General features: G+C 58.7%; 51 protein-coding genes and 2 pseudogenes (2 of these 53 running past the window's edge). 17 read left to right on the forward strand and 36 right to left on the reverse strand.

Annotated elements, in window-relative coordinates:
• The 16 genes and pseudogenes from AC5SEM_RS10755 to rfaH all read right to left on the reverse strand — a co-directional run.
• Positions 1-261: pseudogene (locus tag AC5SEM_RS10755) on the reverse strand (bestrophin family protein) (it extends 643 nt beyond the left edge of the window).
• 100 nt (positions 262-361) lie between these two features.
• On the reverse strand, positions 362-1381 hold the full coding sequence (locus tag AC5SEM_RS10760) for an acyltransferase family protein (RefSeq protein WP_495472922.1): 1020 nt from the start codon (positions 1379-1381) through the stop codon (positions 362-364).
• Positions 1382-1534: 153 nt separating this feature from the next.
• Entirely contained in the window at positions 1535-2998 is a 1464-nt protein-coding gene (locus AC5SEM_RS10765; RefSeq protein WP_495472923.1) for a family 16 glycosylhydrolase, read from the reverse strand.
• A complete protein-coding gene (gene galE, locus AC5SEM_RS10770) occupies positions 2998-4053 on the reverse strand; it encodes a UDP-glucose 4-epimerase GalE (protein WP_495472924.1) in 1056 nt (351 codons plus the stop codon). Before galE ends, AC5SEM_RS10765 begins: the two co-directional genes overlap by 1 nt.
• 29 nt (positions 4054-4082) lie before the next feature.
• Positions 4083-5501: an oligosaccharide flippase family protein gene (locus AC5SEM_RS10775; RefSeq protein ID WP_495472925.1), complete on the reverse strand. Its 1419-nt coding sequence runs from the start codon at positions 5499-5501 to the stop codon at positions 4083-4085.
• A gap of 13 nt (positions 5502-5514) precedes the next feature.
• Positions 5515-6468: a glycosyltransferase family 2 protein gene (locus tag AC5SEM_RS10780; RefSeq protein WP_495472926.1), complete on the reverse strand. Its 954-nt coding sequence runs from the start codon at positions 6466-6468 to the stop codon at positions 5515-5517.
• A gap of 17 nt (positions 6469-6485) precedes the next feature.
• On the reverse strand, positions 6486-7799 hold the full coding sequence (locus AC5SEM_RS10785; protein WP_495472927.1) for an O-antigen ligase family protein: 1314 nt from the start codon (positions 7797-7799) through the stop codon (positions 6486-6488).
• Complete coding sequence (locus AC5SEM_RS10790) at positions 7796-8908, reverse strand: glycosyltransferase (protein WP_495472928.1); 1113 nt, start codon at positions 8906-8908, stop codon at positions 7796-7798. Before AC5SEM_RS10790 ends, AC5SEM_RS10785 begins: the two co-directional genes overlap by 4 nt.
• On the reverse strand, positions 8905-9984 hold the full coding sequence (locus AC5SEM_RS10795) for a glycosyltransferase (protein WP_495472929.1): 1080 nt from the start codon (positions 9982-9984) through the stop codon (positions 8905-8907). Before AC5SEM_RS10795 ends, AC5SEM_RS10790 begins: the two co-directional genes overlap by 4 nt.
• A 2-nt stretch (positions 9985-9986) precedes the next feature.
• Positions 9987-10691, reverse strand: coding sequence for a WecB/TagA/CpsF family glycosyltransferase (locus tag AC5SEM_RS10800; RefSeq protein ID WP_495472930.1), 705 nt, complete (start codon positions 10689-10691; stop codon positions 9987-9989).
• A gap of 12 nt (positions 10692-10703) precedes the next feature.
• Entirely contained in the window at positions 10704-12044 is a 1341-nt protein-coding gene (locus AC5SEM_RS10805; RefSeq protein WP_495472931.1) for a UDP-glucose dehydrogenase family protein, read from the reverse strand.
• A 71-nt stretch (positions 12045-12115) separates the two neighbouring features.
• Positions 12116-13507 carry an undecaprenyl-phosphate glucose phosphotransferase gene (locus AC5SEM_RS10810; RefSeq protein WP_495472932.1) on the reverse strand — a complete coding sequence of 464 codons (1392 nt, stop codon included), beginning with the start codon at positions 13505-13507 and terminating at the stop codon, positions 12116-12118.
• Positions 13508-13654: 147 nt separating this feature from the next.
• A complete protein-coding gene (locus AC5SEM_RS10815; RefSeq protein WP_495472933.1) occupies positions 13655-15970 on the reverse strand; it encodes a GumC family protein in 2316 nt (771 codons plus the stop codon).
• Between the two features lie 2 nt (positions 15971-15972).
• Positions 15973-16506 (reverse strand): polysaccharide biosynthesis/export family protein, encoded by a 534-nt coding sequence (locus tag AC5SEM_RS10820; protein WP_495472934.1) that lies wholly within the window; start codon positions 16504-16506, stop codon positions 15973-15975.
• 12 nt (positions 16507-16518) lie between these two features.
• Positions 16519-17679, reverse strand: a complete 1161-nt coding sequence (locus AC5SEM_RS10825; RefSeq protein WP_495472935.1) for an outer membrane beta-barrel protein — start codon at positions 17677-17679, stop codon at positions 16519-16521.
• A 37-nt stretch (positions 17680-17716) separates the two neighbouring features.
• Positions 17717-18253, reverse strand: coding sequence for a transcription/translation regulatory transformer protein RfaH (rfaH, locus tag AC5SEM_RS10830; RefSeq protein WP_495472936.1), 537 nt, complete (start codon positions 18251-18253; stop codon positions 17717-17719).
• A 603-nt stretch (positions 18254-18856) separates the two neighbouring features.
• On the opposite strand from rfaH, the gene AC5SEM_RS10835 reads away from it, so the two are divergent.
• Complete coding sequence (locus AC5SEM_RS10835; protein ID WP_495473458.1) at positions 18857-19834, forward strand: NAD-dependent epimerase; 978 nt, start codon at positions 18857-18859, stop codon at positions 19832-19834.
• Positions 19835-19926: 92 nt separating this feature from the next.
• Here AC5SEM_RS10835 and AC5SEM_RS10840 read toward each other — a convergent pair whose 3' ends face one another.
• From AC5SEM_RS10840 to AC5SEM_RS10860, 5 genes are all read right to left on the reverse strand, one after another.
• The gene (locus tag AC5SEM_RS10840; RefSeq protein WP_495472937.1) at positions 19927-20931 is read right to left on the reverse strand and encodes an XdhC family protein; all 1005 of its coding nucleotides are present in this window, start codon (positions 20929-20931) and stop codon (positions 19927-19929) included.
• A gap of 11 nt (positions 20932-20942) precedes the next feature.
• Entirely contained in the window at positions 20943-22295 is a 1353-nt protein-coding gene (locus AC5SEM_RS10845) for a c-type cytochrome (protein ID WP_495472938.1), read from the reverse strand.
• A gap of 17 nt (positions 22296-22312) precedes the next feature.
• Positions 22313-24565 (reverse strand): xanthine dehydrogenase family protein molybdopterin-binding subunit, encoded by a 2253-nt coding sequence (locus AC5SEM_RS10850; protein ID WP_495472939.1) that lies wholly within the window; start codon positions 24563-24565, stop codon positions 22313-22315.
• A complete protein-coding gene (locus AC5SEM_RS10855) occupies positions 24565-25020 on the reverse strand; it encodes a (2Fe-2S)-binding protein (RefSeq protein ID WP_495472940.1) in 456 nt (151 codons plus the stop codon). The genes AC5SEM_RS10850 and AC5SEM_RS10855 overlap by 1 nt, the downstream gene beginning before the upstream one ends.
• A gap of 77 nt (positions 25021-25097) precedes the next feature.
• Positions 25098-26030, reverse strand: coding sequence for an AraC family transcriptional regulator (locus tag AC5SEM_RS10860; RefSeq protein WP_495472941.1), 933 nt, complete (start codon positions 26028-26030; stop codon positions 25098-25100).
• Positions 26031-26259: 229 nt separating this feature from the next.
• Here AC5SEM_RS10860 and AC5SEM_RS10865 point away from each other — a divergent pair, with 229 nt between their 5' ends.
• On the forward strand, positions 26260-27504 hold the full coding sequence (locus AC5SEM_RS10865) for an MFS transporter (RefSeq protein WP_495472942.1): 1245 nt from the start codon (positions 26260-26262) through the stop codon (positions 27502-27504).
• Positions 27505-27520: 16 nt separating this feature from the next.
• Here the strand turns inward: AC5SEM_RS10865 and AC5SEM_RS10870 are convergent, their stop codons facing one another.
• Positions 27521-27982, reverse strand: a complete 462-nt coding sequence (locus AC5SEM_RS10870) for a hypothetical protein (protein ID WP_495472943.1) — start codon at positions 27980-27982, stop codon at positions 27521-27523.
• Positions 27983-28152: 170 nt separating this feature from the next.
• Positions 28153-29067, reverse strand: a complete 915-nt coding sequence (locus AC5SEM_RS10875; protein ID WP_495472944.1) for a LysR family transcriptional regulator — start codon at positions 29065-29067, stop codon at positions 28153-28155.
• A 172-nt stretch (positions 29068-29239) separates the two neighbouring features.
• Here AC5SEM_RS10875 and AC5SEM_RS10880 point away from each other — a divergent pair, with 172 nt between their 5' ends.
• The gene (locus AC5SEM_RS10880) at positions 29240-30250 is read left to right on the forward strand and encodes a zinc-dependent alcohol dehydrogenase family protein (RefSeq protein ID WP_495472945.1); all 1011 of its coding nucleotides are present in this window, start codon (positions 29240-29242) and stop codon (positions 30248-30250) included.
• Between the two features lie 131 nt (positions 30251-30381).
• Here AC5SEM_RS10880 and AC5SEM_RS10885 read toward each other — a convergent pair whose 3' ends face one another.
• Both AC5SEM_RS10885 and namA read right to left on the reverse strand, forming a co-directional pair.
• Positions 30382-30765: a nuclear transport factor 2 family protein gene (locus AC5SEM_RS10885; protein WP_127927545.1), complete on the reverse strand. Its 384-nt coding sequence runs from the start codon at positions 30763-30765 to the stop codon at positions 30382-30384.
• 40 nt (positions 30766-30805) lie between these two features.
• On the reverse strand, positions 30806-31846 hold the full coding sequence (namA, locus tag AC5SEM_RS10890; protein ID WP_495472946.1) for an NADPH dehydrogenase NamA: 1041 nt from the start codon (positions 31844-31846) through the stop codon (positions 30806-30808).
• 113 nt (positions 31847-31959) lie between these two features.
• Between namA and AC5SEM_RS10895 the strand changes: the two genes are divergently transcribed.
• Complete coding sequence (locus tag AC5SEM_RS10895; protein ID WP_016986848.1) at positions 31960-32349, forward strand: winged helix-turn-helix transcriptional regulator; 390 nt, start codon at positions 31960-31962, stop codon at positions 32347-32349.
• Positions 32350-32538: 189 nt separating this feature from the next.
• Here AC5SEM_RS10895 and AC5SEM_RS10900 read toward each other — a convergent pair whose 3' ends face one another.
• From AC5SEM_RS10900 to AC5SEM_RS10915, 4 genes are all read right to left on the reverse strand, one after another.
• Positions 32539-33042, reverse strand: coding sequence for a cupin domain-containing protein (locus tag AC5SEM_RS10900; RefSeq protein WP_495472947.1), 504 nt, complete (start codon positions 33040-33042; stop codon positions 32539-32541).
• A 275-nt stretch (positions 33043-33317) separates the two neighbouring features.
• Positions 33318-33539 carry a hypothetical protein gene (locus tag AC5SEM_RS10905; protein ID WP_137217078.1) on the reverse strand — a complete coding sequence of 74 codons (222 nt, stop codon included), beginning with the start codon at positions 33537-33539 and terminating at the stop codon, positions 33318-33320.
• Positions 33540-33610: 71 nt separating this feature from the next.
• Positions 33611-33997 carry a cupin domain-containing protein gene (locus AC5SEM_RS10910; RefSeq protein WP_495472948.1) on the reverse strand — a complete coding sequence of 129 codons (387 nt, stop codon included), beginning with the start codon at positions 33995-33997 and terminating at the stop codon, positions 33611-33613.
• A 72-nt stretch (positions 33998-34069) separates the two neighbouring features.
• Complete coding sequence (locus AC5SEM_RS10915; RefSeq protein ID WP_495472949.1) at positions 34070-34894, reverse strand: AraC family transcriptional regulator; 825 nt, start codon at positions 34892-34894, stop codon at positions 34070-34072.
• Between the two features lie 84 nt (positions 34895-34978).
• Here AC5SEM_RS10915 and AC5SEM_RS10920 point away from each other — a divergent pair.
• A pseudogene (locus AC5SEM_RS10920) lies at positions 34979-35116 on the forward strand (glutamine amidotransferase); the annotation flags it as partial.
• Between the two features lie 84 nt (positions 35117-35200).
• Here AC5SEM_RS10920 and AC5SEM_RS10925 read toward each other — a convergent pair.
• The 3 genes from AC5SEM_RS10925 to AC5SEM_RS10935 all read right to left on the reverse strand — a co-directional run bounded on the left by AC5SEM_RS10925 (position 35201) and on the right by AC5SEM_RS10935 (position 38366).
• Positions 35201-36502 (reverse strand): MFS transporter, encoded by a 1302-nt coding sequence (locus AC5SEM_RS10925; protein WP_495472950.1) that lies wholly within the window; start codon positions 36500-36502, stop codon positions 35201-35203.
• Positions 36503-36521: 19 nt separating this feature from the next.
• Positions 36522-36881, reverse strand: coding sequence for a hypothetical protein (locus AC5SEM_RS10930; protein ID WP_495472951.1), 360 nt, complete (start codon positions 36879-36881; stop codon positions 36522-36524).
• 579 nt (positions 36882-37460) lie between these two features.
• Positions 37461-38366, reverse strand: coding sequence for a LysR family transcriptional regulator (locus tag AC5SEM_RS10935; RefSeq protein WP_495472952.1), 906 nt, complete (start codon positions 38364-38366; stop codon positions 37461-37463).
• A gap of 94 nt (positions 38367-38460) precedes the next feature.
• Between AC5SEM_RS10935 and AC5SEM_RS10940 the strand changes: the two genes are divergently transcribed.
• The 5 genes from AC5SEM_RS10940 (at position 38461) to AC5SEM_RS10960 (ending at position 46103) form a co-directional block, all read left to right on the forward strand.
• The gene (locus tag AC5SEM_RS10940; protein ID WP_495472953.1) at positions 38461-39627 is read left to right on the forward strand and encodes an MFS transporter; all 1167 of its coding nucleotides are present in this window, start codon (positions 38461-38463) and stop codon (positions 39625-39627) included.
• A 58-nt stretch (positions 39628-39685) separates the two neighbouring features.
• Positions 39686-40312 carry a TetR/AcrR family transcriptional regulator gene (locus AC5SEM_RS10945; protein WP_495472954.1) on the forward strand — a complete coding sequence of 209 codons (627 nt, stop codon included), beginning with the start codon at positions 39686-39688 and terminating at the stop codon, positions 40310-40312.
• 198 nt (positions 40313-40510) lie between these two features.
• On the forward strand, positions 40511-41782 hold the full coding sequence (locus AC5SEM_RS10950; RefSeq protein WP_495472955.1) for an OmpP1/FadL family transporter: 1272 nt from the start codon (positions 40511-40513) through the stop codon (positions 41780-41782).
• A gap of 125 nt (positions 41783-41907) precedes the next feature.
• Positions 41908-43017, forward strand: a complete 1110-nt coding sequence (locus AC5SEM_RS10955) for an efflux RND transporter periplasmic adaptor subunit (RefSeq protein ID WP_495472956.1) — start codon at positions 41908-41910, stop codon at positions 43015-43017.
• Positions 43014-46103: an efflux RND transporter permease subunit gene (locus AC5SEM_RS10960; protein ID WP_495472957.1), complete on the forward strand. Its 3090-nt coding sequence runs from the start codon at positions 43014-43016 to the stop codon at positions 46101-46103. The genes AC5SEM_RS10955 and AC5SEM_RS10960 overlap by 4 nt, the downstream gene beginning before the upstream one ends.
• Positions 46104-46154: 51 nt before the next feature.
• Here AC5SEM_RS10960 and AC5SEM_RS10965 read toward each other — a convergent pair whose 3' ends face one another.
• Positions 46155-47069 carry a LysR family transcriptional regulator gene (locus AC5SEM_RS10965; protein WP_099759165.1) on the reverse strand — a complete coding sequence of 305 codons (915 nt, stop codon included), beginning with the start codon at positions 47067-47069 and terminating at the stop codon, positions 46155-46157.
• 213 nt (positions 47070-47282) lie between these two features.
• On the opposite strand from AC5SEM_RS10965, the gene AC5SEM_RS10970 reads away from it, so the two are divergent.
• From AC5SEM_RS10970 to AC5SEM_RS10980, 3 genes are all read left to right on the forward strand, one after another.
• Positions 47283-48614, forward strand: a complete 1332-nt coding sequence (locus tag AC5SEM_RS10970; RefSeq protein ID WP_495472958.1) for a nucleobase:cation symporter-2 family protein — start codon at positions 47283-47285, stop codon at positions 48612-48614.
• A gap of 30 nt (positions 48615-48644) precedes the next feature.
• Positions 48645-49154, forward strand: a complete 510-nt coding sequence (locus tag AC5SEM_RS10975; RefSeq protein ID WP_495472959.1) for a nucleoside deaminase — start codon at positions 48645-48647, stop codon at positions 49152-49154.
• Between the two features lie 187 nt (positions 49155-49341).
• Positions 49342-50463, forward strand: a complete 1122-nt coding sequence (locus AC5SEM_RS10980) for an SMP-30/gluconolactonase/LRE family protein (RefSeq protein ID WP_495472960.1) — start codon at positions 49342-49344, stop codon at positions 50461-50463.
• A gap of 56 nt (positions 50464-50519) precedes the next feature.
• Here AC5SEM_RS10980 and AC5SEM_RS10985 read toward each other — a convergent pair whose 3' ends face one another.
• On the reverse strand, positions 50520-51332 hold the full coding sequence (locus tag AC5SEM_RS10985; protein ID WP_495472961.1) for a DUF1206 domain-containing protein: 813 nt from the start codon (positions 51330-51332) through the stop codon (positions 50520-50522).
• 111 nt (positions 51333-51443) lie between these two features.
• Positions 51444-52577 (reverse strand): pyridoxal-phosphate-dependent aminotransferase family protein, encoded by a 1134-nt coding sequence (locus tag AC5SEM_RS10990; protein ID WP_495472962.1) that lies wholly within the window; start codon positions 52575-52577, stop codon positions 51444-51446.
• A 127-nt stretch (positions 52578-52704) separates the two neighbouring features.
• On the opposite strand from AC5SEM_RS10990, the gene AC5SEM_RS10995 reads away from it, so the two are divergent.
• Together AC5SEM_RS10995 and AC5SEM_RS11000 are read left to right on the forward strand one after the other, a co-directional pair.
• The gene (locus AC5SEM_RS10995) at positions 52705-53316 is read left to right on the forward strand and encodes a dTMP kinase (RefSeq protein WP_495472963.1); all 612 of its coding nucleotides are present in this window, start codon (positions 52705-52707) and stop codon (positions 53314-53316) included.
• An 84-nt stretch (positions 53317-53400) separates the two neighbouring features.
• Positions 53401-54516: an aromatic ring-hydroxylating dioxygenase subunit alpha gene (locus AC5SEM_RS11000; protein WP_495472964.1), complete on the forward strand. Its 1116-nt coding sequence runs from the start codon at positions 53401-53403 to the stop codon at positions 54514-54516.
• Positions 54517-54558: 42 nt separating this feature from the next.
• Here AC5SEM_RS11000 and AC5SEM_RS11005 read toward each other — a convergent pair whose 3' ends face one another.
• On the reverse strand, positions 54559-55857 hold the full coding sequence (locus tag AC5SEM_RS11005; protein WP_495472965.1) for an MFS transporter: 1299 nt from the start codon (positions 55855-55857) through the stop codon (positions 54559-54561).
• A gap of 388 nt (positions 55858-56245) precedes the next feature.
• Here AC5SEM_RS11005 and AC5SEM_RS11010 point away from each other — a divergent pair, with 388 nt between their 5' ends.
• Both AC5SEM_RS11010 and AC5SEM_RS11015 read left to right on the forward strand, forming a co-directional pair.
• Positions 56246-57178, forward strand: a complete 933-nt coding sequence (locus AC5SEM_RS11010; RefSeq protein ID WP_495472966.1) for a phospholipase C/P1 nuclease family protein — start codon at positions 56246-56248, stop codon at positions 57176-57178.
• Positions 57179-57196: 18 nt separating this feature from the next.
• On the forward strand, positions 57197-57457 hold the 5' end (the start) of the coding sequence (locus AC5SEM_RS11015; RefSeq protein WP_495472967.1) for a hypothetical protein. The gene runs 303 nt beyond the window's last position; only the first 261 of its 564 coding nucleotides appear in the window; it begins with the start codon at positions 57197-57199; the stop codon falls past the right edge of the window.

A 57457-nucleotide genomic window follows, 5' to 3' on the forward strand; every position in this document is an offset into this window, starting at 1 on the left:
ATTGTTGATCATCGACCCCCACAGCGTGCGTGCTTCCCACCAGCGGTTGTAAGCGCTGCTGTTGCGAAAACTGATCAGCACGATCAATGCCGAACCCAATAACGTCAGGGGCATCAATGGCAGGTTCAGCTTGGCGTTGAGGAACAGCATGAAGTCGACGGTGACGGCGATGTCCCAGAGCAGCAGCCAGAACAACGCCCAGCCGACATAGCCCAGAGTCTTGATGATCAAACGGTATTTTCTGACGATGGCTGCTTTCAAACGGAAACCTCGTGGTGAGCGGTAAGCGTTAACGCCTTAGCTCGGACGCTGTTTTCGCGGGAAAGGTTCGCTAAATCGCTTCAGCTTTCGTCGGCTCGGGCTAATCGGCCCGGAGACGATTGAAGGAAAATGACAGGGACCTTTTCATCAGTCTGGCCATCGGCGTTTCGATCTTTTCGTGAATGACATAGGACGCAGCGATCATCAAAGCCACGGTGCCCCACAGCAGCAGGTGCGCATTCACCGCCGGATAGGCCATGTTGAAGATGATGAAACCGATCATTTGATGGAGCAGGTACAGCGGGTAGGTGAGTGCGCCTAATGTTGTCCAGTTCAATCGCCCGATGGCGGCTGTTCTGTTGGTTGCGATCAACAGGAAGGTCATGAAGAACACGATAATGACGCTGCCGATGATCGAGGGATCATATTGCGTCGCATATTTGCTTTCGATCGACTCGGCCCAGGTAATGGCGGTGAAGGTGGCCAAGGCCAAGGCGCCCGCCACCAAGGCAATGCGCGGTTTTGTCATACCCTTCGCCCAGATGAGGTAGAACGTGGCACCGGCGATGAAGTAGGCCGCGTAATCGGTGATCAATATCGAGCGCAGCTTTTCAAAAGCGAGGACTTCCGCGGTGGCCGAGACCAGTAGCCAGAGCACGAGGCAGGGTTCGATTTTGTCTATTTTCTTCAAGGCCAGGAGTATCGAGATCATCAGGTAGAACTTGATTTCGACAAACAGCGACCAGTACACGCCGTCGATGGGCGGGACGCCGAGCAGATCGCCAAGGAAGGTCATGTTGATCAGGTATTGATAAAGATCCGCGCTGAATCGGGGCTGCCCGAAGGCCAGTGTGATCAGAAAGGTGAGCGTGCAGCACACCCAGAATGCCGGGCACAGGCGCACCACGCGGGAGATGAAGAACACTTGCAGATTATTGCTCGACGCGGTCATCAGGATGACAAAACCGCTGATCATGAAAAACAGCTCCACGCCCAGGTAACCGTACTTGGCCACCTCGGCCAGCAGTGGATAGGGCATGACCGACATGTCGCCCCGCGCATAACCGCGAAAGGCGTAGTGAAAAATCACCACGGCGAGCGCTGCGAGGAAACGCAGCAAATCCAGCTCCTTCAGTCGTCGGTTGTTCATGTTTGGGCGCTCCGGAGGTGTTAGCGCTGATCGAGAACTGACGACTCTGCCGAGTGAAATTCGACCCAAGGCGAAAGCTATGGCAGCAGGAGGGCGTCGACTGTCCCTGGCTTGGTGTGACGGTTATGGACCGCGTTGCCACCTGTGCATGTAGTCGATCTCGAAGGTGGACGGTAGGTCAGCGTCGTCGACCACGCCGAACCATTTCCACATGGCCTCACTGTCAAAGACGATCTGCATCGGGAAGAAGAAGTGGCGGTTCTGCGATTCCCTGACCAGCACGCCATCGACGTACCAGCGCAGGGTGTCGGGCTGCCAGTCGAAGCCGTAGACATGAAAGTCACTGGCCAGGCGCCATGGGCTGGTCCAGGTGCTGCCGTTGGCGATATGTTCTTTACTGTGCGGCGTCGTCCATAAATGCGCGTTCATGTTGTAGGAGCGATCTGAGGCGGCGCCTTTGGTTTTACCGCCAATTTCAAAGATATCGATTTCCGTGGCGTTGTCCGTGAAGCCCGTCCACGCCAGCCAGAATGCGCTCGACGCTGCGGAGTTCATCGGTTTGGCGCGTGCTTCGTAATAGCCGTAGAAACCGCGTTCACGGGTACGGACCATGGCTGAGGTGTAATCCTTGAAGCCAAGTTCGACGTACTTCTGCGGCAAGGTTTCCTTGCGAAAGACAATGTTCAGGTTGCCGTTGCTGACGCTGGCATTGCGTGGGGTGAACAGCGCCGGTTTGCGTCCGAGCGATTCATTGCCGATGGCATTGTTGACGTGCCAGCGAGTGGGGTCGAGGGTGTTGCCGTTGAAGTCATCGGACAGGTTCGTGTCGAGTACCCAGCGTCCGGCATTGTTTTGATCGGACAGCGGCAGATAAACGTGAGTGCGGGTCGGCACGGTGCCCAGCGGACCGATGCGGGTCCAGGTATCGGCATGGCTGGGGACGGCCACCGACCACTTGTGCGCAAGGTATTGGAAAGCCTGCTGGCGCTCGGCGAGGGACGCAAACGGGCGGTCGTAAACCAGTACTTCGGCGATATCGCCGCGAAAGTTTTCTGAAGTACCGACGGCATTGCGCCCGACCGCATACGGGCCGATCGGCACCCCCTGTAGTTCCAGGACGGAAACCGTCGGTTCATACGCGGTGGTTTGCGCCAGGCTGATGGCGAAGTTCGGCAACACGTTATCGTTGTCAGCGGTTTGCGCACGTGAGCTGAACAACCGTTGCCAGGGATCGACGCCGGCTTGTTCGGGTAACCGGCGGGACACGACCAATACCGTGACAGGCCCTTTTGCACTGCGAATGCTCTTGCCCAGAAACGCCGAAGTACCACTCAAACGCACGACCGCATGGCCATTCACGGCGTTTTCAATCTTTTGCGGCTGCTCGGTGCCTTCGTCGACTCTGGCGTCATGGGACTGGCCGGATTTATCGCTCCAGCGCTGCACACGGTTCTGCGCATTCACGCTCAGGCTGGATGCATCGGCCGCGTCCAGCCACAGCACCAGCCCGGCATTCGGAGGCGCTTGTGCGGCGTTGCCAGTCAGCGCAACCCACAGCAGCAGCGCCGGCAGCGATCGTAAGAACATCATTTGAAGGCAAGCAGCGCGGGGATTTCGAAGGAAGACTGATACCCCTGCGGATTGCACGACTGCCAGCGCCAGGCATCGACAATCATTTGTGGCAGGTCGCGTTGCGCGGTCCAGCCCAGCTCGCGTCCGGCCTTGGCCGGGTCGGCCCAGCACTTGGCAATGTCACCTTCGCGGCGCGGTGCAAAGCGGTAGGGAATGCTGATGCCGGTGATGTCCTCGAAACTGTGGATGATCTGCAACACGCTGTAGCCGACCCCCGTGCCGAGGTTCCAGAAATGGATGCCGTGGTTCTGCTGCAACACCAGCAATGCCTTGAGGTGGCCAATGGCGAGGTCGACCACGTGGATGTAGTCGCGCACGCAGGTGCCGTCGACGGTGGGATAGTCGCTGCCGTACACCGTGAGTTCCGGTATCCGGCCAATGGCGACCTGGGTCAGGCACGGCAGCAGGTTGTTGGGGCGACCGCGCGGGTCTTCACCGATCATCCCGCTTTCGTGGGCGCCAATCGGATTGAAGTAGCGCAACAGACCAATGCTCCAGCGCGGATCGGACTCGCACAAATCCGTCAGCAGCTCTTCGATCATCAGCTTGGTGCGACCATAGGGATTGACCGGTTTGCCGGTGCCGAAGTCTTCGGCAATCGGCGTGCGGGTTGGCTCGCCGTACACCGTCGCCGATGAGCTGAACACCAGGCGGAAGACGTTGTTGCGCGCCATGGCCCGGCACAGGTCCAGCGTGCCGGCGACATTGTTTGCGTAGTAGTCGAGTGGTTTGCGCACGCTTTCGGCGACGGATTTGAGGCTGGCAAAATGCACCACGGCATCGATGTCATAGCGCTGGAAGATGTCGTCCAGCAGATCGGAATCACGGATGTCGCCCTTGATGAAATCGACCCGGGTCAAGGTCAGTTGCTCAAGGCGCGCGATGCACTCCTGACAGCTGTTGCACAGGTTATCGAGCACCAGCACCCGGTGCCCGGCATTGATGAGCGCCAAAGCGGTATGCGAGCCGATGTAACCGGCCCCGCCAGTAATCAACGTGGTTTTGCGCATGGTGAGGTCTTCCTGTCTCAGGGACTGAATCAGCGGGCGGTGAAAACCGATTTGAATTCCTGCGGCCAGTGCGGGTGGATCAGGCTGTACGCCATGGCGTAGCTCAGCGCGCCCACTGCGATGTTGCCGATCAGGTGCAGGTAGCCTTGAAAACCCAGTTGCGGTGACACCAGCAGCACGGTTGCGGCCATGACCAGCGCGGCAATCACGCTGCGGTAATTGGCCTCGACAAACCGTCGCCAGCTGTAACCGATAGCCAGGTTGAGGCCGCGAATTTGCAGTGGCGTGATCAGCAGCATGCGCACGAGCAGAGCGCCGGCCGCGGCCATGCCGCCATAAACGTTGCCAAGGCTGTAGACCAGCGCCAATGCCAGGGCGGTAGTCAGCACTTCCGCCTTGATCGTCAGGTGGCTGCGGTTGACCGCCACCAGTGCGGTGGTGGCGTACATGGCGGTGTTGCCGATGGCCGCGGTGCAGGCCAGCACTTGCAACAGTGGAATGGCGTCAGCCCACTTGGCGCCGAAGATCAACAGGATGAGGTCGTTGGCCGTGAGCGCAAGGCCGATGAACAGCGGCGTCAACACAAAGCCGCTGACCGCGGTCGAGTCGCCAATGATCCCGAGCAAACGCTTGGGTTCGGCACTGCGGCGGGCGAACGCCGGCAGCGCATAACTCAGCAGACCGTTATAAATCGCCGTGCGCGGCAGCTCGATGATGCGCATCGCCATGTTGAACATGCCGACCGCGTTCGCCCCGGCCGTCATGCCCAGCACCACGTTGACGCCGCGCTGCAAGGTTTGTGAACTCAGTGAATTGATGGCAACCGGTGCACCGGCCTTCAACAGATCGCGCAAGACCGTCCGGTCGACAGCAAAGGCGATGCGTCGCCGGTCTGCCCGCATCAGGACAATGATCGACACTCCTTCCATGATCAGCGCCTGGGCAATCACCGCCCACGCACCCCATCCGCACAGCGCCACCGCGATGCCGCCGACGCCGCCCGCGACTTTGCCCAGTAACGTGCGCGACGCGAGCATTTTGAAGTTGCTGTTACGGCGCATTTGCGCCACATAGACCCGCGCCATCATGGTCAACAGGATTTTCACCGAGGCCACCGCCGTCAGCCATTGCAGCAGCGGGTCGGGCGTGTACAGGAATGCCGCGAGCGAGATGATGACAATCGACACCAGACTGACGAGCACCCCGGCCCAGAAAGCCGTGCAGATGTGTTTGTCTTCCAGCCGTTCAAGGCGTACCAGCGGATCTTCCAGCACCGATGAGTACACCAGGCCAATCAACTCGACGATGGCAATGATGATCGTGCCCACACCCAGCTCGGCCGGCGACAGCAGCTTCGCGTAGACGACAAAGGTGATCATCGACAGCAGGATCAGGCCGAATTTCTCGGTGAAGATCCAGCTCAATGTCACCAGACGGTGATTGGCCATGGCGGTTACCGATTCAATGAGCTGGAGTTGACGCCGTTGCCTTGCGCCATGTTCTGGCGCGGGCATAGAGATAGCGCAAGGTCGGTTTGCCGTTGGCGAAGATCAGCGCTTGCCAGGAGCAGTCGAGCATTCGCCGGTACACGCCGAGCACTTGGTCATGCTCGCCGCGTCGGGAAAACGCTTCGAGAAAATCGGTGTGGTTGCTCAGGACGAAATTGATCCGTTGCTGCTGGCTGAGCATCTCGCCGTAGCGGGCGAGGTACACCTCGATGAAATGGATCTTGTTCTGGTAGTACTTTTTCGGTTGCGCGGTCATGTTGCCGCCGTTGACCGTGCGCTCCAGCAGCACCTGCGGCACCGTGTGGACCTCCCAGTGTTCGGCGATCCGCGTCCACATGTAGCGGTCTTCGGAGTAACGCAGACTCGCATCGAAGCCGCCGAGCTGCATGATCACCTCGCGTCTGACCAACGCAGTGGAAACGCCATTGACGACGTTGGCGTGGATGAAGTCGTAGAAGTGCCTGCCGCTTTTGCGGCGGTTGTCCAGCTGCCGCCGGCCGTCGCTGTAATTGACCTGCGCGTAGCAGTCGATCAACCCCACCGGCCGGCCCTGACGACTGAGTTCTTCGTACAGGGCCAGTTGCAGTTCGAGCTTTTGCGGGTGCCACTGGTCATCGGCATCGAGCATCGCCACAAAGGTTTCTTGCGAGTGGCGCATGCCGTGATTACGCGCGCTGGCCTGGCCTTCGTTGGCTTGCTGCAGCAGCGTCAGGCGAAACGGCGCGACGAAGTTTCTGACCCGTTGTGGGCCGTCGTCAGTGGAGCCATCGTCGATGACGATGACGTGATCCGGCAGGCGGGTTTGCCCGACCAGCGACGCCAATGTTTGCTCAATGCTGTCGGCGCCGTTGTACATCGGGATGACGACGCACACTGAATCCACGGAAGGGGGGGCTTGGTTGGGCACGGGTGGTTCTCCTTGGGTTACGCGTTGGCTGAATCGCGCGGCACTGCTCTGCCAGACACACGCTGACGCTGCGCTGCCGCTGAGGTTTCGGGGTAGGTCGCGAGGTGATGGCGGAAAGACAGGGCGAGGGTGCAGAACACCAGAAACTCGGCGGAGCGATAGTTGGGGATCACGTACGCCACATAATTGGTGACGGCGAACAAGCCGATGATCACCAGCGCACTGGCGCGAAACTGCGCCGTTTTATTCGCGGTAACGGCGCGGTACTGCTTGAGCAGGGCTTCACCAAACATCAGCGCCAGCGCGGTCAGTTGGATGACTCCGCCGTTGAGCAGGGTTTCGACGTAGCCGCTGTGGGCGTTACCGATATAACCCCAGCGGGTAATGAAGCCATCGGCATCGGGGCTGGACCAGAAGGCGCCGAAGCCGTAACCCTTGAGAAACTGCCCGTCGATAAACGGCCCTAGCAGTTCCCAGATCAGGGTGCGATCGGTCAGTGACGGGTCACGACCGGCCATTTCCAGCAGTACCGCGAAGTTGCTGTAGAGGAACAGGCACACCAGCAGGTAGAGGAGGGTGCAGCCGAGGAACATCAGCGGCGAATGGTTGATGCGCAAACGGATCAGGGTCAGGAAGTACCAGTAGCTGATCGCGCCGGAAACTATCAGCGCCACCCCGGTCGCCGACTGCGCGAGCAGGATCGCGACCAGCGAGAAAAACGCGCAGAACAGCGCCCAGTGATTGCGTCGGCGAATCATCGGTAGCAATAACAGAATGGCGATCGCGTTGAGCCGCGCACCGGCATTCTTTTCGGCAAAAATCCCCTTGAAGGCGCCGTCGCGAATCCCCCCGGAGAGGAACGCGACGTCAGGCATGACCACCGCCAGGATCAAGCCGATCAACGCCGCCCCGCCGATGGCGCAGCCGAGCATGAAGGTGATTTTTTCCAGCGAATAGTTGTAGGCAATGAAACCGGCGAAAAACACCATGCTGAGCATCGCGATAAAGCGCTTGAAACTCAGCATCGGGTCGTGGGACCAGCCGATCGAGGCGATGACAGAAAACATGAATAGCAACAGAAAGAAGTTGCTGCGATAAAAGGTTTTGCTGAGGAACACCTTGTTGCGGATGAAGAAAAACAACGGCACCAGCAGCGTGATCAGTCCGCAGATCTGATTGGCTACGTTGCCTTCGAGGTCTTTATCGATATCGCCGAAGCTGGCGGCGCCGCCCAGGCCGAGGACAAAGGTAATTACCTGGATGTAGAACAGCACGCCGAACAAGGTGAAGCCGTCGCGTAACGTCGAATACCTGATCGCCAGTGTGCTCATGATGACGGGCTCCCGATCAACGCTTTGAGATAGGTCTGCACCGCGCTGGCATTGATGAAGCGGGCGGCGGCCTCCAGGCGCAATTCACGTTGCAGATTGCGCGGTGTAGCCAGTTGCAGGGCAATCGCCTGTGCCAGGGCGAGCGGATCGTCGACGTCGACCAGTGGCGCGACCACACCGCCAATGAGGATGTCTTGCGGGCCATGGGGGCAACGGGTTGCCACCACTGGCGTGCCCGTGGATAACGCCTCTACCAAGGCGTTGGGGCTGCCCTCGAAGCGCGACGACAGCACGAAGCAATCGGCGGCGGCCACCTCTGCCAAAGGAGCATTGGCATAGCCCGGCAGATCGAAGCGCTCCGCCACGCCCAGTGCGCGCGCCTGTTCCAGCAGATTCGGCCTGAGTGCGCCCTCGCCAAAAATGATCAGGCGGGCGCGGCTGTCCGCTAATGCGGCGAACGCGCTGATCAAGGTGTCGAAGCCTTTTTGCGGCGCCAGTCGACCCACGGCGACAATTACCGGGGCGGATTTTTCCAGCAGCCAGCGGTGGCTGGGCAGCCCCGGGGTTTTCTGGCGAAAGTCGTTGTCGAGCACCGGGTTGTCGGCAATGGTCACGTCCTGGCGGCGGGCGACGGTGGTGGCGACCAGATCCTGGGCGACACCCCGCGAGACACAGATCACCGGGTTGGGAATCAGCCGATACAACAGCGGCGCCAACAGATACGCGACGCGCACCATGAAGTCGGGATTGACGTGCTTGTCATGGGAAAAGGCATTGCGCTCGCTGACGTGCAGGCGTGCCAGCGTGCCGGACAGCGTCGCCGCCGCAATCGCCACCACGTTGACGTGGGTGAGGGCTGCCAGTTGTGCGTCAAAGCGATTAGCGCGCAGAAAACGCGTGAGTGCCGGCACTGCACGGACGCTGCGCGGACTATTCAACTCAACCTTTTTCACCCGCGGATCGAGGTGCGCGGCGTGAATGCCGCCGCCGGTGAGCATCAGCAAGGTCACGTCATTGCCCGCGTCCACCAGCGCTCCGGCCAGACGCGCCATCATTTTTTCAGCCCCGCCGGCGCTGAGGTCATGCAGGATGATCAGCAGTTTTTTCATTGATTCCATACCTGGTAATACGCCTGCGCCGCGTACTGGCTGGTGTACTGACGCAGGGTGTCGGTGAGTCTGGTTTCGCTGAAGGTGACGTCATCGCGTGGGGTCAGGCTGCGCAGCATGCCATCGGCCAGCGCCGGTACGTCGTTGACCTTCACCAGTTGGCCCAGTCGGCCGTTGTCGAGCAGTTCTCTGGGGCCGGTCTCGCAATCGCTGGCCAGCACCGGCGTGCCCAGTGCCAGCGCCTCGATCAACACCGTCGGCATGCCTTCTTGCACGGAGCTCAAAATGAACAGTTGCGCGTGCCGGAGCAGCGGATAGGGGTTGCTGAGGAATCCGGTGAAATGCACCCGCGGGGCAATGCCCAGACGTCGGGCCTGAGCGGTCAGTGCCTCGCGCAACGGGCCATCGCCGACGATCACCAGATCCGGCAGCGCAGCGCTGCGCAATGCCAGCGCGTAAGCATCGAGCAACAGCTGAAAACCTTTCGGCTCGACCAAACGGCCCAGGCCAAGCCAGTAAGCACCGTGCATTCCGCCGGGTAGCGGCGCCTGCGAGGCTTGAAAGAGTTGCTCGGTGACCACCGCATTGGGGCAATAACGGATGCGTTGCTGACCCCAGGGCAGCAACTCGATGAGTGTCTGGCGCAAGGCATTGGAGACGGTGACGACCTTGCCGCTACCACACAGGTACAAGCTGTAGAGCAAGCGCAGGCTGGCGGGACCGGTGTTCTGTTCACTGCAATCGAGGGTCGCGTGGCGGCAATAGATGACTTTGCACAAACGGCCCAAAGTTGCGAACCAGGTGCAGAGGTTGGCTTGCTCCTTGGCGGCAATGAGATGGGTGACGCCTTCGCGCTGAATGAGCCGGCGCAACAAAACGATCGACTTGAGCAAACCGATGAGACCGCTGCCACCGCCGTTGAAGCGCTGCACACCGGGCGTATCTGGCACGTCGGCGTTGATAACGAAAAAACTCACCCGGCGACCGTCCTTGAGAAACTGCTCGGACAAGCGTTGCTGCACGCGCTCGACGCCACCGCCCACCTTGAAATCCTTGAGGATAAAGAGGATGTGCATGGTCATTCCCCCACGCTGATGGCGACTTTGCGCCGGGCGAGCATTGTCAGCAGGTGCAAGAAGTTGCTCGGGTAATCGACGAGGTAGCGTTTGATCGTGTGCGGCTCGCGGTACATTCGATAGAACGCGCGCAGGTGCAGGCGATTGATCAGCGCCGGGTAGTATTGCCGCGTCGCTAGCGCTTCCTGGCGGATGAACCCGCCACAGGTGAAGGCGACACCGCGAAAGCCTGCGCGCAGGGCATCCTGTTCGAACTGTTCTTGCAGCCCGGCGCCGAGGCCAACAATCAGGATGTCGGCGGCGCTGCGACAGATGTCCGCTTGAATATCTTCAGCCTCGCCGGCGTCGAAATAGCCGTTGTGGTAACCGGCGATGGTCAGCCGCGGATAAAGCGCCCCGATCTTGACGATAAACAGCTCCAGCTCGGCCTGCCGGGCGCCGACGAAGTACACGCGCTTGCCCAGTTGCTCGGCGCTGCCGAGGACAAGGTCGGCGATCGAGGTGAAGTCGAAGCTGACCCGGCCAATGGTCCTGCCGGTCACCCGCGACATGAAGGTCGACATCAGCATGCCGTCGCAGAAATAGGCGACGCTGCCCGGGGGCTGCTGGAAAACGCTGCCAATGGAGGCAAAGTTGATGAAGGAGTAGGCCTGGTTGGCCTCCAGTAATTTCGCCGAGTAATGCCCGACCAGTTCCAACTGCAACATGGCGCGGCTCCTTCAAATGACTGAAGGGGTTGGCCGCCCCACGGAGATGTAGGTGAAGCCGCGCTTGTGCAAACGTTGCGGATCGAACAGATTGCGTCCGTCGAAAATCAACGGTTGTTTGAGCTGCTGGCTGAGCAGGTCAAAGTCCGGCGCGCGGAACGCTTGCCACTCGGTGACGATGATCAACGCGTCGGCATTTTTCAGCGCCGCTTCCTTGGTTCCCGCCAGCGTCAGGTCATCGCGTGCGCCATACAGGCGCTGCGCCTCTTCCATGGCTTTCGGATCAAACGCCTGAACGCTGGCGCCGGCGTGCCACAAGGCCTCTATCAATACGCGGCTGGGGGCTTCGCGCATGTCGTCGGTATTGGGTTTGAAACTCAAGCCCCACAGGGCAAACGTCTTGCCGCGCAGATGACCGTCGAAGTGATTGAAAATCTTGCTGTACAGACTGGCTTTCTGGTCCTGGTTGCGCGCTTCTACAGCCTTGAGCAGTCGGGCGTCGATATCGACACTTGTTGCGGCGTGGATCAGCGCTTTGACGTCTTTGGGAAAGCATGAGCCGCCGTAACCCAGGCCCGGGTAGATAAACTGGTAACCGATGCGCGGGTCGGCGCCGATGCCGTGGCGGACCTTTTCGATGTCGGCACCGAGCTTTTCGGCGAGGCAGGCCATCTCGTTCATGAAGCTGATCTTGGTCGCCAGCATGCAATTGGCGGCGTACTTCGTCAGCTCAGCACTGCGAAGGTCCATGACAATGATTTTGTCGCGGCTGCGATTGAACGGTTCATACAGTTCGCGCATCACCGCTTCGGCATGCGCGCTGTCGGTGCCGATGATGATCCGGTCCGGGCGCATGCAGTCTTCGACCGCACAGCCTTCCTTGAGAAATTCCGGGTTCGACACCACATCGAACGTCAGGTGACTGCGATCGCTGTCGGCCAGCACCTGCTCGATACACGCACGCACCTGATCGCCAGTGCCGACCGGCACCGTGGATTTGTCGACGATGATCTGATGCCGATCCATGTTCAGCGCGATGGTCTGCGCCACGCTCAACACGTATTGCAGATCGGCCGAACCGTCTTCGTCGGGCGGTGTGCCGACGGCGATCAACAGCACATCACCATGCTGAACAGCCTCGGCCAGATCGGTGCCGAAGTGCAGGCGGCCACTTTGATAATTGTCACGCACAAGGCTTTTCAGGCCCGGCTCGTAGATCGGCAGCGTGCCTTGTTTCAGCGCCTCGACCCGGGCCGCGTCGACATCGACGCAGAGCACGTTGTGCCCGACCTCGGCCAGTGCGGCGCCCTGGACCAGGCCCACGTAACCAATACCGAATACGCTCACATTCATGGTCAAACCTCAGATCGTGGTGAAGGTTGTCAATGCAGGGGCAGGGCGGGGCTGAAGCAGTCGGGCAGGGGTCAGTAGATGTTTTTCGAGAACAGCGTGAAGGGCGTCTTGATGAGGATTTTGATGTCGAGCCACAGCGACCATTGGTTGATGTAGTTGAGGTCCTGGGCGACGCGCAGCTGCATCTTTTCCACCGTCTCGGTTTCGCCGCGATGGCCGGTGATCTGGGCGAGGCCGGTGATGCCCGGCTTGAGGCGATGGCGGGCCATGTAGGCGCGCACCTTGCCGGTGTAATAAATGTTGTGGGTGACGGCATGCGGACGCGGGCCGACCAGGGCCATCTGTCCGGACACGACGTTGAACAACTGCGGCAATTCGTCGATGGAACTGCGGCGCAGGAAGCCGCCGATCGGGGTGAGGCGGTCATCGTCACGGGTGGCCTGGCGCACCTCGCGATCGTCGTGGACGTGCATCGAACGAAACTTCCAGACCTTGATCACTTCACCGTTGCAACCGTGGCGGGCCTGCTTGAACAGCACCGGGCCTGCGGAGGTGAGCTTGACGGCGACGGCCACCACCAGCAGCAAAGGACTGAGCAGCACAATCGCCAGCGCCGCCAGACTGCGCTCGAACAGGTCCTTGCAAAACAGGCTGGCCGGGTGCGAGCTGATCAGGCTTTCATTGAGGTAGATCGCCGGCATTCGCTCGATTTCCGAGATCGAATGGTTGAGCAACACCATGCTGCCGAAATCCGGAATCCACACCACGTCGACATTCATGTCCAAGAGGTCGATGTACAGCGCTTCGATGGTCGCGGCATGCGCCATGGTCAGGACGATGTAGACGCGGCGCACTTCCAGGCGCGTGATGATCTCGCGGATCGCGGCAACGTTACCGAGCAGCGGCAGAATGCTTGGGGCGGGGCCGCTGTTGTCGGCGGCAGCGATGAAACCGAGCACCAGCGCACGGTTCGGTCGCGAGAGTTTTTTCGCCAGCTCATGGGCTGTCGGGCAGGTGCCGATGATCACCGACCGGCGCTCTTTGCAAACCCTGCGCGAGTGCAATCGGGCGAAGTAATGCAGGGGCAGAAAACTCGCCGCCTGCACCACGAAACCCAACACGGCCCAGACAATAATCACCTGGCGTGAATAGATCGCGCTGGTCTGGGTGATGAAGGCTATGGCCGCGAGCACGGCCAGCAGAATCAGCCAGCCGGCCAGCAAACGGCCGAGGCCGACCAGCAGACCATGGCGCTTGTGATAGACCTGCATCACGCTGTAAATCGGCACCGAACCGAGCACGGCGAGAATGATCAGGATGCGGTATTCGCTGTTCAGACTGCCGACGCGCCAATGCACCAGCAACATCAGCAACACGGTGGTCAGCGACAGTGCGCACAGCCACTGGCCCCAGAACGTCAGGCCTCGGCGGTGCGTCAGGTGAGCGGTATAGAGCGGTGTCATGGGCTTAACCTCAAGGCAGCAGTCATGTATCAGCGCTAATCGAACGGACAGGACGGGTCGCCCGATGGCTATTCCGTAGCTCGGCAGAGGTGAAGCGGGTTGTGTGATGGCAGAAGAGGGCGTAGCGGCTGGCGTATTCGCCTGGTGTTACCTGGGCGCGAAATCGTAGTTATAGAACGCCCGGGAGTGGTGATGGCCGTACTTGCGCGCCTTGCGCAGGTCGACCTGGTTGAGCACGGTGCCAAACACCGGCACATGGCTCTGCTGCAACGCGGCAAGGCCGCGCTGTACTTGGCTGATCGGTGTGCTGTCGGCCTTGACCACGTAGATCACGGCATCCGAATGCCGCGCCAGCAACAGTGCGTCGCTGATCATCTCGGCTGGGGGGGAATCGATAATGATGTGGCGGTAACGCGACCTCAGTGCATCAAGCATGCGCGCCATGCGCGGTGAGCTGAGCAGATCCTGCGGCGGTGGCTGTAATGGATTGAGCGAATCGGCTGGGGACGGCAGGCGCGGGGCGGCGAACAGGTCCAGCGGTGCCGGCAGGACTTTGCCGGCCGGCAACATGTCCAGATTGCCCACCGAGACAATGCAGTCTTCAAGCCGGGCGGTGCCGGCAATCACATTCGCCAGTCCGGGGCTGTCCGGCGGGAAATCGAAGTTCAGCGATAAGGTTGGCTGACGCATGTCGGCATCGATCAACAGCACTCGTTCGAGTGACGTCAGTGAGCTGGCCAGATTGTTGGCAATGGTGCTTTTACCCTCACCGGCAACCGTCGACGTCACCAGCACCACCTGCGAGGGCATTTCACTGCTTTGCAACATCAACCAGGTGCGCAGGTTGCGAATGGTCTCGGAAAAGCGCGGGTTGTCGTTATCCTCGAACAAGCGCGCCAGTTGCCGACGGGTTTTCTTCGTCACCAGTGGCACGACGCTGAGCAACGGAATGTTCAGCGCGTTCTCGATCGACTCGTCGGTTTTGAAGGTATTGCTCAGGCTGTCGAAGAGCAGCGCCAAGGCAACGCCGATCACCGCAGCGATCAACCCGACGACCGCGACAATCAAGGTTTTACGCGGTTTGCTCGCGTCAACCGGGACAATGGCCGGGTCGACGATGCGCACCTTGGTCGAGTCCATGTCGGCGGTGGCGGTGGTTTCTTTCAGGCGGGTGACGAATGTTTCATACAGCGCGCGGGAGCTGTCGACCTCACGCTGGAACTCGCGCAACTGGAACTCTTTGCGCGCAATGTCCTGGATTTGCGCCTTGTTGCTGTTGAACGACTGGCGCAGCGAGGCTTCACTGGCGGTGGCGAGCTGGTATTGCCGCTCAATGCCGGCGACCACTTGCTGCACCTGCAATTGCAGGCTGGTGGTGGCGGTGCGCAATTCGGTCTGTGCAGAAATCAGGCTCGGGTGTTTTGGCCCATAGCGGCCCGCCAGTTCATCCACCTTGGCTTGCGCCACAGCGCGGTCGGCCTGGAATTTCTGCACCAAGGGATTGCTCAGCACCGCAGGCACGCTGGACAGTCGGCTCAGATCACCGTTGCCCAAGGCCTTGGCCTGGCGGTACTCGCTCTCGGCTTCAGCGCGGTTGCGCCGGGCATCGACCATGCGATTGCCGGTCATTTCCAGCTCGTTGGCGCTGATGGTGGCAACGCCGCCGACGTCCACCAGACCTTGCTCTTCGCGGTAGCCCTGAAGCTTTTTCTCGGCGACACGCAAGTTGTCGCGCAGTTTGATCAGCCGTGTGTTCATCCAGGCCGTGGTGGTTTGCGAGGACTTTTCGCTGGTGTCGAGCTGGCTGTCGGTGAAGCCTTGCGCCAACGCATTGGCCGCTGCGGCTGCGAGAACCGGATCGGGCAACTCGACCTCGATTTCGAGCAACTGGCTCTTGCCGACGAACTTGACGCTGGTGTGCAGCATGAGGTTCTGCGTGACCTGATTGAACACGTCTTCTTCAGTGGGCTGCTCTTTATTGCTCAGCGGCATCACCCGGCTCAGCTCCGGGATCCATTGATCAAGGTCGAGATCCGCTAGCCACTGGCGCGGTGCAAACCAGGGCTTTGATTGCTGGCGCGGGTCGGTGACCGGGTGCGTGGTCAGGCCGAGTTTTTTCACCGCGCGTTCGGCTAGATCGCGCGATTGCAGGAGCGCCTGCTGGGTCTGCAAGTAGTCCGTGGCGTTGCCGCCGGAATCCTTGACTTGCTGGAACGACATCAGCGGCGGGGTTTTATCATTGAACAGCAAGGTCGTGCTGCCGATGTATTGCGGCGTGATGTTCGAGACCACAATCGCGGCCAGCGCAGCGCTCGCCAGCACCAGCCAGGCGATGCTCCATTTGGCGCGCCAGATCACTCTCCAGAGCTTTAACAGGTCAAGGGTGTCCTTATCTTCGCTGTACTGCTGATGCAGATGCGCTTGCAGAGGACGTTCGACGTAGGTGCTAGGGCTGTTGTCCATGATTAGAAAAAGCCTTGTGCAATGGAAATGGTGTCGCCGGGGGCAATCGTGGTGTTGCGCGTCACGTCATCGGTGAGGGTCGCGCCACCATCGCCGCGCAAAATGGTCACGCGTTTGATCGAAGCCCGCTCGGTCAGGCCACCGCCCAAGGCGATGGCTTTCTCCAGAGTCAGGCCGGGCACGAACGGGTAGCTGCCGGGTTTCTTCACTTCGCCGTTGATGTAGAACGAGCGGTATTCGATCTGGCTGAGGCTGACTTTCGGGTCGATCAGGTACCCTTGTTTCAGCCCGTCGACGATGATTTTTTCGACTTGGCCGGGGGTCAGTCCCTTGGCGGAAATCTCACCGAGAAAAGGGTAGGAAAAGGTGCCGGCGTCACTGAGGCGGATCTTTTTCAGGCTCAACTCCGGCTCACCGAAGACGATGATGCGCAAGACATCGCCAGCGGCCAGTTTGTATTGCGTGTCGGGCTCTGCGGCAAAGGTATGAGGTATAAAACACAGGGCGAACAGCAAGACGAGCGTGCGTGTGTTCATGTCGAGACCCTCTTAAAGGCTGACGTTGAAACTGATCTGGAACACGTTGCGGGTGAAACTTTCATTGTCGGCATCGGAATCGTTGTCGCGGTACCGATAACCCAACTCGATATCCAGCCAGCGGCGCATCGCGTACACCACGGCCAGGTTGTAGTCCTGAAGATTGTCGGTACGGCTTTGGCCTTCGTAGACATAACGGCCGTACCCGGCTTGTGCCACCGTGGTGATGCGTTCGGTCCAGCCGTGGCGCCATCCGACCTGAGTGAACGTCGACTTCACGGCATCAGCGCCATCGTCACCTTCGGCAAGGGCTTGGCGAGCGACAAAGGTAAACGTCGAATAGGTTCGCGGTTTCCATTGCAAGTCCACTTGCCAGGTCGGGTTGTTGAGGTCTTTGGATTCGCTGTTGTCGAAGTTCTTGCGCTCATAGCCGAGGCGCACTTTGCCGGTGGTACGTGCGGTGAAGTCCCACACGGCCCCGGCCAGTACCGCATCGGATTTGCTGCTGCGCGGGCTGTTGGCTTGCTGATAATCAAAGTCGGTGTGGTCATATTCGAGCAGGCCGCGGGTGTTACTGCCGATGCGGTGGTACCAGGTGCTGGTGAGGGCGGTGGTATTGCGTTCCTTGTCGTCGTTGATGCCGTCGGCATTGTCGTAGCGAAGTTGCGCGTAACTGGCGCCGACATCGATTTGGTTGTCGGCACTTTTAGCGCCGAAGGTGTAAAGACCCCCCACGCGTTTATTGTTGAGCTTGTCGTTGATGCCCTCGACCGCCGTCGACTCGGTGCGCTCCCATTTACGGTACTCGGCGTCGAGCTTGAGACGATGGCGGTCGGTGAACTCCATGATGCTGTCGGCACGCACGCGCTGGGCCGTGTTCGAGGCATCGGAATCGTCGTGATAGATATAACGCGTGGGCTGCCAGATCAGTCGAGTCGCGCTGTTGCGATCTTCCGCCTTGAGCTCGAAGGTCGGCGCCAGTTTGGTGACCATCGATGACTGTTTACTGTTTTCCACTTCGCGAAAGTTATCGTCATAACTTTCTGAAAACAAAAAGGATGGCGTGAAATCGAATCCGTAAACATTAATGGCTTGCGGATCGATACTCCAGGCCATTCCAGGATAGAGAGAGGCCATCAGCAGTGCGACAGGGCATCGTGACTTCAAAGCCATGTTATAGCTCCTGAGCAAAGGCTTATAAGGCAAGGGGTTAGTGATAGTTCTGAACGTTGGGTTGTTGACGTTCGATCACGCTGAGTGGCAAGCAAACGGATTGTTCGCGATTCAGAAACTGCAAGAGGACCATCACCCGGTCGTTGCCGTGCAAGCCGAGAAACACGCCCTCCAAGGGAGCCAGCGGGCCGCTGACGATCTGCAGATTCTGCCCCGGTTTCAGCGCCTGATCCGGCTCCGCCAGCGATGATTCGATACAGCGCACACGCAGGTGCTCGATGACATGCTCTGCCACCGTCGCAGGACCGTGATTGAATTCGACGATACGACTGACCCCGCGTGTGGAACGCAAGGGCCCCCAATTGTCGTTACGACTGAGCTGGATAAACAAATACCCGGGGAATAGCGACTCGCGCACTCGCTGTCGTTTCCCGCGAATGATGCGTTCACTGAGGAGTTGGGGATGGAATACCACGTAGTTCTGTTGAAGAAGGTTGAGGTGAGCGCGCTCATCCTGACGTGGCTTGCATTGCAAAAGGTACCAAAAGGGACGTTCGGAGCTGATAACTGGCATGCTGGTAAACTCTGTAATGATCGAAAGTTTATGCAGGCAGAAGCTCTATCGAGGGCTAAGTAAGGGCAAATGGCGAAAGTCTGTTCTTATTTTATTAACACTGAGGTGTTTCAATCTTGAATCACACAGTGTTTCATTAAGGTGCGTCGAACTGAGGCGTGACGCTATAGTGTGCGGCGCATAGGGAATAAGCCGCGGCTTAACTTTTTAGAAGACAAAGCTACCGCACGGTCTGCTCATGCAGCTTTAACGATAGGTAACTAAGTAGTTGTCTCTGAAACGACAGGGCGCGAGTAGAAGATTGCTCGCGCCCTGTAAAAATGAACCTTGGTAGTTATCGGCCAGTCTTTGCGGTCTGTCAAACGATCCCAGTCAAAAAACACGCCATTTATCTGCTAATGATGGCACTCGTGCGCAGGTTATTGTTTTCTAAGGCGTCAGCCTTTTGTCGGACGGCAAGAAACTTTCCTGTCACTTCAGAGTCGTCACTCGCTATTTAGATCGGTTGTTAATCCGTATCGTTGGGGAAGTTATAAAGTCTGGACTGCGCAAGTCGACCAACGCTATAACTAATCGCCTGGCGACTTGGCTGGAGAGACGAATATGTCCGTTCTTGTTACAGGTGCTGCAGGCTTTATCGGATATCACACGGTCAGACGATTGATATTGCAAGGCCATCAAGTAATCGGCATCGACAATCTTAACGACTATTACAGCGTGGAACTCAAACAGGCGCGCCTCAAGCAGTTGAGCGAGCTAAAAGGTTTCCGTTTCCAGACCATGGACATTGTCGATAAGCCAGCCTTGATGGCGCTGTTCGAAGAGCAGGGGTTCACCGAGGTCGTGCATTTGGCCGCTCAAGCGGGTGTGCGCTATTCGCTCGACAATCCGGATGCCTATGCGCAATCGAATTTGCTGGGCTTTCTCAATGTGCTGGAAGCCTGCCGCCACTGTCCACCTGCGCATCTGATCTACGCGTCGAGCAGTTCGGTGTACGGCGCTAACAGCAAGCTGCCATACAGCGTCGATGACGCGGTCGAGCATCCGGTGTCCCTGTATGCCGCCACCAAACGCGCCAATGAATTGCTTGCCGACAGTTACTGTCATCTCTACGGACTCAAGGCCAGCGGGCTGCGGTTTTTTACCGTCTATGGGCCATGGGGTCGGCCGGACATGGCGTTGTTCAAATTCACCGAAGCGATCCTCCAGGGGCGGCCGATTGATATTTACAACCAGGGCCAGATGGCACGCGACTTTACCTACGTCGATGACGTTGTCGAAAGCATCGTCCGCCTGTGCCCGAAGCCGCCGTTGCCGGACAAAGACGCCAAGGGCTGCCAGCGGATTTTCAACCTGGGGCGTGGCAGGCCGATAGCGCTGCTGGATTTTGTCGACTGCCTGGAGACGGCTTTGGGCATAAAAGCTCAGCGCAATTTGTTGCCGATGCAGGCAGGCGATGTGATCAAGACCTGGGCTGATGTTTCGGCGCTGGCGGACTGGATCGGGTTTTCGCCGCAGGTCGAGGTTGAGGTGGGGGTGGCGGAGTTTGTGCGGTGGTATCGCCAGTATTATCGGGTGTGAGCCTCACCGGTTACGAGTTCCTTGAGGTCTGCCGCGCAGAAATGTTGGCGCCGTCGCCAGTCGATGACATCGACGCGGGGGAGAACGGTCACTCACTCAACGAGCGCTTTGGCCTTGGCGATTGAAAGCGCTTTCGGCAAACGGGCACCATTCTTCACCGCAAGAATCTCGGCCATCACGCTAACGGCGATTTCCGCCGGCGTCTTGCTGCCGATATACAGACCGATCGGTCCGTGCAGGCGCTCAAGCGACGCCTCGGTTTCAGCAAAATGCTCGATCAGGCGTTCGCGGCGCAGTTGACTGTTGCGCCGCGAGCCGATGGCACCGATGTAGAACGCCGGGCTGTGCAGCGCTTCCAGCAATGCCAGATCGTCGAGTTTGGGGTCATGACTCAAGGCGACGATGCAGGTGCGCAGATCGACCGCGAAGTCGCGGACCACGTCGTCCGGCATGCCGACAATCCGCTCCACACCGTCTACCGCCCAAGTCTCGATGTACTCTGGACGCGGATCGCACACCGCCACTTTGAAACCGTTGAACAAGGCCATGGTCGCCAGATACTCGGCCAACGCGCCGGCTCCGATCATCAGCATTCGATAACCCGGTCCCAAGGTGTTGAGCATTTGCGCGCCATCGAAGCTGAACTGTTCCGGCGTCGCGGTGGGTTCGAGCGTGACCTGACCGGATTCCAACGCCAGACGACGGCGAACCAGTTGCCCGGCGTCCAGTTGCCCCAGCAACTCGTCAAGCGACGGCCACGCCGGGCTGAACTCAAGGATCAGTTCCAGCGTGCCACCGCACGGCAAGCCGAACCGATGCGCTTCATCGGCACTGACGCCATAGCGCACCACTTGCGGCGCGCTGTCGCTAAAAGCGCTGCCGCCATGGGCCGTGGTGTAGCGATGGATCAGATCGTCTTCGATGCAGCCACCGGACACGCTGCCCACCACGCGACCATCGTCACGCAAAGCCATCATCGACCCCGTCGGCCGTGGTGATGAACCCCAGGTGCGCGCCACCGTGGCGAGCAACACACGCTCGCCGGCGGCCAGCCAGTCCCGCGCCGTGCGCAGGACCAGCAAGTCGATGCTTTCCATCAGTGTCTCCTCTAGCGCATCTGCAGGATGATCGGGCTGCTGCTGGCCGGATCGGTGTGTTCACGCAGTTTGCCCACCGTCTGCGCATCGACAGCGCTGGCCTGATTGCCCCAGGTGCTGCGCATGAAGGTCAGCACTTCGGCGATCTGCTGATCCGACAGCTGCTCACGGAAGGCCGGCATGCGATAGGCGTCCGGCACTCCAGCCGCCACCACACGTTGCGAACCATTGAGGGTGATGTTGATCGCCGAGGCGCTTTCCTTGGCCAGTGCCGAGGTGGCGCCGGCCAGCGGCGGCATCCATTCAGGTTGACCTTTGCCGTCCAGGCCGTGGCACGAAGCGCAGCGCGTCACGTAGGTATGAGCACCGGGCGAGTCCAGACGCTCCGCCGCCGAAACCGCTTGATACTGCCACGGCGCGCCATCTCGTTCGCGATCCCCGGGAAGCGACTTCAGGTAGTGGGCAATCGCGGTCAAATCATCATCGCTCATGAACTGCGTGGAGTTGTTGAACGCTTCGGTCATCGAGCCGTAGACCACCGCATGTTTATTGCGACCGGTCTTGAGGAACTGCACGATCTCCGGCTCGCTCCAGCGGCCCAGGCCGGTGTTGTGATCATCACGCAGGCTCGGTGCATACCAGCCATCGAGCAAGGCGCCAGCGAGGTACGGCTTACCGGTCTCATCCAGTGCCTTCTCGTTGAACGCCAGGCCACGCGGCGTGTGGCAACTGCCGCAGTGCCCGGCGCCCTGAACGAGGTAAGCGCCACGGTTCCACTGTTCATCCTGCGACGGGTTGGCTACGTAGGGTTCGGCGTCGACAAACACGCCGTTCCACAGTGCAATCGGCCAGCGCAGATTCAGCGGAAAAGGAATCGCGCTGGGGATGTTGGCCTGTTTCACCGGCGCCACGCCTTTCATGAAGAACGCATACAACGCACGTACATCATCGTCACTGAGCTTGGCGTAGGACGGGTAGGGCATCGCCGGGTACAAACGGCGACTGTCGGGGGCCACGCCGTGACGCACCGCTCGGTCGAAGTCCGCCAGGCTGTAGTGGCCGATGCCGGTGTCCGTGTCCGGGGTGATATTGGTCGCATGGATTGAGCCCAGCGGTGTGGCCATTTCCAGGCCACCAGCGAATGGCGCGCCGCCCGGCACGCTGTGACAGGCCACGCAATCGCTGAGCCGGGCGACGTATTCGCCACGGGCGACCAGTGCCGGGTCGATGTCGGCCACGGCGATCTGATGGGTTTCCAGGCGCGAGACAGGCTCGCGGGTGACATACCAGGCCAGCAGGCCTGCCGCGACCAGGCACGGCACTGCCAGCCAGCCAGCGGTTCTTGCGAATCGGCTGTTATTCATGGACGCTCCGGCGCTGATCAAGTGAAGGTGTGTCGGCTCAGGGGCAGGCTGCGCACCCGCTGACCGGTTAGCCTTGCCACCGCGTTAGCGACGGCGGGCGCGACCGCAGGCAACGGCGGTTCACCGATGCCACCCATTTTTTCTCCGCTCTCGACCACACGCACATGAACCCGAGCCATCCGCGCAGGCGGCAGGATCGGATACAAGTCGTAGTTGCGCGCCCGGGGTTTGCCATCAATCCACACGGCTTCTTCCACCAGGGTTTGCGACAGCCCCAGCGCCACGGCGCCATTGACCTGAGCCTCGACGATCGCCGGGTTGACGATGCTGCCCGGGTCAATCGCCTGCCAGATGTCGTGCACCTTGACTTGGCCGTTCTCGATGGACACCTCGGCGATCACCGCCGTCTCTGTACCGAACGGCGAAGCCATCGCCACCCCGCGTGCACGTTTGCTGCCATCCTCGGCGGTAAACGGCCCGCGCTTCCAGCCGCCCGACAATTCAGCCACCGCTTGTAGCAGGGTGGTCAGGCGTTTGTTGTCACGCAGCAAATGCAAGCGCAGGTCGAACGGGTCCTTGCCACCCTTGTCGGCCAGTTCATCAAGGAACGATTCATAAAAGAAGTCGTTGAGCGAATTGCCCACCGAACGCCAGTAACCGAGCATCGCCGGGCCTTTGACGTAGATCTGCGCGATGCGTTTGTTGGGGATCGCGTAGGACTTGCCGGACAAGCCTTCAAGCGCCGTCGGGTCAAGCTTCTCACCCTGCTTGCCGGCGAGGGCTTCGGTCGGGCCTTCGGTGGCACTGATCGCTTCGATTGCCAGCGGCCAGCCGTCGCTGTCCAGCGCGGCACGGAAATTCACCGCAGCAACGGGACGGAGCACGTCACGCAGGAACTCTTCCTCGCGACTCCAGATCAGTTTGACCGGGCGGCCAACCGCTTTCGCCAGCGCGATTGCCTGAGGGTAGGGGCTGGCCGAGTCGTAGAGAAAATGCCGGCCAAAAAACCCGCCCAGCAGCGGCGAATGCAAGGTGATGCGCGAAATATCGAGGCCCGTGCGTTTGGCGATGTCGGCGCGGAACATGTCCGGTGCCTGATTCGGCAGCCAGACTTCCAGCGAACCGTCCGGATTGAATCGGGCCAAGGCTGACGGCGGCTCCAACTGTCCGTGGTTCAGGTATTGGTTGTGGTAAGTGGCGTCGATCCGGGTCTTGGTTTCCTTGAGAGTCGCAGCCACGTCGCCTTGGTTTTCATCATCCTTGGCCGGGCTTTTGTCTTCAGCGAGGCGCTTGAACCAGGCATCGCTGGAAAAGTCGGCAGGCATCGGCCGCACTTTGCTCTCGGCTGTTGGCTCTTGCCAGTCGACCTGAATCGCCTCGACCGCACGTTTGGCGTGCCACCAGCGCTCGGCGACTACTGCCACAGCGCCTGGCAGGCGGTGCACGGAATGCACGCCTTTCATTGCCTTGACCTGCTCTTCGTTGCGCAGGTTGCCGACCGTCATGCCCAGGCGCGGGGCATGTTGCACGGCAGCATGGAGCATGTCGTCGACCTTGAGATCGATGCTGTACAGCGCCTTGCCCGTGGATTTGTCGTAGGCATCGAGGCGCTTCACCGGTTTGCCGATCCAGCGGAACTGGCTCGGTTCACGCAGCTTCACAGAGGCCGGATCGGGAACCGGCAGATCCATCGCGCGCTCGGCCAGTTCACCGTAGGCCAGCGAGCGGCCCGACTTGGCGTGCACGACTTTGCCCGGCTCAGTGGTCAATTCACTCACCGGCACGCCGAGTTGCTGTGCGCCCGCCTGCAGCAACATGGCGCGGGCGAGGGCGCCGAGGCGGCGCATGACCGGGTAACTCATACGCACCGACATGCTGCCGCCGGTGATGCGCATACCGTTTTCCAGCACCACATAGGCTTCGCCGGGCGGCGCGGCTTCGACCAGGAAGGTCGACGGATCGGCATCGAGTTCTTCACCGACGATCTGCGCCATCGCGGTGAACGTGCCTTGTCCGCCTTCCATGAACGGGCAGAGCAGGCGCACGCGATTGTCCGGGCGGATCTCGAGAAACGCCGGCACCTGCGTGCCACGCTCGGCCGTCGCCGCCGCAACGGCAGCTTGCACGCGTGTCGCACCGAGCGGCAGGCCGAAGCCGAGGACCAATGCGCCGACGGCGGTACCGGTGAGAAAACGTCGGCGCGAAACATTGATCGGTTCGTGCAGATCCAGTGCTGAGGCTTGCAGTGAAGGGTCGATTCGAACGTTCATCACGCGTCTCCCTTGCCGGCCAGCTCATGCACGGCGGCATGAATGGCGTTGTACGTCCCGCAGCGGCACAGATTGACCATCGCTGCCTCGATCTGCGCATCACTCGGTTTGGCGTTCTGCTTGAGCAACGCAGTGGCCGCCATCACTTGCCCGGACTGGCAGTAGCCACACTGCGCGACCTGCAGATCGACCCAGGTCGCGACCACCCGTTTGCCCACGTCATCGTTTTCGATGGCCTCAATCGTGGTGACCTCGCGGCCAACCACACCGGCCACCGGCGTGACGCATGAGCGCACCACGTTGCCGTCTACCAGCACCGAGCAGGCGCCGCATTGCGCCAGTCCGCAGCCGTACTTGGTGCCGGTCATGCCCAGATCATCGCGGATCACCCACAGCAAGGGCGTATCGGCGTCGGCATCGACCTGATAGGTCTTCTGGTTGATTCGTAGTTCCATGATTCACCCGCTGATCATCGGTTGACGTGCATTGTTATGAGCGGTGACACGCGGCGAGGCGCATCACCGTTTTTCGTTCAATTCGCTATTGTGCCGAGCGCTTCTGCTTCAAATGGCTGCCCGCGCAGAAGGGCGATGTCACGGCTCGGCGCGGTGCCGAACAGGCGGCCATATTCGCGGCTGAACTGCGAAGGACTTTCATAGCCGACCGCAAACGCCGCCCGCGAAACGTCCAAGCGTTCTACCAACATCAACCGCCGCGCTTCGTTGAGCCGCAGCCATTTCTGGTACTGCAGCGGGCTCATACCGGTGAGCTGGCGGAAATGATGGTGAAAGGTCGGCGCACTCATCTGCACCCGCGCGGCCAGATCGTCGATGCGCAAGGCATCGGTGTAGTTGACCTTGAGCCAGTCAATCGCTTTGGCGATGCGGTAACCCTGACCATCGACGGCCGTGATCTGCCGCAGCCGCGCACCTTGATCGGTGTGCAGCAACCGATAGTGGATTTCGCGCAGGATCAACGGCGCCAAGACCGGGATTGCCTCGGGTTCATCGAGCAATGCCAGCAGGCGATCAAGTGCGCCCTCTAGTGCGGACGACAGGCTGCCTATCGCGGCGCCCGTGCCCGTTGTTGGCTGACGTTTTGCGGGCAAGCCGCTCTTGGTGATGACCTCGGCGAGCATGCTCACATCCAGTTTCAGTACGAGGCCGACACAGGGCTGTTGGGGACTGGCCAGCATCACTTCAGAGTTGGCGGGCAGATCCAGCGACGTCACCAGAAACCGCGAAGGGTCATAGCTGTAACCCTCACCGCCGACCCACAAACGCTTTTCGCCGCGACCGACGAGAATCAGGCTGGGTTCAATCATGCACACCACGGGCGGCGCCGGCTGGTCGCGACGAAACAGCGACAGCCCGGGTATGGCTGTGGCGAAGTCACCTGGCGCGCTCACGCGCGGGTCAATGTGCAATGCCAAAGGCGATTGCTGCGGCAGAGGGGTAGGGATCATGTCGGGTCACTCCTGTTGACCGAACTCTAATCCGCGCGCGAGACGTTTCCTATCCATCACCCTGCATCGCCAGAGGATCAGGCAAGCATTCAAGAGGAATGCGCTAGGGAAGGGCCGGATTGACCGGGAGAATGTGTCTATCTGTTACAGGGGCAGTGCCCGAATGGGCTTCAAGCTGCTTGCCCCTGCGCATCACATCCACAGGTTTTTCGCACCACAGGTAGTTGCCATGACGTTTCCTTCTACAGATCCTTCTAAAACAACAGGCGGCTGGAGCGCTGTGCTGGCCATGTCGTTGGCCGCATTCGCTTTGGTCGCTTCAGAGTTCATGCCCGTCAGTCTGCTGACGCCGATTGCAGCCGACCTGCACATCACCGAAGGCCAGGCCGGGCAGGGGATTTCGGTGTCCGGGGCCTTTGCCTTGATCACCAGCCTGTTGATTGCCTCGGTCGCCGCGCGCATCGAACGCAAGAAGTTGCTGCTGGGCCTGACCTTGCTGATGATCGTCTCCGGTACGGTCGTCGCGGTCGCGCCGGGCTACCCGTCATTCATGTTTGGACGTGCGTTGATCGGGATCGCGATTGGGGGTTTCTGGTCGCTATCGGCGGCGACCGCAATGCGTCTGGTGAAGCCTGAACAGGTTTCGCGAGCGCTGGCCATCGTCAATGGCGGTAACGCGCTGGCCACGGTAATCGCGGCTCCAGCGGGGAGTTTTCTCGGCTCGCTGATCGGCTGGCGCGGGGCATTCTTTTGTGTGGTTCCGGTCGCAGTGCTTGCTGCCGTGTGGCTACTGATCAGCCTGCCGTCCTTCAAGGCCGAACGTCAGGCCGGTAGCGGCAACGTCCTGCGGCTGATGAAGCAATTGCCAGTGGCCTTGGGCATGATCGCCGTCAGCGTATTTTTCATGGGCCAGTTCATGCTGTTCACCTACCTGCGGCCCTTTCTTGAAGGCGTGACGGGCGTCAGCGTTTCTACGTTGTCCTTGATGCTGCTGGGGTTGGGACTGGCCGGTTTTATCGGCACCTTTCTGATCGAGCGGTTTATGGGCCGCGGCCTCTACCGCACGTTGACCGTCATCCCGCTGATCATGGCGGCCATCGCGCTGGCGTTGGTCAGCTTCGGCAAATCACCGGTACTGACCGCCTCGTTACTCGGACTCTGGGGACTGGTTGCCACCGCCGCGCCGGTTGGCTGGTGGACATGGCTGGCGCAGACGCTGCCGGATGATGCGGAGGCCGGAGGCGGCTTGCTCGTGGCGATTGTTCAACTGGCGATCGCCGGTGGCGCAATCATTGGTGGTCTGGCTTTTGATTTGAGTGGTTATAAAGCTACATTCGAACTTAGCGCCGCTGTATTGGTTGTCGCGTCAGTGCTGGCCTGGTTGGCGGGGCGCAATGCCACGGAGGTTCATCTTGTCGAACCGACAGCTCATTCGGACGCTGTTTCCGGCGAAGCTGAGTCCCGATTTGTCTGATCAAGCAGGTCGCTGCTCAGTGCACCAATGACGGTTGGGTCGCGACCGAGACAGTGAAGACCACGACAAACAGCACGACCAATCCCCAGAAAATCACCATGACTGTCAGCAGGAAGACCTTAAGGCCTTGATAAAGCCTGCGCAGCCAATGGCCTGCGGGTTTTGCTTCTGCGCGGGTTCTTAGTACGCCTTTCAAATAAAAGCCGAGGAGCGCCAATAGCGCGCCATCGATTGCCAGTGCAGGCAGACCGGCTACGGGGAAAATGCTTTCCCACCGATAGAAAGAAGACCGGCTCAGAAAGACCACATAACAAGTCAGGCTGCCGTAGGGCAGTGCTCTCCACCATTTGCCGGCCAGCGCGCCGACCATCAGGCACATGATCACCATGAACGGGCTGAGGAGAATATGGATCATCCAGTCCAGTACGTTGGGCAAGTAGTCCGGGGAATGGATGCTGCGCCAGAGGTATTCCAACATTGTTCGGGTTCCTTCCTTCTCGGGAGTCAGTGCGGTTGCGGTGCTTCCGTGCTGCTGCACGGTATCGGCGTGTTTTTGGGTTACATAAGGGTGTTATGTGAATTGGGTAAGAACCGACGTTCGGGAAAGACCGGTTCCGCCCCGTAACCACCGTTTACACAGCTCGATTGCTAGAGTTCCAGCCAGTCAGAATGAAGCTGCGGAAATCGCTCTTGCAGCCACTCGATAAAAGCTTGAACCTGGGGCGCCAGATGAGTCCGGCTCGGGTATAGCAACGACACCGGGCGAGGGGCTGGCCGATAAGGCTTTAGAATTTCCACCAAACCGCGACTTTCCAAATGCTTGGCCACGGCGATCCCGGGTGCCTGAATTATTCCGAAGCCCGACACGCCACACTGAACGTACGCATTCGACTCGGTGACGGTGATGCCAGCGTCAGGCACAAAGGACCGATCCTGACCGTTCAGCAAAAAATGCCAGGGCAATGTTCTGTTGCTCTGACCGGACAAGAAATTGACGCCTCGATGGGAGGCCAGATCGTCGAGTGTCTTGGGCTCGCCATGCTCGTTCAAATACCCGGGCGCGGCACACGTCACCATCGTCGCCATCGCGATAGGGCGAGCGATCAAGGTCGAATCCGGTAGATCGCCGATACGCAACGCACAGTCGACGCCTTCGCCGATCAAGTCGACAGCCCGATCAGTCACGCCCAGAACCATGTTGATACTGGGGTAGGAGACGGTGAATTCTTTAAGGTTATTGATGAATTTCATCTGCGCGAAGGCGCTTGGGATATCGACGCGAAGTCGGCCTGTGAGCGTTGCTCCTGATCGATCGAACATTGAGGTCGCAGCAGAAATACCCGCCAGAATTTCCTGTACCCGCTCATAGAACCTCTCGCCCTCGGCGGTGAGTGCGACCTTTCTCGTGGTGCGCTGGAACAAGCGCACGCCCAGTGACGTTTCCAGCTCCTGGATATACCGAGTGACCTGCGGTCGCCCGATGTCCAGCGATTCGGCAGCTTTGGTAAAGCTGCCAAGTTCGGCAAGCCTGGCGAACAGGCGCATCGATTGAAGCAATTCCATGACGCTTTCCTATGAACCCCGAGTGAATAAGAGGTGAAAATGATTGTTGTCCAAGAATAGAACAATCATGTCTTTTTCAACGCATTTATTGCGCGCCCTCAACAGCGAAAAATGCACCCAAGGCGGAACCGACTCTGGTTCGAGACCATTGATGTGTATTTGGAGACTGGCAATGAAAGCTTGGTTATTGAACGATTTTGGACTCGACAACCTGCAATTGGCAGAGGTAGCGACCCCGCAACCCAAGGCAGGCGAGTTACTGGTGAAGGTCGGCGCTGTCTCGCTCAACTTTCGCGACAAGGCTATCGTCGACGGCATTTATGAACCGCACAGGGTGCCCAAGCCGCTGATTCCAGTGAGCGATGCGGCCGGCACGGTGGTCGCGATTGGTGACAACGTCACGCGTTTCAAAGTCGGTGATCGTGTCAATTCCCACCTTTACTCACGTTGGCTGGATGGCGAGCCTGGGCCGAACGAACCCGATTACTGCTTCGGTTCGCCGTTGCCCGGCGGTCTGGCCGAATACATGATCATCCATGAAGACAGCGCCGTCGGTGCACCCGACAACATGAGCGACGAAGAGGCGGCAACACTGCCCATTGCTGCGCTCACAGCCTGGTATTCACTGGTGGACTTTGGGCAAATCCAGCCGGGCCAGACCGTATTGGTTCAAGGCACTGGGGGGGTATCGATATTTGCCGTGCAGATTGCTACTGCGCTTGGCGCGAAGGTCATCGCAACGTCGAGCAGCGACCAGAATCTGCAAACCGTGAAGGGGCTGGGGGCTGTGGCGGGCATCAACTACAGAACCACCCCGAAGTGGGCGGACGAAGTGCTGAAGCTAACCGACGGCAAAGGCGTGGATCTGCTCCTCGATGTGGCCGGTGGCAGCGGCATCAATCAATCGGTCGCAGCAACCAAAGCATCGGGGCGTATTGCACAGATCGGCTTTCTCACGGGACAAACCGTCGAACTGAATCTGATGCCCCTCATTTTCCGCCAGACGACCATTCGCGGAATCGCCGTGGCGCCGCGTTCGTCATTCGACCGGATGAACGCGTTCCTCAACGAGCACAAAATCCGCCCCGTGATCGATCAGGTCTATCCGTTCGAGAAAGCACGAGAAGCTTACGAACATCTCGCGAGGGGAGCATTTGGTAAGGTTGTGATAAAAGTCGCTTGATAACGTGAAGGCGCCAATCTGGCGCCTTTTTTCTCGCTCATCGCAGCTTATTCGCCACCAGAGTCTGAGCCGGGCCAGGCTCAGATTCCGATGTCAACGCATAAGCAGGGGCCGTCGGACGACCCATTCCATCAAGGCGCTACATGAGTTTGAAAAATCTTGCTGATCACAGTCCACTTGCCATCAACTTTCAGCAGATGAAAAAAGTCGGTGAAAGAGATACCTGACATGTCGTTGGCATCGATGCGAGCGCTAGCAGCAGTACCGACGACTTCGACGCGAACGATAGCCGCCGGTGCATCAGGAGAAGGGCGGAAACCCTTGTCGATCCCGTCGAACAGGATTGAAATTGCGCCGCCCGCCAGCTTACCGTCGCCATCGACGCTGAACATGGTCGCTTGCTCACTGAAAGCCGGCTTCATGATGCTGCTTTTGGCCTGCTTGCAGCCCTCAATGTACTGGTTAAGCACCTCGGTGATGGCTTGGTATTCTTCAACGTAAGTCGGTTTGCTCATCTGCTTGCTCCTGCTTCATAGGATTAGTGCAACAAAGACATCAGGCTTTGGTATCAAGCCAGACAGATCCATAACGTGTGTAGGCGGCAGGAATCTCAATGATTTCTTCAAGATCATCTGCAGCGCTGCGAACCCAGAATGGATCTCGGAGCATTTGCCGCCCGACAAACACCAGATCAGCTCGGCCGTTTTGCAGGATTTCTTCAGCCTGACGTCCACTCTGAATCACACCCACAGCGCCTGTTGCTATATGCAACTCCTTACGCAGTAATTCGGCGGCCGGCACTTGGTAACCCGGGTAGGTCTCGACCTTGACCATCTTGATACCGCCGGAACTGCAGTCGATCAAGTCAACGCCCTGCGCTTTCATCCAGCGACCATATTCGAGAAACGATTCGGGCGTGTTTCCGCCTTCGGCGTAATCAGAACTGGAGATGCGCACGAACAGAGGGCGATCTCCCCAATGAGTTTTAACCTCTTCCAGTACCTCGCGCAGGAAGCGATAACGACGCTTGGCATCACCGCCATATTCGTCGTCGCGGGTGTTAGCCAGCGGCGAAAGAAACTCGCTTAACAAGTAGCCGTGCGCGGCATGGATCTCAAGCACATCAAATCCAGCGTCGCTGGCCCGTCGTGCGGCATCGCCAAAAAGTTTAACCAGACCCGGAATCTCATCAGCCGCAAGTTCGCGAGGAACAGGGCTGGTTTCCGTAAATGGAATCGCCGATGGCGCGATGTGAATCAGACCGGGCAGGTCAGCATTGCGCCCGGCATGGCCGATCTGAGCGCCGGCTTTTGCACCAAAGCCGTGAAGCAATTCTGTTAGCGCCTTCAGGCCGACAACGTGCTCATCGCTCCAGATGCCAAGGTCACCGGCTCCAATACGACCGTCAGCCTGAATGGCCAGCGTTTCGGGAAAAATCAGCGCCGCCTGACCCAGAGCACGAGCGCCGTAATGAACGCGGTGCCAGTCAGTGACGAAACCATCATCCGCCGCCATATGCATGCACATAGGGGACATGACGACCCGGTTTTTCAGGGTGAGGCCCTTAATTTCATAGGGTGATAACAACAAACTCATCTGTCCGATTCCATAGTGGTGAATATGGAATCCATGCTAACTTTTGCAGCACATTGACGTAAGTACGCACAATTTTGTGCGGTAGGCACACTTTTTATACCAAGGTGATAACAGTGAAAAAATGTAACCCTCAGGATGAAATCGAGGCTTTCGCTTGTCCCGTCGCATTCACTGTCGATGTCATCGGTGGAAAATGGAAATCGCTCATACTTTTTCACCTGATGTCAGGCACAAAGCGCTTCAACGAGCTGCGTCGGCTAATTCCAGATATCACACAGAGAATGCTGACACTCCAGCTCAGGGAACTGGAGACTGACGGGGTGATTCATCGCGAAATCTATCGCGAGGTGCCACCCAAAGTGGAGTATTCGCTTACAGCGTTAGGTAACTCACTCGCGCCATTGGTGAGTGCGATGCGAGAGTGGGGCGCAGTGCATGAACGCACGATCCTGGAGCTCAGGCGATCTGCCGTCTGTGACGACAAGTTGGAATCTCTGGCGTGAGTCATGCCGATGTTGAGAGGTGGAGGGGGTGAACAATGCGAAGTTTGTTGCTCAAATCAGTAATGTCTCAAGCGCATTCCGAGATAAAGCCACATCGAACTGGTTGCGCCGGATCTGGACATGATGGCGCCCGTCATCATGAATGAAACCGAGCTTCCTGGCTGACTGATCACTAATGTGGATGCCCCCTCATGGTTCGTCGTCCCAATAATCAAGCGTAGTCCCGGGCCGCTGCACAGCAGTGAACGCGCGAGCTCCATTGATTGTGACCATCGCCTGATATTTGCCGGAGTCCGGGTATTGGCAGATTTCGGGGGTTTCTCGGGTGCTAATGGACAGGTACTTCAGCGGCGCATCCGAGGTGTTGATGATTTGATGCGGATACTCGGGGCCGGCCGGAATGAAGATGACGTCGCCGCTTCGGATCGGCAACATTTCACCCGCCACGCGCAGGGTGCCGACCCCTTCCAGGATGACAAACATCTCTTCCTGAGCATAATGAAAATGGTAGGGGCAAGAACGCTTGCCTGGCGCGACGATGTCCATCGACGCACCGAGTTTCTGCGCGACGGTATCAGTGCCGAGGCGCGCGCCATGGCTCTCGTAAAGAGGGTCGCGGCGCTCGTATTGCAGCGGCACATCATTGAAGTTGCGAATCATGCGCGCAGCTAAAGCACAGGGGTCATTGCTCATTACTCACTCCCGAAAGTATTTGTACGGGCATCCCGCCTCGCGTAGCTAATCGAGTTGCCATTTATGCGGCAGCAGCTCTTCAATTTCACTTGCCCGATGCGTAAGCGTTCACCGAAGTCATGATGCATGACTCAGGTCGATGTCTGAAAGAAGGTCTGACGCGTCTGCCGACGCGCCGGGCGAGTGATATTTCCGACCTGTTGCCGCACAGGTGGATGCCCATCTCACTGTGCAACCCTATTTCAACCATTTGCCCGCGACCAGCACGTTCTGTCTCAGCCATACATGTACAAAAGGTTGTCGATCAGTTCTAGGTCCTGCTGCGTGTACTGGACCTTGTTGTACCGTCTAATGTCCTCAAGCACACCCCTGATCGGAACTTGCCGCGAAGGATCCTGAACAATTTCGATCAGACGGTCGTAATCGGGATCTCTTCCCTTGAGGTGTTTTTCAATCAGTTCTTTGAGCGCTACGCGGGCCTCTGGATCGGATAGCACTGTCACTTCTCCCGCAAAATCGTGAATTCATCTTCCAACTCAGCGCAGACATCGCACAGGATGGCGTTGGATTATATCCAGACGTCGTTCAAAGCCGTTCTTTCGTCATCTTCATGCCCTGTGTTCAAAATACCTCGTGGCTCGATCATCATCAGTTTTGCTTCACCTTCAGCAGCTGTCCGATGTTCGACGCCACGGGGTACTACATAGAGTTCACCCGGATTCACATAGACGCAGCCATCCGGCAGGTCGATGCGCAAGGTGCCTTCCAGGACAAGAAATGCTTCGTCGGTCTCGGGATGTGAGTGCCAGATGAATTCGCCTTCGATTCGCACAACCTTGAACTGGTAGTCATTCATCTCTGCAACGACTCTGGGGCTCCATTGCTGTTCGATGAGCGAAGCCTTATGCACCAGATTTACCGGGAGTGATGCTTGTGGGGGACGTGATTCAGACATGACGGTTCCTCTAGCGTTGGAGTCGTCAGCCTATCGAGCCATGAGCCGGGCGCTCTTGTACGATCCTGCAAGTCAGCGTGCGGCCCGCAATCGTTCCAGCCAGCGCATGGGCGGAACTCCGTAGCAGCGGGTGAAGTGTCGCGTCATATGACTTTGATCGTGGAAACCCGCGACGAGGGCCGCATCCACCAGGGTGAAACCTTCAAGCACCAATGCGCGGAACCGATCCAGACGGCGCAGGGTGACAAATCGGTAAGGGCTCGTACCGTAAAGTGTTCTGAAGTCGCGTGACAGGCTCCAGCGCTCGCGCCCACTGGCGTGCTCCAGCATTTCCAGGGTAATGCACGTGTGCAGATGTTCGAGGATGAATGCTCTGGCGCGCTCGGCTGCGCGGTAATCCAGACGCTTGCGCCCGCGCGGCTTGCCCGCGACGGCACGCAACGCCATCGCCAGGTCATACAGCGCGTCCTGTTCCTCCAGTGTTTCCAGTGGATGATCCACCGCTTGCACGAATGCTTCACTGGCATGGAACAGACGCGGATCGCTCGACAGTCCCCCGGCGATAAAGGGCAAGGGTTCCCCACCCAGAACGTTTTGGATCAATGCCGGATCAACGTAGGCCATTCGATAACGAAAGCCTGCGTCGGTGCCGGCCATGCCGTCATGAAGTTCGTCTGGGTGAAGCACGAGCGTATTGCCGGGAACACCGTGGCGCATCGAGCCTGCGTAGTGAAAACTCTGGACGCCCGCCAACGTACGTCCGATCGAGTAGGTGTCGTGTCGATGCGGATCGTAGCCGTGGCTGCCGAACCACGCTTCGATACGCTCGATGCCTCCGGGTTGAACACTGCGGATGACCCAGTCGGCATTGCCAGCCTGGCCATTTTTCTGATCCATGAATGTACCTCTCTGATTCCGCGCAGGGGGAGTGAAGATCAGCCTGCCGGGAATATACAAGCACGGTCATGGAGGATCTGACTGATGGCACGCGTGGGTTTGATACTGACACCCGGTTTTGCGGACTGGGAATATGGCTTCATTGCTGGTACGGCGTCCCCGTTTTATGGGATCGACGTCAGGTTTTTTGCTCCTGCTACGGGGCAGTTTCGTTCGCAGGGGATTGCTCGGTTCAGGTCAATGTTGGCATCCGAACATGGGTGATCGCGTCGTCCCGGCATGTCGGGCACATTCTCAGGAGACATTTCATCGACTCATGGCTGCCGCCAGTTTCGGATGGTTTTTTGCGTAATACAACTCTGACTCAGCGTCATCTTCCAGGAAGTGCCATATCTTTTTTGATCGCATGGAATACATGACGACAATCAGAAATACCCCGAGATAAAGCCACATCAAACTAGTCGCGCCGGATCTGGACATGATGGCGCCCGTCATCATGAATGAAACCGAACTTCCTAGCTGACTGATCACTAACGTGGATGCCATCAGTCGCACGCGTATGCCGGAGGGGATCGACAAGACTCTCTTGTCCATTCCAACCATCGTAATACAAGCACTCGCCGCTCCGGCGAAAAACAGGCAAGTACTCAACAGCCAGATTTCGTCGGCTTGTGTCGCTGCACAGAGTGCAAACGTTAACATTGTCCAGCATCCAAGATACTTGTTGCGCTGATTTTCCTTTTTGCTAATCAGCGGGCTTAAAAAGAACAAACCTGCAACAGCTCCACCGGCGAATACCGCATTGAACAAGCCAACGCTACCTTCAGCTAGACCGTTAGTGTGTATGAGCGTTGGCACCAGCATCGGTACGGTCGCTGTGACGGCAAAACCAAGTAGTAATCCGGAAAAGGTCAAAAATTGTTCTGGCGGTAGAACGCATTTGAGTTTAAGCCCTAAAAGCATGTCATTAACAAGATCGGTTAATGGTTTTCTGCGTTGTAGGGCAGGAGCTGTGCTAAAGGGTAATGCCATGGCGAAAACCACAATGACGAATGCCACGATCGACACGAATAGAAGCGAGATTTCCAGTGAGGAAAACGTAATCACAATACCCGCCAACAAAGGCCCCGCAACGCGGCCGACAGTAACAACTATGCGCCGGACGCGAAATGCAGCGTCCGCACGGTTTTTATCAACGGTTTCCGCAGGATAGATGCCTAAAAGAGGCTGGATCATTCCAAATGCTGATGCAGCTATCACATCGATCAGTATCAGGGCATCAAGCGAATACCAGTTTGCGGCAAAAAAGTATCGCAATACGCTCGCAATCAATACCGCAAAACAGCCGATCTTAAGCGCTGTACTGCGACGCATTGACTCAACACGCGGCGCCAGACACAACATTGAAATGATCGCCGCGAGTGCCAGGGCTGTTTCGTAGGCTGCCAGCTCCAGGAGGCTTCCTCGCTGCACGATAATCAGAGGTAGCGTCGTATTCCAACAGCCGAGGTAGATCCAAAGTAACAAGTCCAGGCAAAGATACTTTCGAAATATACTCAATTGATAATTTCCTTGCTTCGTATGAAGTTCGCAACAGCTCCATGCCATTGCGAACCCTTTATACGAATCAGCCGGCTACAAAATGATTAACCTTGAAGCTTTCTGCACTCACGCCAAACTTCGAAAAGAGGTGGTTGTGCATTTTATTCTTATAAATATCTCGGTTTTTATCAAAATACTCTCGATCATACCATCTTACGCCGAAGAACATGGTCAGCCCCCTTATCACCGTAGCCAGTTGCCAGTCGTAGAAAACGGCCTCAACCGGTCGAGCTCCCAGTCGTTCGTCAGACTCCATCACTGCAACAATACACTTATCCAGCTCGTCCTTACTTGAAAAAACCACTTCGCAGTTGGTCAGCGCAATAATTGGCTTATCAAGTTGACGTTCTTTGCCAAAGACAACTTCGTATGTTTGAGATTCCATTCTTGCCTCTACGTATTTATGGGTGATTACCACGTTTACTTTCAGAAGCTTCCAGTCCATAAAACGGACTGGTTCAACATGGAAGCTCTCGGCGCAGACCATTGTAGACGTCGCATGTAAAACGAACTCGAAATCACAGTAGTTGGCGAGAACCGCCTTGTCAACTCAACAAGGCAGAGGGGCAGAAAGGCTTATTAAACTGCGCAATATAAAAAGCTTTTTACCGTCCAAAGCAACGGACTTGCTTTGCAATGCAGTTGAGTGACGGGACAATTAAGATCAACTCAAAACACGCTGTCAAACTATTTTTTCGTGCACCATTTTGGTAAATAAACAATGATGCGTAGAAGCTTTATTTTTCGGAGGATTAACTAATCGAGCATCAAAATGGGGCATGTGAGAAAAGTTTCGTGCACATGCAGAGAGCGGAAGGTTTTGCGTGAATAACACAAGACTTCGTTAAATTTTTCGGTCAGCCATGCCGATGCTCACGAATGCTCCTGTAGGGCAAACACCTATTGGTAAGACGCCAAAAAGGCCATGGCCACTTCAACATCACCAGTATCCGCAAATATCAGCTTACGTCTCGGCTGACATCCGGTGATGTTCCACCAGGAAGTCCACGAACAAGCGCACCCGCGCCGGCATCGCCGTGCCACCGACGAACACCGCATGAATCGGTTCCTGGTCCCCCGGGTTCCACGCTTCCAGCAGTGAAATCAGTTCGCCGCGCTGCAGATCCTCACTCACGCTGAACTCCCCGATACGGGCAATGCCGGCGCTCATTCGCGCGAATTGCGCCAGCGCTTCACCACTGCTGCATTCGATGTTGCCGCTGACCTTCAGGGAAAACGCTTTGCCATCACGGATGAACGGCCAGTTGGGTTCGGCACGCTTGAAATTGAAGCGCAGGCAGTTGTGCTGGAGCAGGTCTTCCGGTTCCTGCGGGACGCCGTGGCGCTGCAGATACTCGGGCGATGCCACCACGACCTGGCCGGTGGTGCCGATCCTGCGTGCGGTCAGCGGGCTGTCGGGCAGATGGCCAAAGCGCACCGCGACGTCGGCTTGCCCGCCGAGAATGTCGACCACTTCGTCGCCGAGGGTGAGGTCGACGACGATGTTCGGGTAACGGGCGCTGAAGGCTGCGACCAAGGGAACAATGGCCAGGCGTCCATGGCCAAGCGCGGCACTGACCCGCAATCTTCCTCTGGGCACGCCTTGATCGGCGATGGCTTCTTCGACCTCGTCCATGTCGGCGAGGATACGCCGGGCGCCGCGCAGGAACGCTTCGCCCTCGGCGGTGAAGGTGATCGCTCGGGTGGTGCGCAATAGCAGGCGAGTGCCGAGCCGTTGCTCGGTGCGCGCGATGATCCGACTGACTGCAGAGGGTGTCAGGCCCAACGCACGCGCGGCGGCCGACAGGCTGCCTTCCTGCGCCACGGTGGTGAACACGCTCATTTCACCTGACCTGCCGTTGAAATCCACTTGTGCCTCCTACGCAAAGGTGATTGCCAAAAATGCTATCTACCGCCTGAAAAGACGGGATCGTAGCATTGGCGGCATAGATAAGGAGCTTTCCATGCGTATCAATCCACCACTTGTTGCACTCGCCATTGGTGCCTTTGGCATCGGCGTTACAGAATTCGCCCCCATGGGCATGTTGCCGGGTATCGCTGCGGATCTGGGCGTTTCCATTCCCGCTGCCGGTTTGCTGGTCAGTGCTTATGCACTAGGCGTATTGCTCGGCGCACCACTGATGACCCTGACCACCGGCAAGATTCCCCGGCGCTATCTGCTGATCGGGCTCATGGCGATTTTCACCGTGGGTAATCTGATGTCAGCCTTGGCCACCGATTACTACAGCCTCATGGTCGCCAGAGTCGTGACCTCACTGAACCACGGTGCCTTCTTTGGCGTTGGTTCCGTCGTCGCTGCCACCCTGGTCGCCCCGGAAAAACGTGCCGGGGCGGTTGCTGCTATGTTCATGGGCCTGACCCTGGCGACCATCGGCGGTGTGCCGCTGGCTGCCTGGTTTGGCGAAATGTTTGGTTGGCGCACCGCGTTCTGGGGCATTACCGGCCTGGGCGTGGTGACCATGGCCGCGTTGTGGTTCGCCTTGCCCAACGTGCGGGCGCCGCAAAGCGTCGGTGTCATGGCGGAAATTCGAGTGTTGGGGCGCGGCCCGGTGCTGGCCGCGCTGGCCCTGACCGTGGTCGGCTCGAGTGCCATGTTCACCGTTTTCACCTACATCGCGCCGATTCTCAGCAGTGAGACTCATGCGTCCACTGCCTACATCACCGCCATGCTGATGCTGTACGGTGTCGGGTTGACGCTGGGCAACATGTGGGGCGGCAAGGCCGCTGACCGCTCGATCGATCGCACCCTGATCGTCTCGCTGAGCGTTCTGATTGTGGTCTTGTTGGCATTCACCGTACTGATGCGCTGGCCGCTGCCGGCCGCCGTGGCCATCCTGATCTGGGGTATCGCCAGCTTCGCCCTGGTGCCGCCGCTACAGATGCGGGTAATGGAAGCGGCGAAGGACGCGCCCAATCTGGCCTCGGCGGTGAACATCGGCGCCTTCAACTTCGGCAACGCGATTGGCGCGGCGCTGGGTGGCGCGGTGATCAGCAGCGGGTTGGGTTATCCGGCGATCTCCCTGGCCGGCGCGGCAATGGCGGGCCTGGGGCTGCTGATGGTGTTGGGGTTTGCGTGGCGTTCCAGGACGATTGAAGCTGCCGTGGTGTAACACGTTCAACAATGCTCGGCGAGTTGTCAGTCATTCATAGGGTGAGTAAGCTGCCCCCATGAATCAGCCATCCCTCTCTACCTCCTCGCCGAGCACTCGCGGCCCCGCCGAACACGACATTCGTAACCAGATTGTCGCCGCGGCCAACGAGCATTTCAGCCAATATGGCTACGGTAAAACCACGGTTTCCGACCTGGCCAAGGCCATCGGTTTTTCCAAGGCGTACATCTATAAATTCTTTGATTCCAAGCAGGCAATTGGCGAGGCCATTTGCGCCAACTGTCTGGGGCAAATCGCTGCAGCAGTCGAACAAGCGGTTAACGCAGAAGCGCTTTCAGCCACCGAGCGTTTGCGCCGGTTGGTAAAAACCGTGATTGCCACGGGTGTGGATCTGTTCTTCAACGATCGCAAGCTCTACGACATCGCGGCGTTTTCCGCATCGGAGCGCTGGAACAGTGCGCAAGTGTATGAAGCGCAGATCAAGGGCTTTATCCTCGATATCGTGCGCCATGGTCGAGAAGCGGGGGAGTTCGAGCGCAAGACGCCGCTGGACGAGACCGTCGAGGCGATCAATCTGGCGCTGCGACCTTTCGTCAATCCGCTGCTGTTGCAACACAATCTGGATCTGATCGAGCAAGCGCCCACGTTGACCACCAATCTCATCCTGCGCAGCCTCATGCCTTGACCCATCGCTGAGCAAGGTTTTCAGGCGATTCGAGTCAAACGACATCCCCTCATTACGTTTCCTGCCCACCGGCACATCAGTGCCGGGAGGGCATTGAATTTAGTCTAATGTGACCATTGACTGAATCGGTCACATGGATAATATGGCTTCGCTGTAGTGCTCGATGTTCTATTCCAGTGATCTCCATAGAGTCCAATAATGAAAAAAACAATGCTCAAGAGCCCCGTGGGCTTGGCCTTCGTGCTTGCGTCTTCCAATGTGTTTGCCGGTGGCTTTGCACTCAACGAACAAAGCATCAGCGGGATGGGCTCCGGTTTTGCCGGGCGCTCTTCTTCAGCCGAAGACGCCAGTACGATCTACGGCAACCCGGCGGGCATGGCGCGGCTTAAACGAGAGCAGGTCAGCGTGGGCGCAGCGACGCTGTTCGCCAAGTCGGATATCAGTCGGACGCGCAGTACGTTCGGCGGCAAGGAAGACGGCGACATGGTGCCGACGACCACCGTGCCCATGGGGTATTACGTCAAACCGATTGATGACCACTGGGCATTCGGCGTCGGATTTTATGTGCCGTTCGGGCTGATCACCGACTACGGCAGTGGATTTGCCGGGCGCTATTACGCCAACAAGAGTGAAGTCACCACGCTGACTTTCCAGCCGACCATCAGCTACGCCTTTAACGAAAAAGTCTCGATCGGTTTCGGCCCGACCATTAACCGTATCAGCGGCGAGATATCGGGCATGGTCCCCAATCCACTCAGCCCGGGGCGTAATGACGGCAAGCTGAAAAGCACCGGCGATGACACCGCGCTGGGCTTCAACGCCGGTGTGCTGGTGCAAGCGACAGATCAGACCCGCGTGGGGCTGACCTACCACTCCAAAGTCAGTTACCACCTGGATGCGAAAACCAAGGTCACCGATGGCATCTTCAGCGTGCTAGGCGTCAGCGGCCGCAGCTATGACGCCTCGCTGGACGTGGACACGCCGGAGTCGGTGGACGTTTCGGTCACGCATCAATTCAATAACGACTGGACGCTTTATGTCGGCAGTACCTGGACGCGCTGGAGCCGCTTCAAGGAGCTGACGATCGAGAACAGTGGCTTGCCGCCGTTGCTGAATGGCCAGTTGGGGACGATCAGCGAAGAGCAGAACTGGCACGACACCTGGGCTCACGCGATCGGTGCGGCCTATCAATTGAATAACCAATGGGTGCTGCGCGCCGGTTTCTCGGTTGATCAGTCACCGGCTAACAACACCAATCGAGGCCCGCGCATTCCGACGGGCGACCGCAAGGTGATCAGCTTCGGTGCCGGCTGGACGCCCGTGGAAAATGTCACGGTCGACCTGGCCTATTCCTACCTTTGGGAGGAGAGCGTCGAGGTCAACGACACCTCGGCATCGAGAGGTGCCTACAGTGCCAGATACAAGAATAGTGCGAGCGGGCTCGGGACTTCGGTGAGCTACCGTTTTTAGTCGGGCCTGTCGGTCGATTCGTGGTTCGATCTTGCAGGTGGTCAGGATGGGGATTGTGACTATTGACGATATTGGTCACAAGACTGAGAATATGATGATCATCCTATTCCTCAGTAAGTGAACCTATGCGCCGGCTCCGACCTTTCCCCATTGCCGCATGCTTGTTGCCTCTTGCCCTGACCGCCTGTGGCGACTCTTCCTCCGTTGCAGATCCCCGTACGCAGGCGCCGCTGGTCAGAGCCGCTGCGGTCCAAGCGTCACCCGATGTCGCTCGCTCTTTCACCGGCGTGGTCGCGGCGCGCGTTCAGGGCGACCTGGGGTTTCGCGTAGCGGGCAAGGTGCTCGAACGCCTGGTTGATACGGGGCAGGTCGTTAAGAGAGGGCAGCCGCTGATGCGTCTCGACCCGATCGACCTCGGACTGCAAGCGCGGGCGCAGCAGGCGGCGGTCATAGCTGCTCGCGCCAGCGCCAAACAGACAGCCGACGATGAGGCTCGCTATCGCAAACTGGTCGGCGTTGGCGCCATTTCGGCATCAGCTTACGACCAGTACAGAGCTGCTGCGGAGACTGCAAAAGCGCAGCTCAATGCCGCGCAAGCGCAAGCCGACGTGGCCAGCAATGCTTCGGGTTATGCGCTGCTAGTCGCTGATGCGGACGGCGTGGTGGTGAAAACACTCGCTGAACCGGGACAAGTCGTCAGTCCGGGACAACCGGTGGTGCGACTGGCCCGTGCAGGTCAGCGCGAAGCCATCGTGCATCTGCCCGAAACCCTGCGTCCGGCTGCCGGCTCCACCGCGCAAGCCAGTCTCTACGGCATGAATTCAGCGGCTGTCACGGCAAAACTGCGGCTGCTTTCGGACTCGGCAGACCGCACAACGCGCACATTCGAGGCGCGCTATGTGCTCGAAGGTGCGCTGGCCAATGCGCCAATCGGTGCGACCGTGACCCTCAGCATCGCCGAGGGCGCCACCCAGACTCAAGCGTTACAAGTCCCCATCGCCGCCGTTTACGATCCGGGCAAAGGACCCGGTGTGTGGGTGATCGCCGGAACACCGGCAACAGTGACCTGGCGAGCGGTTCAGGTGCTGGGGTTGAGCGATGATTCGGCCCGCATCGCCGGCGACCTCACTGCCGGTGAGCAGGTGGTGGCGTTGGGCGCCCACCTGCTGCGCGATGGCGAAGAGGTGCGATTGCCGCAACAGAGCGAAGCCAGCGTTGCCGGGAGTCGTCCATGAGCCACGGGCGATTCAACCTGTCCGCCATCGCCGTGCGCGAGCGGGCGATCACGGTGTTCCTGATTTTTCTGATCGCTGTTGCAGGGACTCTGTCGTTCTTTCAGCTCGGGCGTGCGGAAGATCCACCGTTCACGGTCAAGCAGTTGACCGTGATTACCGCGTGGCCCGGCGCGACGGCGCAAGAGATGCAGGATCAGGTCGCCGAACCCCTTGAGAAGCGCCTGCAAGAACTCAAGTGGTACGACCGCTCGGAAACCTACACACGCCCTGGGCTGGCGTTCACGATGGTGTCGTTGCTCGACAGCACGCCGCCGTCGCAAGTGCAGGAAGAGTTCTATCAAGCGCGCAAGAAACTCGACGATGAAGCCATCAGGTTGCCGGCCGGTGTGATCGGGCCGATGGTCAACGATGAATTTTCCGACGTGACCTTTGCGCTGTTCGCCTTGAAAGCCAAAGGCGAGCCACAGCGCTTGCTGGTGCGTGATGCGGAAGCCATGCGCCAGCGTCTGCTGCATGTGCCGGGGGTGAAGAAGGTCAACATCATTGGTGAGCAAGCCGAGCGCATCTACGTTTCGTTTTCCCATGACCGCTTGGCGACCCTCGGCTTGTCGCCGCAAGACATTTTCGCTGCGCTGAACAGTCAGAACGTGCTGACGCCCGCCGGCTCCATCGAAACCAATGGGCCGCAGGTGTTTCTGCGTCTCGACGGTGCCTTCGACAAGGTGCAGAAAATTCGCGACACGCCGGTCTTCGTGCAGGGGCGCACACTCAAGCTCTCTGATGTGGCGACGGTTGAACGCGGTTATGAAGATCCGGCGACTTTTTTTGTGCGCAATAACGGTGAAGACGCGCTGCTGCTGGGTGTGGTGATGCGCGAGGGCTGGAACGGTCTGGATCTGGGCAAAGCGCTGGATGCGGAGACCGCGAGGATCAATGCAGAAATGCCATTGGGCATGACCCTCGCCAAAGTCACCGACCAGGCGGTCAATATCGACTCGGCGGTCGGCGAGTTCATGGTGAAATTTTTTGTCGCGCTGCTAGTGGTCATGCTCGTGTGCTTTCTGAGCATGGGCTGGCGGGTCGGGGTGGTGGTCGCCGCGGCTGTGCCGTTGACCCTGGCGATCGTGTTCGTGGTGATGGCCGCCACCGGCAAGAACTTTGATCGCATCACCCTCGGCTCATTGATCCTCGCGCTCGGGCTGTTAGTCGATGACGCGATCATCGCCATTGAAATGATGGTGGTGAAAATGGAGGAGGGCTTCGACCGCATCAAGGCATCTGCCTATGCCTGGAGCCATACGGCGGCGCCGATGTTGTCCGGTACGCTGGTGACCGCAATCGGTTTCTTGCCGAACGGTTTTGCCCAGTCCACCGCCGGCGAGTACACCAGCAATATGTTCTGGATTGTCGGCATCGCACTGATCGCGTCCTGGGTCGTCGCGGTGGCGTTCACCCCGTATCTGGGCGTGAAATTGTTGCCGGATATCAAGAAGGTCGAAGGTGGCCACGCAGCGATCTACAACACGCCGAATTACAACCGCTTTCGCCGGCTGCTGACTGCCGTGATTGCGCGTAAATGGTTGGTGGCGGGCACGGTGGTCGCGCTGTTTTTCGTCGCCGTGCCAGGCATGGGGCTGGTGAAGAAACAGTTCTTTCCGACCTCCGACCGTCCCGAGGTGATGATCGAGGTGCAAATGCCCTATGGGACTTCGATCGAGCAGACCAGCGCCACGGCCGCCAAGGTTGAGGCTTGGTTGCACAAGCAGGACGAGGCAAAAATCGTCACGGCCTATATCGGCCAAGGTGCGCCGCGCTTCTTCCTGGCAATGGCGCCGGAATTACCCGATCCCTCGTTTGCGAAAATTGTCGTGCTCACGGACAGTCAGGAAGCACGCGAAACCCTCAAGTTCCGGCTGCGCGAAGCGGTTGCTGAAGGCCTCGCGCCGGAGGCTCGTGTGCGGGCAACGCAAATTGTCTTTGGTCCTTATTCGCCGTTTCCGGTTGCCTACCGGGTAATGGGCCCTGATCCGGCGAAGTTGCGCGACATCGCCGAGCAAGTCCGCGGCGTGATGCAAGTCAGCGCGATGATGAGAACGGTGAACACTGACTGGGGGCCGCTGACCCCGACCTTGCATTTCAGTCTCGATCAGGACCGCCTGCAAGCGGTGGGGCTGACCTCTAATGCGGTTGCCCAGCAACTGCAGTTTCTGCTCAGCGGAGTGCCGATTACGGCGGTGCGCGAGGATATTCGCTCTGTGCAGGTCGTCGGACGTGCAGCGGGCAATATCCGGCTCGACCCGGCGCAAATCAAAGGTTTCACCCTGGTCGGCGCGGCAGGGCAACGCATCCCGCTGTCGCAGATCGGCGAGGTCGACGTGCGCATGGAAGATCCGATTCTGCGGCGCCGTGATCGCACGCCAACCATCACCGTGCGTGGCGACATTGCCGAAGGCTTGCAGCCACCGGATGTTTCGAGCGTGATCCTCAAACAGTTGCAGCCGATCATTGAAAAACTGCCTTCCGGTTACCGGATCGAGCAGGCGGGTGCCATCGAGGAGTCCGGCAAAGCGGGCAAGGCGATCTTGCCCTTGCTGCCGATCATGATCGCCATGACGTTGCTGATCATCATGGTGCAGGTGCGTTCGATCGCGGCGATGATCATGGTCTTCCTCACCTCGCCACTAGGCTTGATTGGCGTGGTGCCGACACTGCTGATCTTCAATCAGCCGTTTGGCATCAATGCACTGGTCGGGTTGATTGCACTGTCGGGAATCCTGATGCGCAATACGCTGATTCTGATCGGGCAGATCCATCACAACACGCTGGAAGGGTTGGACCCGTTCCACGCTGTGGTCGAAGCCACGGTGCAACGCGCGCGGCCGGTCCTGCTGACGGCGCTGGCGGCCATCCTGGCGTTTATTCCGCTGACACACTCGGTGTTCTGGGGCACGCTGGCTTATACCCTGATCGGCGGCACGTTCGTCGGTACCATCATGACGCTGGTGTTCCTCCCGGCGATGTATTCCATCTGGTTCAAGATCCGCCCTGAGCACCAGGTTCAGACGGAAACGGTCAAACTGGCGTAGTGACAACGCCTGCAATCGAGGCCCGCTTTCGCGGGCCTCTTTGTCCCCACGTCAAAGCGTGGTGATCTGTCCGTTGCGATCCAGTTCATACACCTTGTTGCCCTGCAATTTCTCCTTCAGCCATCGCTCGGCTTTACCCAGAGGCCGCTGCCGCGCCCACAGCAAATCGACACCAATCTGCCAGTCGGTATGCGGATACGCCGAGAGCTGCAGTTCCACCAGTTCACCCTTGGCCAGTTCACGCTGAACAAGCTGCCGGGGCAGGGTGGCCCAGCCGAGTCCGGCGCGGACCATTTCCAGTAACGCCAGATAGCTTTCCGCTTGCCACAACTGGGTCGAGCGCAGGTATTCGCTGCTCGGCAGTTTGCTTGCGTGGGCGCTGAAGGCCAGGCGACGGTGGACGTGGAGGTCGTCGAAGGTGACGTTGTCGAGTTGCGCCAATGGATGATCGGGGTGGCAGACGTGCAGCATGATCAGTTTGCCCAGTTGCTGGAACGCCAGCTCCTTGGGATAGCCGGGCTGTGAGAACGCCACACCGAGTACCGCTTCGCCGCTGCTGACCAGTTCGCTGACGTCGCCGTAGACCGGGTGACGGATGATCAGGTCGACAAAGGGGAACGCGGCTTCGAAGGCTTTGAGCACCGGCATGATCGGGCCGTACGGCGTTTCAATGGCGAGCGTCAGGCTGGTTTCGACGTTGTCCGAAAGGCAGTCAGCATGGGCTTCGAAGGTCATGCAGCGTTCGAGCACGGCTTCGGCCTGCACCAGCAATTTGTGGCCGCTGGCGGTGAGGGCAGGGCTGCGGTTGCTGCGGTCGAACAGGTCGACACCGAGGTCGGTTTCGAGGTTGGCAATCGCCGCGCTGATGGTCGATTGGGTCTTGCCCAGTTGGCGCCCGGCGGCGGAAAACGATCCGCTTTTGACCACTTGGACGAACATCAACAGTTGATCGAGTGAGAAGCGCAAGCGGTGAACTCCCGGGTCGAAAATGAAGGTCTGGAGCGGCTAACGAATGCCTGATTGTGCCATCGAAAAAAGCGATGGTTGCTAATTTGTTTCATCGTAATAAACGTTCAAATATGCCCTCGCGTCAAACGATCTCCGGGGCGGATCCACCCTTCAACGCCCCTGAGCATGCCCGCGATCTCAACAGATGCCGCACCTTCAGGAGCGTGTGAAATGACTACACAACGCATTCATCCGGTGGACGAGGTTTTGCCACTGCGACAGTTGTTCACGTTTGGCTTGCAGCATGTACTGGTGATGTACGCGGGAGCGGTGGCGGTGCCGCTGATTCTCGGCAGCGCGATGGGGCTGACCTCGGCGCAGGTGGTGTTGTTGATCAACGCCAACCTGTTGACCTCAGGTGTGGCGACGTTGATTCAAACCCTCGGCTTCTGGAAATTCGGCGCACGGCTGCCGCTGATTCAGGGCTGCTCGTTCATAGCCCTGGCGCCGATGATCATGATCGGCAAGGAATTCGGCCTCAGTCAGATTTTCGGTGCGGTGATCGCCGCTGGCTTTATCACCATTGCGCTGGCGCCGGTGTTCAGCCGCTTGCTGCGTTTTTTTCCACCGGTGGTGATTGGCAGTCTGATCACCATTATCGGCATCTCGCTGATGCCGGCAGCGGCGATCTGGCTGGGCGGCGGCAATCCCGACTCGGCGGATTTCGGCAATCCCGCGAACTTGTTGCTGGGCCTGGCCACGGTCAGCGTGACGCTGGTGATCTACGCCAAATTCAAGGGTTTCATCGGCAACCTCAGCGTGCTGATTGGCTTGTTCGTCGGCAGCCTGATCGCAGCGGCTTGCGGCATGACTCACTTCGGCCGGGTCAGCGAAGCCGCATGGTTCGAGCTGAGTGCGCCGATGGCCTTCGGCGCGCCGGAATTCGCGCCGGTGCCGATTCTGATCATGACCCTGGCGATGCTGGTGATCATGGCCGAGACCACCGGCAACTGCCTGGCGATCGGCAAATTGACCGGCAAACCGACTACGCAACAAACCCTCGGCAATGCGTTTCGCGCCGATGGGTTGTCGACCATGCTCGGCGGCTTGTTCAACAGTTTTCCCTACAACGCCTTCACCCAGAACACCGGTTTGATTGCGCTCTCAAACGTCAAAAGCCGCTTCGTCGTGGCCGCCGCCGGGGCAATCATGGTGCTGATGGGTTTGTTCCCAAAACTCGGCGCGTTGATCGCCGCAGTGCCGACGCCGGTGCTCGGTGGCTGCGCGATTGTGATGTTCGGCATGACCACGGTGGCGGGAATTCAGGAACTGTCGCGGGTGCAATTCGAGGGCACTCGCAACGGCATCATCGTCGCCGTATCGGTAAGTGTCGGCGTGCTGCCGATGTCCTTTCCGGCACTGTTCGAGCACGTCGGCCCAACATTGAAACTGGTGCTCGACAGCGGGATTTTCCTCGGAGCGATCACCGCCATCGTCCTCAACATCCTGCTCAACAACGAAAAAAAATCGACCGAAACCATCGGCGCTGAACTGGCCGACTGACCTTTGTTTTCCACTGCCCAGGAGTTACCCATGAATCAATTCACTCAGCTCATCCCGGCCGGCGTCAGCGAGCTTGATCTGACCTTGCTGCGCCAGACCATCGCCTTGTCCGAGGCATCGAAACAACGCGGCCGCCATCCGTTCGCGGCACTGGTCGCCGATCGCAACGGCAAGGTGATTGTCGAAGCGGGGAATAACTCGATGCCGCCGGAAGGTGACCCGACGCAGCACGCCGAGTTGGTGGCGGCGGCGGCAGCGGCAAAATTGCTTTCGCCGCAGGAGCTGGAACTGTGCACGCTGTACACCAGCGCCGAACCTTGCTGCATGTGCGCCGGCGCGGTGTATTGGACCGGCATCGGGCGGGTGGTTTATGCCTTGTCGGAGCATGCGTTACTGGGATTGACCGGTGATCATCCGGAGAACCCGACGTTCTCGCTACCGTGCCGCGAGGTGTTCGCCAAGGGGCAGCGCAAGGTCAGTGTGTTCGGGCCGATGCTGGAGGGGGAGGCGGCTGAGCCGCATAAAGGGTTTTGGCATTAAATGAATCGACGCTGGCGCTCAGGAGAGGGGATTGTCCAATCAGTTCCGCCGGTTGATTCCTGAGTCTGCTGGCGGTTGTCACCGTTGTATGCGTCATACGGCCGTCGCAAAGGTGTGCTTGTACGATGTCCTATCACAAGGTATTACTGCGTCTCCCCAAAAAAAATAAAACCACGGAGATCGCTACATGGACTCATCCCTGACCGCCAGTTCTGAAAGCCTTGACCCAGCGAAAGGCAATACCCGCCGCAGCTTCCTGAAAAAGTCCCTCGCTGTTTCCGCCACGCTCGCCACCGTCGGCAGCAGCACACTAACCCGACTCGCCGAGGCTGCCGAACCCTTGAGTCAGCGTTACCCTGATCCGCTGATTCACATCCTCGACGACAGCTTTCTCGAACTGCGTGTTTTCAACGCCAGTGTTGAAAAACTTGCCACCGGTATGCGCTGGGCCGAAGGGCCGGTTTGGATCGGTGATGGCCGCTATTTGTTGGTCAGCGACATCCCCAATAATCGCATCATGCGCTGGGACGAAATCACCGACACCTTCAGCGTGTACCGCGAACACTCGAACTTCTCCAACGGCATGTGCCGGGATCGCCAAGGGCGTCTGATTGTCTGCGAAGGCTCCACCACAACCAGCGAAGGCCGGCGCATCACGCGCACCGAAGCCAATGGCACGATCACCGTGCTGGCCGACAGCTTCGACGGCAAGCCTTTCAACTCGCCCAACGACATCGTCTGCAAAAGTGACGGTTCGATCTGGTTCACCGACCCGCCATTTCAGACCAGCAACAACTATGAGGGTCACAAAATCACCCCGAGCCAACCCCACGCCGTGTACCGCATCGACGGTGAAAGCAAAAAAGTCACCCGGGTCATCGATGACCTCAACGGCCCCAACGGCCTGTGCTTTTCGCCCGATGAAAAAACCCTGTATGTCGTTGAAGGTCGGGCCAAGCCCAATCGCCTGATCTGGGCGATTGCCGTAAAGGACGACGGCACACTGGGCGAACGTCGCAAGCACATCGAAGGGCTGGAGTATGCCGCGATCGACGGCATCAAATGCGATGAAGCGGGCAACCTGTGGTGCGGTTGGGGCGGCAATGGTGATCCCAAGGCCGACCTGGAAAAACTCGACGGCGTTCGCGTTTTCAATCCGCAGGGCAAGGCCATCGGTCACATTTCCCTGCCGGAACGTTGCCCGAACTTGTGCTTTGGGGGACGCGAAGGGAATCGGCTGTTCATGGCCAGCAGTCACTCGATCTACTCACTGTTTGTGAATACTCGCGGGACTACGTTTGCGTTGTAAAAATAGCCTGCAGCGCATCTGAGGATGCGCTGCATTTTCGGCTGTTTTATGAATCCCTACGGTTTGGAGACGCCCGGCACATCCATATTGATCTTGCGCCAGTACGCTTCAGAAAAACTGTAAACCGAGAAGGCAATCAACCCCAGGGCCATCAACATCAAAATCAGCCAGCCAGCGGGCAGACTCTGCAGCGCATCGAGCGCTTCTTTCAGACCCGGTGGATCCATGGCTTGATAGGTGGAACCGCTGATTGCCAGGAGCAATGCAATCTCTATAAACACCAGTCCGCGAGCGATCAGACCAAACCGGGATACCGGGCGGACGTAGCGCATGACTTCTTCGTCGGCCTCAAAATACCTTTCGAACGACGCTTTCCAGCCCTTGATGAGGTGAGCAATGCCGACACCGAGCGGAACGAGGGCGATCACATACACCAACACATTCGAGTATTCCCACGACAAGAGATGCGCTAGCCAATCTTTGGTTTGCCCTCCGGTATTGCCCGAGCTTCGAATGCCGCTTACGAGCAGGCCCAAAGCAAAAAACGCCAGAGCCCCATTGACCAGACCTCCCGCCAACAGGCCAGCGCGAATCACCAGGCCTTTGAGTTGTTTGCCGTGATGATCGACATCACGCGTAGCTTGCAGGACACGCCAGGCCGCAAAGGCGAGCAGACCCGCCACCACCAACCCAACTAAAAAGTAGCCGAATGGCTGGCCTAGCAAGGCCTCCAGACTCTTGTGGCTGTCCTTGGGTCGGGTCGAGTCCCGGGCTGCCAGCAAGGCGAAGATACCGATGATCAGATACAGCACTCCCCGAGCGGCGTATCCGCCCCGGGCAAGTATTACAAGGCTGTGTTGCGCGGACATGGGGTGTATTCCTGAAGGGGCATAGGAGAGCAGACCCTTCTTGCCAGGAGGGGTTCTATTTTGCCTTCCTGGCACTCAAACGTTGGTTATCTGCGGCGGGCAGAGCAGGGCTTACTCAACCATCACCTCATCCAGCGCCTGCTCAAGCAGGCTGACCGTGCGCTCGATATTCTGCAGCTTCTCCAGCCCGAACAGGCCGAGGCGGAAGGTCTGGAAGTCGGCCGGCTCATCGCATTGCAGCGGCACGCCGGCAGCGATCTGCAGGCCGTGCTCGGCAAATTTCTTGCCGCTTTTGATATCGGCATCATCGGTGTAGCTCACCACGACGCCGGGGGCCTGAAAGCCCGCAGCGGCGACGCTTTTGATGCCTTTGCCGGTCAACAGCGCACGCACCCGATCGCCCAGCGCCTGTTGTTCATCGCGAACCTTGTCGAACCCGTACGCTTGTGTCTCTTTCATCACGTCGTTGAACCGCGCGAGGGAATCGCTGGGCATCGTCGCGTGATAGGCATGTCCGCCCTGTTCGTAGGCCTGCATGATCTGCAGCCACTTTTTCAGGTCGCAGGCGAAGCTGCTGCTTTGTGTCTGCTCGATGCGCTCGAGGGCCACAGCACTGAACATCACCAGGGCGCAGCAAGGCGAGGCGCTCCAGCCTTTTTGCGGGGCGCTGATCAGCAGGTCGACCGCGCATTGGTGCATATCCACCCAAATGGTGCCGGAGGCAATGCAGTCCAGCACGAACAGACCACCCACCGCATGCACGGCGTCGCCGACCGCTCGCAGGTACTCGTCGGGCAGAAGAATCCCGGATGAAGTTTCAACGTGAGGCGCGAAGACCACTTTCGGTTTCTGCGCCGCAATGGCGGCCAGCACTTCGTCCAGCGGCGGCGGGGCGTAGGCTGCCTGGCGACCTGTCTCGACCGGCCGAGCTTTGAGCACCGTGGTGGCCGCCGGGATGTTGCCCATCTCAAGGATCTGGCTCCAGCGATAACTGAACCAGCCGTTGCGTATCACCAGACACTGTTGTCCGGTAGCGAACTGTCGCGCCACCGCTTCCATGCCGAATGTGCCGCTGCCCGGAACCACCGCCACCGCTTCGGCGTGGTAGACCTGTTTCAGGGTCGTGGAAATGTTCTTCATCACGCCTTGAAAGGACTGCGACATGTGGTTCAGCGAGCGGTCGGTGTAGACCACGGAATACTCGACCAATCCCTCGGGATCGATGCTCGGATAGAGCTTGGACATGGTGACTCCTTCGGCAGAGAGGTAAACATCTTTGGCAAGCAAGTGTAGGCAAAGGGCAGGGATCAGCTCATCGAAATGCGCAAATGAGGTTAGAGTGCTCAGCAATGTCTCAATCGTTGCGTGAACCATGAAGCTGCCGCTGTTTATTTCTCTGGATGGGCCCAAGGGCACCGGCAAAACCACATTGCTGGAGGCCGTTACCGCTGCACTGCGGGCAAACAACCAGAAAGTCATTCGCCTGTGCGAGAGAAAAAGCGATCCGTACCGCGGCGAAACCATGGCCCTGGTTAACCAACTGGCCAGACATCCCTCGCGGGAGCTGGAGTGGGCGGTGTGTCAGCGCCTTGCCGATAGCCGTCGCTGGATTTCTGAGCGGGTGCTGCCCAAACAGCCGCTGGACAGCATCATCCTGATCGACCGCTGGTATCCGTCGGATGCCGCATTTCGCCACAGCGTGCCGTTTGCCGAGATTCTGCAGTTGAACATCGAGCGAGGCGTGCGCGTGCCGGACCTGCATGTCGGCGTCGTCACCGCACCGGATATTTCATGGTCGAGGGCAACGGCCCGATCACGAGGACTCGGCGGCACGGTGATCCAGAAACACGCCGAGCACGTCGTGTGTAGCGAGATGTTCGAACAGGCGGTTGCCGATAACGGCTGGGTGTTGTGCCGTAATGAGGGAACCATCGAAGCCGCAACGACTCAGGTAGTTGCAGAGATCTATAGAGTGCTTGGCTGATCGTCGATGCGCAGGCGCTGGTTGAATTTGAATTTCAGGTTTTTCTGATCTGAGCTAACCGTACTAACGGATCACACGCCCCCCATGCTCACAAACCTCTGGTATGTCGTTCTCCCATCGTCACAGTTGACTGATGGATTGATGCCGGTTCGATTGCTCGGACAACCTTTTGTAGCGTTCCGCGATGACGCTGGCGTCGCTCACGTGCTCTCGGATATTTGCGTGCATCGCGGCGGCTCACTGTCCGCCGGCAGCAAGGTGGGTAATAGCGTGCAGTGCCCCTATCACGGCTGGCGGTTTGGCGCTGATGGCGTCTGCACGCAGATACCGGCGCAGCCCGACCTGCGGATTCCCGCCAAGGCCCGCGTCGATGCGTACCCGACGCTGGAGCGATACGGATGGATCTGGGCGTTTTTAGGTGATCTGCCTGAGTCTGAGCGTCCACCCTTGCCGACGCTCGACTGGGTCGACGATCCCGCCATCCGCGTGGTCTCGGGCCACTTTGACTGGCAGGCCAGTTGGGACCGGATTATCGAAAACGGTCTGGATTTCGCGCACGCACCGTTTGTCCATGGTTCAACCTTCGGCGATCCGGATCATCCCGAGATTGAGTCATTCGAGGTTGAAAGCGATGCGTGGAGCGGTAGCGCGCAAATGCTTATGCGCAGGCCGGCGCGCAAAGGACTGCTGCGGCGCAAATCCTCCACCGAGTTTGTCAGTGTGGTCACCGTTCCGGGTTTCCATTTGTCCGGCCCTTGTACGACGCTTGAGCTTGAGTTGCCCAACGGCTGGCGGATCTACATCGTCTCTGCGCATGTCCCGATTGACGCCAATCGCACGCGCACCTGGTGGATGATGGGCAGAACGTTCCTGCGTACCCGACTGCTGGATCGCAGGTTCATTGCGAGCAATATCCGTATCTTTGAACAAGATCACGCCGTGCTGAAAAACGTCCGGCCCGAGCGTGTGCCGGACTCTTTTCAGCAGGAGGTTTCGTTGAAATCCGATGCGCTGCAGATTGCCTTTCGCAAAGACGTGCAGGCACTGGAGTTGCGCGGCTGGCGCATTGATGAAGAGCGCCTCGCTCGAACCTTCTCCGGACGCAAGGCCTGCGCAGTGCCCAGCCCCGAACGTCGTCAGATTCGCGCTTGGGCGATCGAGCCGATTCCGCTCGTGGATATCACCCACGAATCTGAATAGTGGGGCGAGCCAGTCTGCGCTTGGCGCAGACTGGCGCAACCCTTAGCGCGTCTCGCACTGAGGCGAAGGCTCACCGCTCAATGCGTCCACCATCGGCGGATGCTCCTGCACCGCTTGACGCAGATCTTCAGTCACCCGCAGCTCCGCACCTGTCGGCGAGAACGTGGCTGCCGCTGCAAACGGCGCGGGATTGGCCGGAACCGGGCGTTTGCCACGGCGCCACAGGAAGAAGGTGACCATGCACAGATTGACCAGCGCAAACACCCAGAACAAACCATTGGCACCGAACGAATTCATCACCGGCGAGATCATCATCGGACTGATCGCCGAGCCCAGCGAATTGATCAGCAGCAAGCCCTGAATCATCGGCACCAACGCTTCGGCAGGGGCGCGGTCGGCGGCGTGGCTGACGGCAACCGGATACAACGCAAACACACCGCCACCGAGCAGAAACAACATCACCGCGAGCATCGTCGAGGACAACGGCACCAGGACGATCACCAGCGATAGCACCGTGCATGCCGCCGTCAGAATGGTCAGCACCTGCAAACGATCCTTGCGGTCGGACCAACGCCCGACCGGGTATTGCAGGAGCATCGCACCAAGAATCGTCCAGGCCATCATGCTGCCGACTTCACCGACATTCAGACCGCTGCGCTGCAGATACAACGGCAGCAAGGTGTAGATCGCCGCGATGGTCACACCCGAACCGAAACAGCCGACCAGCCCGGTCGGGGTTACGCCCAGCAGTTGCCGTGGTTTGAGCGGTTCAACCTGATCGAGCAATGGCGACACGCGCGGCAGGATCACGATCGGTAGCACCGACAACGAAGCGAGCATGCCGGCGACCATGAACGGAGCGCTGTCGCTCAACCCGGTGATTTTGCCCAGCGTTGCCTGACCCAGCACACCAGCGCCGTACAAGACGATCATGTACAACGCGAGCAAGCGCCCGCGAATCTTCGCGTCGCCCGCCAGCAGCAGCCAGCTTTCGATCACCAGAAACACGCCGACCGTGGCCCAGCCGTTGATCAGACGCAGGGCGAACCAGCCCCAGGTGTCATAGAACAACCCTTGCAGCAGGATGGTCACGGCGATCAGCGAAGCAAAACTGCCGTAGGCGCGGATATGGCCGATGCGCAGAATCAGGCGGTCATTGAATACGGCGCCCAGGGTCAGGCCGATGAAGTAGGCCGAGGAAACGATGCCGATCATCGTGGTCGACGCACCGGCAGCGTCCAGTCGAAGGGTGGTCAGCGACGACATGAAACCGTTGCCCAGCGCAACAATGAACAGCCCGAGCAGGGGCGCCAGCGCCATGGCCAGCAAACGCGGAGACATAAAAACCTCTAGAGATCGAACAGCGCAACGTGCGCCTCTGCGCATGCGATTGCCAAGCCGAAAAAATGTGTGGTGCGAATGCCTGCCGAACGGGCAGGGCGGTTGAGTCGGCCACTCGTCAACGAGGTGTGGCCAGCCATTCAGGTACGCGTTTTTGTGACCGTGATGCAGGCAGCCACCGATGGGGGCTGCAAGAGAGCGCGGGATTCTAAGGCTTGTGCAGGATTTGCCAAGAGCTGTTTGCTGCGACGTTAGGACGCAGGTGTTGCCATTTATGCTTGTCCTGAGCGGACGGAGAAAAAACAGCTTTTTGCCATCACCCAAGTGCTAAATTGCCTCGCGTACGGTAAGTGTTGCGCAATCACGCAAGTTTCTGGAGATCAACAGCATGGAAGCCACCCCGATAGGCCGAACAGCCGCAACACGTTACCTCGCAGCATTTGGTCTATCGCTGCTGTTCAACCCTTCAACCCCGGCCTTCGCCTTCAACCCCGACCTGCATTCGGCCTATGCACTGAGAGCAGCGCAGGCTTATCAACGTTGCCCGGGGGTGAAGTTGCCCGAGCAGTTGGCCGAGGCTTTGGCGGCAGGCACTGACGCTGAGGATTCAAACCTGCTGACGCTCCCTCAGCGCGCTACCAATTGGCACTTCTACAACCGCAACAAAAAGCTTGAGCCATTCTGGTTCGCCAATCGCAGCCTGGATGTGATTTTTTCCAAACGCATTGAGAAGCTGAACGAGCTGCTGGCGGAACCTGATGCCGATCCCGTTGCGGTATACGAGCAAGCAGGAAGGGTTTTGCACTACATACAGGACATGAGCGTACCCGGCCATGTGGTGCCGGCTTATCACGCAAAGTTACCGGGCAATCATGCCGATCCGTTTGATGAGTTCGAAGGTATTGAAGCCCTGCCAGTGTTCGACTTGTCTGACGCGCAGTGTCAGGCGCTTCGTGATGAGGCGGGTAAAGCCGATGCCAACCCTCGACGTTTTCTGGACGCCGCTGCCATAGCAACCTTGCAAGCGATAGAGCAGATAGACGCGGCCGGTAAACCTGTCGTCGACGGCGCATGGAAATCGTATTGGGTGTATCCCGCCCGAGATACCGATGAGGCCCGCAAAGGTTGGGGCCAATACGGTACCTGCGAATTTGCAAAGGGCAATGTCAATGCTGGGTGCAAGCGTGAAGAAGAGCTTGTGGCGTTGTTCGAACAACAGTCTCGGCAGGCTCAGAGAAACTCGGTGCTGATGCTTTTTTATGTACAAAAGAAGCTGGCCGAAGCAGGCCAGAAAAACGCCAGTGCAATGGCTAATCAATAGTTAGGACTGAAATTTAGAATGCGCCGCTTAATAGCTCATGGATGTGTTGTTGTCAGTGTCGCGATGCTGTGTTCCGGCTGTACCTCCTATGCGACCGTGCCGACAATCAACGAACACGCTGGAACCGCAACCCAGGAAATCATCTCCAGCTTCAGCTACGAAATAGACTCTCCCTGGAAAAACAGTCGCCTTGGCAAAGACGCCTACGCGCGGACAAAAAGCATGTTTCCAAATGCACAGGATCTCAGCTCCAGACCTGCAGCCTCGAGCCTCCCTGCA

Source organism: Pseudomonas sp. CH61, assembly GCF_059429415.1.

Bases quoted from the DNA above. Each gene is read 5' to 3' on its own strand.
- AC5SEM_RS10795 (WP_495472929.1), bottom strand. From the start codon at position 9,984: ATGCACATCCTCTTTATCCTCAAGGATTTCAAGGTGGGCGGTGGCGTC.
- AC5SEM_RS10875 (WP_495472944.1), bottom strand. From the start codon at position 29,067: ATGGAATTGCTTCAATCGATGCGCCTGTTCGCCAGGCTTGCCGAACTT.
- AC5SEM_RS10990 (WP_495472962.1), bottom strand. From the start codon at position 52,577: ATGTCCAAGCTCTATCCGAGCATCGATCCCGAGGGATTGGTCGAGTAT.
- AC5SEM_RS10845 (WP_495472938.1), bottom strand. From the start codon at position 22,295: ATGAATAACAGCCGATTCGCAAGAACCGCTGGCTGGCTGGCAGTGCCG.
- AC5SEM_RS10825 (WP_495472935.1), bottom strand. From the start codon at position 17,679: ATGGCTTTGAAGTCACGATGCCCTGTCGCACTGCTGATGGCCTCTCTC.
- AC5SEM_RS10785 (WP_495472927.1), bottom strand. From the start codon at position 7,799: ATGAGCACACTGGCGATCAGGTATTCGACGTTACGCGACGGCTTCACC.
- AC5SEM_RS10865 (WP_495472942.1), top strand. From the start codon at position 26,260: ATGACGTTTCCTTCTACAGATCCTTCTAAAACAACAGGCGGCTGGAGC.
- AC5SEM_RS10885 (WP_127927545.1), bottom strand. From the start codon at position 30,765: ATGAGCAAACCGACTTACGTTGAAGAATACCAAGCCATCACCGAGGTG.
- AC5SEM_RS10995 (WP_495472963.1), top strand. From the start codon at position 52,705: ATGAAGCTGCCGCTGTTTATTTCTCTGGATGGGCCCAAGGGCACCGGC.
- AC5SEM_RS11010 (WP_495472966.1), top strand. From the start codon at position 56,246: ATGGAAGCCACCCCGATAGGCCGAACAGCCGCAACACGTTACCTCGCA.
- AC5SEM_RS10930 (WP_495472951.1), bottom strand. From the start codon at position 36,881: ATGGAATCTCAAACATACGAAGTTGTCTTTGGCAAAGAACGTCAACTT.
- AC5SEM_RS10805 (WP_495472931.1), bottom strand. From the start codon at position 12,044: ATGAATGTGAGCGTATTCGGTATTGGTTACGTGGGCCTGGTCCAGGGC.
- namA (WP_495472946.1), bottom strand. From the start codon at position 31,846: ATGAGTTTGTTGTTATCACCCTATGAAATTAAGGGCCTCACCCTGAAA.
- AC5SEM_RS10840 (WP_495472937.1), bottom strand. From the start codon at position 20,931: ATGGAAAGCATCGACTTGCTGGTCCTGCGCACGGCGCGGGACTGGCTG.
- AC5SEM_RS10910 (WP_495472948.1), bottom strand. From the start codon at position 33,997: ATGTCTGAATCACGTCCCCCACAAGCATCACTCCCGGTAAATCTGGTG.
- AC5SEM_RS10820 (WP_495472934.1), bottom strand. From the start codon at position 16,506: ATGAACACACGCACGCTCGTCTTGCTGTTCGCCCTGTGTTTTATACCT.
- AC5SEM_RS10925 (WP_495472950.1), bottom strand. From the start codon at position 36,502: ATGGCATGGAGCTGTTGCGAACTTCATACGAAGCAAGGAAATTATCAA.
- AC5SEM_RS10800 (WP_495472930.1), bottom strand. From the start codon at position 10,691: ATGTTGCAGTTGGAACTGGTCGGGCATTACTCGGCGAAATTACTGGAG.
- AC5SEM_RS10790 (WP_495472928.1), bottom strand. From the start codon at position 8,908: ATGAAAAAACTGCTGATCATCCTGCATGACCTCAGCGCCGGCGGGGCT.
- AC5SEM_RS10860 (WP_495472941.1), bottom strand. From the start codon at position 26,030: ATGATCCCTACCCCTCTGCCGCAGCAATCGCCTTTGGCATTGCACATT.
- AC5SEM_RS10765 (WP_495472923.1), bottom strand. From the start codon at position 2,998: ATGTTCTTACGATCGCTGCCGGCGCTGCTGCTGTGGGTTGCGCTGACT.
- AC5SEM_RS10815 (WP_495472933.1), bottom strand. From the start codon at position 15,970: ATGGACAACAGCCCTAGCACCTACGTCGAACGTCCTCTGCAAGCGCAT.
- AC5SEM_RS10940 (WP_495472953.1), top strand. From the start codon at position 38,461: ATGCGTATCAATCCACCACTTGTTGCACTCGCCATTGGTGCCTTTGGC.
- AC5SEM_RS10810 (WP_495472932.1), bottom strand. From the start codon at position 13,507: ATGACACCGCTCTATACCGCTCACCTGACGCACCGCCGAGGCCTGACG.
- galE (WP_495472924.1), bottom strand. From the start codon at position 4,053: ATGCGCAAAACCACGTTGATTACTGGCGGGGCCGGTTACATCGGCTCG.
- AC5SEM_RS10880 (WP_495472945.1), top strand. From the start codon at position 29,240: ATGAAAGCTTGGTTATTGAACGATTTTGGACTCGACAACCTGCAATTG.
- rfaH (WP_495472936.1), bottom strand. From the start codon at position 18,253: ATGCCAGTTATCAGCTCCGAACGTCCCTTTTGGTACCTTTTGCAATGC.
- AC5SEM_RS10970 (WP_495472958.1), top strand. From the start codon at position 47,283: ATGACTACACAACGCATTCATCCGGTGGACGAGGTTTTGCCACTGCGA.
- AC5SEM_RS10955 (WP_495472956.1), top strand. From the start codon at position 41,908: ATGCGCCGGCTCCGACCTTTCCCCATTGCCGCATGCTTGTTGCCTCTT.
- AC5SEM_RS10835 (WP_495473458.1), top strand. From the start codon at position 18,857: ATGTCCGTTCTTGTTACAGGTGCTGCAGGCTTTATCGGATATCACACG.
- AC5SEM_RS10855 (WP_495472940.1), bottom strand. From the start codon at position 25,020: ATGGAACTACGAATCAACCAGAAGACCTATCAGGTCGATGCCGACGCC.
- AC5SEM_RS10975 (WP_495472959.1), top strand. From the start codon at position 48,645: ATGAATCAATTCACTCAGCTCATCCCGGCCGGCGTCAGCGAGCTTGAT.
- AC5SEM_RS10945 (WP_495472954.1), top strand. From the start codon at position 39,686: ATGAATCAGCCATCCCTCTCTACCTCCTCGCCGAGCACTCGCGGCCCC.
- AC5SEM_RS10980 (WP_495472960.1), top strand. From the start codon at position 49,342: ATGGACTCATCCCTGACCGCCAGTTCTGAAAGCCTTGACCCAGCGAAA.
- AC5SEM_RS10960 (WP_495472957.1), top strand. From the start codon at position 43,014: ATGAGCCACGGGCGATTCAACCTGTCCGCCATCGCCGTGCGCGAGCGG.
- AC5SEM_RS10870 (WP_495472943.1), bottom strand. From the start codon at position 27,982: ATGTTGGAATACCTCTGGCGCAGCATCCATTCCCCGGACTACTTGCCC.
- AC5SEM_RS10915 (WP_495472949.1), bottom strand. From the start codon at position 34,894: ATGGATCAGAAAAATGGCCAGGCTGGCAATGCCGACTGGGTCATCCGC.
- AC5SEM_RS10775 (WP_495472925.1), bottom strand. From the start codon at position 5,501: ATGGCCAATCACCGTCTGGTGACATTGAGCTGGATCTTCACCGAGAAA.
- AC5SEM_RS10950 (WP_495472955.1), top strand. From the start codon at position 40,511: ATGAAAAAAACAATGCTCAAGAGCCCCGTGGGCTTGGCCTTCGTGCTT.
- AC5SEM_RS10850 (WP_495472939.1), bottom strand. From the start codon at position 24,565: ATGAACGTTCGAATCGACCCTTCACTGCAAGCCTCAGCACTGGATCTG.
- AC5SEM_RS11005 (WP_495472965.1), bottom strand. From the start codon at position 55,857: ATGTCTCCGCGTTTGCTGGCCATGGCGCTGGCGCCCCTGCTCGGGCTG.
- AC5SEM_RS10900 (WP_495472947.1), bottom strand. From the start codon at position 33,042: ATGAGCAATGACCCCTGTGCTTTAGCTGCGCGCATGATTCGCAACTTC.
- AC5SEM_RS11000 (WP_495472964.1), top strand. From the start codon at position 53,401: ATGCTCACAAACCTCTGGTATGTCGTTCTCCCATCGTCACAGTTGACT.
- AC5SEM_RS10985 (WP_495472961.1), bottom strand. From the start codon at position 51,332: ATGTCCGCGCAACACAGCCTTGTAATACTTGCCCGGGGCGGATACGCC.